Annotated in this window: 60 protein-coding genes, 1 tRNA gene and 1 riboswitch; of the genes, 33 read left to right on the plus strand and 28 right to left on the minus strand. The window is 55.2% G+C overall.

All coding sequences use genetic code 11. The features are described 5' to 3' along the window. Both C4542_00855 and C4542_00860 read right to left on the minus strand, forming a co-directional pair. Window positions 1-2,407: DUF3494 domain-containing protein (locus tag C4542_00855; GenBank protein RJO62972.1), on the minus strand; the 2,407-nt coding region annotated here is incomplete at its 3' end. A 379-nt stretch (window positions 2,408-2,786) separates the two neighbouring features. After that, on the minus strand, window positions 2,787-3,278 hold the full coding sequence (locus C4542_00860; protein RJO62973.1) for an HIT domain-containing protein: 492 nt from the start codon (window positions 3,276-3,278) through the stop codon (window positions 2,787-2,789). A 330-nt stretch (window positions 3,279-3,608) separates the two neighbouring features. Between C4542_00860 and C4542_00865 the strand changes: the two genes are divergently transcribed. Together C4542_00865 and C4542_00870 are read left to right on the plus strand one after the other, a co-directional pair. Further along, complete coding sequence (locus tag C4542_00865) at window positions 3,609-5,420, plus strand: TIGR03960 family B12-binding radical SAM protein (protein RJO62974.1); 1,812 nt, start codon at window positions 3,609-3,611, stop codon at window positions 5,418-5,420. A 54-nt stretch (window positions 5,421-5,474) separates the two neighbouring features. Beyond that, the gene (locus tag C4542_00870) at window positions 5,475-6,029 is read left to right on the plus strand and encodes a transposase (GenBank protein ID RJO62975.1); all 555 of its coding nucleotides are present in this window, start codon (window positions 5,475-5,477) and stop codon (window positions 6,027-6,029) included. 77 nt (window positions 6,030-6,106) lie between these two features. Here C4542_00870 and C4542_00875 read toward each other — a convergent pair whose 3' ends face one another. From C4542_00875 to C4542_00905, 7 genes are read right to left on the minus strand one after another with little or no spacing between them, the layout of a single operon-like run. After that, window positions 6,107-6,346, minus strand: a complete 240-nt coding sequence (locus C4542_00875) for a DUF2283 domain-containing protein (GenBank protein RJO62976.1) — start codon at window positions 6,344-6,346, stop codon at window positions 6,107-6,109. A 14-nt stretch (window positions 6,347-6,360) separates the two neighbouring features. Continuing rightward, entirely contained in the window at window positions 6,361-6,573 is a 213-nt protein-coding gene (locus tag C4542_00880) for a DUF4258 domain-containing protein (protein ID RJO62977.1), read from the minus strand. Between the two features lie 52 nt (window positions 6,574-6,625). Next, on the minus strand, window positions 6,626-9,112 hold the full coding sequence (gene gyrA, locus C4542_00885) for a DNA gyrase subunit A (GenBank protein ID RJO62978.1): 2,487 nt from the start codon (window positions 9,110-9,112) through the stop codon (window positions 6,626-6,628). Window positions 9,113-9,131: 19 nt separating this feature from the next. After that, complete coding sequence (locus tag C4542_00890) at window positions 9,132-9,947, minus strand: tetratricopeptide repeat protein (protein ID RJO62979.1); 816 nt, start codon at window positions 9,945-9,947, stop codon at window positions 9,132-9,134. Window positions 9,948-9,988: 41 nt separating this feature from the next. After that, a complete protein-coding gene (locus C4542_00895) occupies window positions 9,989-10,186 on the minus strand; it encodes a hypothetical protein (GenBank protein ID RJO62980.1) in 198 nt (65 codons plus the stop codon). Window positions 10,187-10,214: 28 nt separating this feature from the next. Continuing rightward, window positions 10,215-10,391 carry a type II toxin-antitoxin system HicA family toxin gene (locus C4542_00900; GenBank protein ID RJO62981.1) on the minus strand — a complete coding sequence of 59 codons (177 nt, stop codon included), beginning with the start codon at window positions 10,389-10,391 and terminating at the stop codon, window positions 10,215-10,217. Further along, a complete protein-coding gene (locus C4542_00905; GenBank protein RJO62982.1) occupies window positions 10,388-10,579 on the minus strand; it encodes a type II toxin-antitoxin system HicB family antitoxin in 192 nt (63 codons plus the stop codon). Before C4542_00905 ends, C4542_00900 begins: the two co-directional genes overlap by 4 nt. Before the next feature lie 255 nt (window positions 10,580-10,834). Between C4542_00905 and C4542_00910 the strand changes: the two genes are divergently transcribed. Both C4542_00910 and C4542_00915 read left to right on the plus strand, forming a co-directional pair. Then, window positions 10,835-11,053, plus strand: a complete 219-nt coding sequence (locus tag C4542_00910) for a NifU family protein (GenBank protein RJO63028.1) — start codon at window positions 10,835-10,837, stop codon at window positions 11,051-11,053. Between the two features lie 566 nt (window positions 11,054-11,619). Continuing rightward, window positions 11,620-11,838: a hypothetical protein gene (locus tag C4542_00915; protein RJO62983.1), complete on the plus strand. Its 219-nt coding sequence runs from the start codon at window positions 11,620-11,622 to the stop codon at window positions 11,836-11,838. Between the two features lie 580 nt (window positions 11,839-12,418). Here the strand turns inward: C4542_00915 and C4542_00920 are convergent. The 3 genes from C4542_00920 to C4542_00930 all read right to left on the minus strand — a co-directional run bounded on the left by C4542_00920 (window position 12,419) and on the right by C4542_00930 (window position 15,274). Further along, complete coding sequence (locus C4542_00920; GenBank protein ID RJO62984.1) at window positions 12,419-13,633, minus strand: aspartate kinase; 1,215 nt, start codon at window positions 13,631-13,633, stop codon at window positions 12,419-12,421. Between the two features lie 241 nt (window positions 13,634-13,874). Further along, on the minus strand, window positions 13,875-14,081 hold the full coding sequence (locus tag C4542_00925) for a hypothetical protein (GenBank protein RJO62985.1): 207 nt from the start codon (window positions 14,079-14,081) through the stop codon (window positions 13,875-13,877). Between the two features lie 2 nt (window positions 14,082-14,083). Beyond that, the gene (locus C4542_00930; GenBank protein ID RJO62986.1) at window positions 14,084-15,274 is read right to left on the minus strand and encodes a cofactor-independent phosphoglycerate mutase; all 1,191 of its coding nucleotides are present in this window, start codon (window positions 15,272-15,274) and stop codon (window positions 14,084-14,086) included. 71 nt (window positions 15,275-15,345) lie between these two features. Between C4542_00930 and C4542_00935 the strand changes: the two genes are divergently transcribed. Further along, window positions 15,346-15,424, plus strand: a tRNA-Pro gene (locus tag C4542_00935). A 5-nt stretch (window positions 15,425-15,429) separates the two neighbouring features. On the opposite strand, the gene C4542_00940 is transcribed toward C4542_00935, so the two are convergent. Further along, complete coding sequence (locus C4542_00940) at window positions 15,430-16,347, minus strand: nucleoside triphosphate pyrophosphohydrolase (protein ID RJO62987.1); 918 nt, start codon at window positions 16,345-16,347, stop codon at window positions 15,430-15,432. 328 nt (window positions 16,348-16,675) lie between these two features. On the opposite strand from C4542_00940, the gene pyrF reads away from it, so the two are divergent. From pyrF to C4542_00960, 4 genes are read left to right on the plus strand one after another with little or no spacing between them, the layout of a single operon-like run. Continuing rightward, window positions 16,676-17,488 (plus strand): orotidine-5'-phosphate decarboxylase, encoded by an 813-nt coding sequence (gene pyrF, locus C4542_00945; protein ID RJO63029.1) that lies wholly within the window; start codon window positions 16,676-16,678, stop codon window positions 17,486-17,488. A 12-nt stretch (window positions 17,489-17,500) separates the two neighbouring features. Beyond that, window positions 17,501-17,692, plus strand: coding sequence for a DUF951 domain-containing protein (locus C4542_00950; GenBank protein ID RJO62988.1), 192 nt, complete (start codon window positions 17,501-17,503; stop codon window positions 17,690-17,692). 3 nt (window positions 17,693-17,695) lie between these two features. Continuing rightward, on the plus strand, window positions 17,696-17,908 hold the full coding sequence (locus C4542_00955; protein RJO62989.1) for a hypothetical protein: 213 nt from the start codon (window positions 17,696-17,698) through the stop codon (window positions 17,906-17,908). Between the two features lies 1 nt (window position 17,909). Then, window positions 17,910-19,133: a DNA polymerase IV gene (locus C4542_00960; GenBank protein ID RJO62990.1), complete on the plus strand. Its 1,224-nt coding sequence runs from the start codon at window positions 17,910-17,912 to the stop codon at window positions 19,131-19,133. A gap of 161 nt (window positions 19,134-19,294) precedes the next feature. Here the strand turns inward: C4542_00960 and C4542_00965 are convergent, their stop codons facing one another. Beyond that, complete coding sequence (locus tag C4542_00965) at window positions 19,295-19,636, minus strand: hypothetical protein (GenBank protein ID RJO62991.1); 342 nt, start codon at window positions 19,634-19,636, stop codon at window positions 19,295-19,297. Between the two features lie 84 nt (window positions 19,637-19,720). Continuing rightward, window positions 19,721-20,281 carry a transposase gene (locus C4542_00970; protein ID RJO63030.1) on the minus strand — a complete coding sequence of 187 codons (561 nt, stop codon included), beginning with the start codon at window positions 20,279-20,281 and terminating at the stop codon, window positions 19,721-19,723. A gap of 141 nt (window positions 20,282-20,422) precedes the next feature. On the opposite strand from C4542_00970, the gene C4542_00975 reads away from it, so the two are divergent. From C4542_00975 to C4542_00995, 5 genes are all read left to right on the plus strand, one after another. After that, the gene (locus tag C4542_00975) at window positions 20,423-21,340 is read left to right on the plus strand and encodes a branched-chain amino acid transaminase (protein RJO62992.1); all 918 of its coding nucleotides are present in this window, start codon (window positions 20,423-20,425) and stop codon (window positions 21,338-21,340) included. Between the two features lie 168 nt (window positions 21,341-21,508). After that, window positions 21,509-21,667 carry a helix-turn-helix domain-containing protein gene (locus C4542_00980; protein ID RJO62993.1) on the plus strand — a complete coding sequence of 53 codons (159 nt, stop codon included), beginning with the start codon at window positions 21,509-21,511 and terminating at the stop codon, window positions 21,665-21,667. A 407-nt stretch (window positions 21,668-22,074) separates the two neighbouring features. Continuing rightward, complete coding sequence (locus C4542_00985) at window positions 22,075-22,563, plus strand: hypothetical protein (GenBank protein ID RJO62994.1); 489 nt, start codon at window positions 22,075-22,077, stop codon at window positions 22,561-22,563. A gap of 36 nt (window positions 22,564-22,599) precedes the next feature. Beyond that, window positions 22,600-23,301 (plus strand): hypothetical protein, encoded by a 702-nt coding sequence (locus tag C4542_00990; GenBank protein ID RJO62995.1) that lies wholly within the window; start codon window positions 22,600-22,602, stop codon window positions 23,299-23,301. Then, the gene (locus tag C4542_00995) at window positions 23,298-24,251 is read left to right on the plus strand and encodes an HD domain-containing protein (GenBank protein RJO62996.1); all 954 of its coding nucleotides are present in this window, start codon (window positions 23,298-23,300) and stop codon (window positions 24,249-24,251) included. Before C4542_00990 ends, C4542_00995 begins: the two co-directional genes overlap by 4 nt. A gap of 56 nt (window positions 24,252-24,307) precedes the next feature. Here the strand turns inward: C4542_00995 and C4542_01000 are convergent, their stop codons facing one another. From C4542_01000 to dnaA, 3 genes are all read right to left on the minus strand, one after another. Then, window positions 24,308-26,494, minus strand: a complete 2,187-nt coding sequence (locus C4542_01000; protein ID RJO62997.1) for a bifunctional (p)ppGpp synthetase/guanosine-3',5'-bis(diphosphate) 3'-pyrophosphohydrolase — start codon at window positions 26,492-26,494, stop codon at window positions 24,308-24,310. Window positions 26,495-26,658: 164 nt separating this feature from the next. Beyond that, window positions 26,659-28,080 (minus strand): hypothetical protein, encoded by a 1,422-nt coding sequence (locus tag C4542_01005; protein RJO62998.1) that lies wholly within the window; start codon window positions 28,078-28,080, stop codon window positions 26,659-26,661. Window positions 28,081-28,452: 372 nt separating this feature from the next. Continuing rightward, the gene (gene dnaA, locus C4542_01010) at window positions 28,453-29,778 is read right to left on the minus strand and encodes a chromosomal replication initiator protein DnaA (protein ID RJO62999.1); all 1,326 of its coding nucleotides are present in this window, start codon (window positions 29,776-29,778) and stop codon (window positions 28,453-28,455) included. Window positions 29,779-30,143: 365 nt separating this feature from the next. Between dnaA and C4542_01015 the strand changes: the two genes are divergently transcribed. Both C4542_01015 and C4542_01020 read left to right on the plus strand, forming a co-directional pair. Then, a complete protein-coding gene (locus tag C4542_01015) occupies window positions 30,144-31,073 on the plus strand; it encodes a methionyl-tRNA formyltransferase (protein ID RJO63000.1) in 930 nt (309 codons plus the stop codon). A gap of 54 nt (window positions 31,074-31,127) precedes the next feature. After that, window positions 31,128-31,688 carry a manganese efflux pump MntP gene (locus tag C4542_01020; protein ID RJO63001.1) on the plus strand — a complete coding sequence of 187 codons (561 nt, stop codon included), beginning with the start codon at window positions 31,128-31,130 and terminating at the stop codon, window positions 31,686-31,688. 378 nt (window positions 31,689-32,066) lie between these two features. On the opposite strand, the gene C4542_01025 is transcribed toward C4542_01020, so the two are convergent. Next, window positions 32,067-33,320, minus strand: coding sequence for a histidine--tRNA ligase (locus C4542_01025; protein RJO63002.1), 1,254 nt, complete (start codon window positions 33,318-33,320; stop codon window positions 32,067-32,069). 325 nt (window positions 33,321-33,645) lie between these two features. Here C4542_01025 and obgE point away from each other — a divergent pair, with 325 nt between their 5' ends. The 3 genes from obgE to C4542_01040 all read left to right on the plus strand — a co-directional run bounded on the left by obgE (window position 33,646) and on the right by C4542_01040 (window position 35,969). Then, on the plus strand, window positions 33,646-34,908 hold the full coding sequence (gene obgE, locus C4542_01030; GenBank protein RJO63003.1) for a GTPase ObgE: 1,263 nt from the start codon (window positions 33,646-33,648) through the stop codon (window positions 34,906-34,908). Window positions 34,909-34,912: 4 nt separating this feature from the next. Beyond that, window positions 34,913-35,539: a nicotinate-nucleotide adenylyltransferase gene (locus C4542_01035; GenBank protein RJO63004.1), complete on the plus strand. Its 627-nt coding sequence runs from the start codon at window positions 34,913-34,915 to the stop codon at window positions 35,537-35,539. Window positions 35,540-35,684: 145 nt separating this feature from the next. Next, the gene (locus tag C4542_01040; GenBank protein RJO63005.1) at window positions 35,685-35,969 is read left to right on the plus strand and encodes a hypothetical protein; all 285 of its coding nucleotides are present in this window, start codon (window positions 35,685-35,687) and stop codon (window positions 35,967-35,969) included. Window positions 35,970-36,105: 136 nt separating this feature from the next. On the opposite strand, the gene gyrB is transcribed toward C4542_01040, so the two are convergent. Beyond that, entirely contained in the window at window positions 36,106-38,037 is a 1,932-nt protein-coding gene (gene gyrB / locus C4542_01045; protein ID RJO63006.1) for a DNA topoisomerase (ATP-hydrolyzing) subunit B, read from the minus strand. Window positions 38,038-38,425: 388 nt separating this feature from the next. On the opposite strand from gyrB, the gene C4542_01050 reads away from it, so the two are divergent. Continuing rightward, entirely contained in the window at window positions 38,426-39,760 is a 1,335-nt protein-coding gene (locus tag C4542_01050) for a bifunctional folylpolyglutamate synthase/dihydrofolate synthase (protein ID RJO63007.1), read from the plus strand. Between the two features lie 10 nt (window positions 39,761-39,770). On the opposite strand, the gene C4542_01055 is transcribed toward C4542_01050, so the two are convergent. Beyond that, on the minus strand, window positions 39,771-40,040 hold the full coding sequence (locus C4542_01055) for a hypothetical protein (GenBank protein ID RJO63008.1): 270 nt from the start codon (window positions 40,038-40,040) through the stop codon (window positions 39,771-39,773). Window positions 40,041-40,368: 328 nt separating this feature from the next. On the opposite strand from C4542_01055, the gene C4542_01060 reads away from it, so the two are divergent. From C4542_01060 to C4542_01100, 9 genes are all read left to right on the plus strand, one after another. Beyond that, on the plus strand, window positions 40,369-40,782 hold the full coding sequence (locus C4542_01060; protein ID RJO63031.1) for a hypothetical protein: 414 nt from the start codon (window positions 40,369-40,371) through the stop codon (window positions 40,780-40,782). Between the two features lie 2 nt (window positions 40,783-40,784). Next, on the plus strand, window positions 40,785-41,243 hold the full coding sequence (locus C4542_01065; GenBank protein ID RJO63009.1) for a D-tyrosyl-tRNA(Tyr) deacylase: 459 nt from the start codon (window positions 40,785-40,787) through the stop codon (window positions 41,241-41,243). A gap of 12 nt (window positions 41,244-41,255) precedes the next feature. Beyond that, the gene (locus C4542_01070; GenBank protein ID RJO63010.1) at window positions 41,256-42,167 is read left to right on the plus strand and encodes a hypothetical protein; all 912 of its coding nucleotides are present in this window, start codon (window positions 41,256-41,258) and stop codon (window positions 42,165-42,167) included. Between the two features lie 86 nt (window positions 42,168-42,253). Continuing rightward, the gene (locus C4542_01075; GenBank protein ID RJO63011.1) at window positions 42,254-42,673 is read left to right on the plus strand and encodes a transcriptional repressor; all 420 of its coding nucleotides are present in this window, start codon (window positions 42,254-42,256) and stop codon (window positions 42,671-42,673) included. A gap of 76 nt (window positions 42,674-42,749) precedes the next feature. Beyond that, window positions 42,750-43,388 (plus strand): cobalamin biosynthesis protein CbiM, encoded by a 639-nt coding sequence (locus tag C4542_01080; protein RJO63012.1) that lies wholly within the window; start codon window positions 42,750-42,752, stop codon window positions 43,386-43,388. A 9-nt stretch (window positions 43,389-43,397) separates the two neighbouring features. Next, window positions 43,398-43,703: a hypothetical protein gene (locus tag C4542_01085; protein ID RJO63013.1), complete on the plus strand. Its 306-nt coding sequence runs from the start codon at window positions 43,398-43,400 to the stop codon at window positions 43,701-43,703. Window positions 43,704-43,723: 20 nt separating this feature from the next. After that, the gene (gene cbiQ, locus C4542_01090; GenBank protein RJO63014.1) at window positions 43,724-44,515 is read left to right on the plus strand and encodes a cobalt ECF transporter T component CbiQ; all 792 of its coding nucleotides are present in this window, start codon (window positions 43,724-43,726) and stop codon (window positions 44,513-44,515) included. Beyond that, window positions 44,508-45,242, plus strand: coding sequence for an ABC transporter ATP-binding protein (locus tag C4542_01095; GenBank protein RJO63015.1), 735 nt, complete (start codon window positions 44,508-44,510; stop codon window positions 45,240-45,242). The genes cbiQ and C4542_01095 overlap by 8 nt, the downstream gene beginning before the upstream one ends. After that, the gene (locus C4542_01100) at window positions 45,242-45,796 is read left to right on the plus strand and encodes an NAD(P)H nitroreductase (protein RJO63016.1); all 555 of its coding nucleotides are present in this window, start codon (window positions 45,242-45,244) and stop codon (window positions 45,794-45,796) included. Before C4542_01095 ends, C4542_01100 begins: the two co-directional genes overlap by 1 nt. Window positions 45,797-46,027: 231 nt before the next feature. Here the strand turns inward: C4542_01100 and C4542_01105 are convergent, their stop codons facing one another. The 3 genes from C4542_01105 to C4542_01115 form a co-directional block, all read right to left on the minus strand. After that, window positions 46,028-46,222 (minus strand): YwbE family protein, encoded by a 195-nt coding sequence (locus C4542_01105; GenBank protein RJO63017.1) that lies wholly within the window; start codon window positions 46,220-46,222, stop codon window positions 46,028-46,030. A gap of 275 nt (window positions 46,223-46,497) precedes the next feature. Beyond that, the gene (locus C4542_01110) at window positions 46,498-46,752 is read right to left on the minus strand and encodes a DNA mismatch repair protein MutS (protein ID RJO63018.1); all 255 of its coding nucleotides are present in this window, start codon (window positions 46,750-46,752) and stop codon (window positions 46,498-46,500) included. Window positions 46,753-46,862: 110 nt separating this feature from the next. Next, window positions 46,863-47,777: a diacylglycerol kinase family lipid kinase gene (locus tag C4542_01115; protein ID RJO63019.1), complete on the minus strand. Its 915-nt coding sequence runs from the start codon at window positions 47,775-47,777 to the stop codon at window positions 46,863-46,865. Window positions 47,778-47,993: 216 nt separating this feature from the next. Between C4542_01115 and C4542_01120 the strand changes: the two genes are divergently transcribed. The 3 genes from C4542_01120 (at window position 47,994) to C4542_01130 (ending at window position 50,455) form a co-directional block, all read left to right on the plus strand. Further along, window positions 47,994-48,728, plus strand: coding sequence for a VWA domain-containing protein (locus tag C4542_01120; GenBank protein RJO63020.1), 735 nt, complete (start codon window positions 47,994-47,996; stop codon window positions 48,726-48,728). Window positions 48,729-48,740: 12 nt separating this feature from the next. Next, a complete protein-coding gene (locus C4542_01125) occupies window positions 48,741-49,451 on the plus strand; it encodes a hypothetical protein (GenBank protein ID RJO63021.1) in 711 nt (236 codons plus the stop codon). 61 nt (window positions 49,452-49,512) lie between these two features. After that, a riboswitch (SAM riboswitch) is annotated at window positions 49,513-49,617 on the minus strand. Between the two features lie 442 nt (window positions 49,618-50,059). Beyond that, entirely contained in the window at window positions 50,060-50,455 is a 396-nt protein-coding gene (locus C4542_01130) for a hypothetical protein (GenBank protein RJO63022.1), read from the plus strand. Between the two features lie 92 nt (window positions 50,456-50,547). On the opposite strand, the gene C4542_01135 is transcribed toward C4542_01130, so the two are convergent. Then, window positions 50,548-51,591 (minus strand): MBL fold metallo-hydrolase, encoded by a 1,044-nt coding sequence (locus C4542_01135; protein ID RJO63023.1) that lies wholly within the window; start codon window positions 51,589-51,591, stop codon window positions 50,548-50,550. Window positions 51,592-51,726: 135 nt separating this feature from the next. On the opposite strand from C4542_01135, the gene C4542_01140 reads away from it, so the two are divergent. Continuing rightward, on the plus strand, window positions 51,727-51,927 hold the full coding sequence (locus tag C4542_01140; GenBank protein RJO63024.1) for a DNA-binding protein: 201 nt from the start codon (window positions 51,727-51,729) through the stop codon (window positions 51,925-51,927). 57 nt (window positions 51,928-51,984) lie between these two features. On the opposite strand, the gene C4542_01145 is transcribed toward C4542_01140, so the two are convergent. From C4542_01145 to C4542_01155, 3 genes are read right to left on the minus strand one after another with little or no spacing between them, the layout of a single operon-like run. Further along, window positions 51,985-52,422, minus strand: coding sequence for a hypothetical protein (locus tag C4542_01145; protein RJO63025.1), 438 nt, complete (start codon window positions 52,420-52,422; stop codon window positions 51,985-51,987). Beyond that, entirely contained in the window at window positions 52,394-53,017 is a 624-nt protein-coding gene (locus tag C4542_01150) for an ArsR family transcriptional regulator (GenBank protein RJO63026.1), read from the minus strand. The genes C4542_01145 and C4542_01150 overlap by 29 nt, the downstream gene beginning before the upstream one ends. 25 nt (window positions 53,018-53,042) lie before the next feature. Continuing rightward, window positions 53,043-53,921, minus strand: coding sequence for an MBL fold metallo-hydrolase (locus C4542_01155; protein ID RJO63027.1), 879 nt, complete (start codon window positions 53,919-53,921; stop codon window positions 53,043-53,045). Between the last annotated feature and the right edge of the window lie 215 nt (window positions 53,922-54,136).

Below are 54,136 nucleotides of genomic sequence, written 5' to 3' on the forward strand. Positions count from 1 at the left end.
ACGGAGTGCCAGAGGCATTCTGTACCTGAATGCTCATCATGGCAGAAACATTGCCAGCCATTCCTCCCTGGGCACCGGTGGTGAAGACAATCTTGTTGGTAGGGAGTGTAGTCGTCGTTGTCGGCGGTGTAGTCGTCGTTGCCGGCGGCGTAGTCGTCGTTGTCGGCGGCGTAGTCGTCGTTGTCGGCGGCGTAGTCGTCGTTGTCGGCGGCGTAGTCGTCGTTGTCGGCGGCGTAGTCGTCGTTGTCGGCGGCGCAGTGATCACAGGCTGATAAATAATCAGATTGGAGCCGACGTAGGTTATGTTATAGTTGCCGCCTGCGCTCACGGTGTCCAGCAAAATCGGGTAATAACCCACCGCTTCACCGGCCACGCGGGTCAAGCTTCCACTAAAAATTGCTGAAGTGTCGCCGGTGCCATAGGACCCGGAGATGACATAGGTCAGCGCCGGATCGGCAGCGCCAACCACTTTAACTTGGGGATTAGCCGTTACCGTGATAGGTCTTTTCGTGATGACACCGGTGGCAATGGTATTGTAGGTCACGGCGTAGTTGGCTCCGCCGTTGCCATCGTTCACTGCGGCCGGCGTCACCGTCATCACGTGAGTCGTGCCCACGTTCCCGTTGTCGTATGTCTCTACCCAGCTCGGCGCCGTATCACCCGGTACCAGTGTCCCGGCTGTGATCGTGGGGATTCCCGGCGAGGTTACGTTTGTCCCGTTATAGACCTTGCTCGAGGCCCCTGCGGTTACCGTGATAGGTCTGGGGTTCACGTTGTGGGTGTATGGGGCAGAAGTGCCGGCGCCATTATTGAGGTCTCCGGCATAGACTGCGGTGATGGAATGACCGCCTCCGACTACCCACAGCGCGCTGGTAGTGTAGGCCGCCTGGAAGGAACCATTGAGGAGAACCGGCAAGCCCAGAGGTGTAGCCCCATCCATAAATTGCACCGGGCCGGTGGGCGTGGTACCGGTAACAGTGGCGGTGAATGTCACTGAATTACCGTAGATGGAAGGGTTAGTCCCTGAAGTTAACGTTACTACGACGGATGCAGCAGCGGGGGCCGGCGCAGCACCATTAACGCTACCGATGGCGCCGTTCAGATTAACCGCGGAGGCTGCCAGCGCTCTGCCGTTCAGCGTCCCCCCGCCATCCATTACAATGGCATAGGCGCTCAGTATGGTCCCCTCGAAAACAGAAGTCGTCCCGAGGGTCGCGCCGGGGCTGCCGGCGACCACCCAGAAGACGTTCGATGCCAGCGCGCCGCCGCTCAGATGAACAGTGCGGCCGCTGCTTACGACCAGACCTCCCGCTCCCTGTACCTGGAAGATAAAGACATCGGAGGCGGTGCCGGTGAGATATATATCAGTGGTGATATTAACCGCGGTGCTCCAGCGATAGACACCCGGAGTGAATGTCAGCCCGCCGATATTTCCGGCGCCCAGTTCGGTGGCATCGGCCGCCAGTCCGTTAAGGGTGGTGTAGGCGGTCAGTTTGTCGTTGGTAGCCGTGTTCATGTTGGTTGGGGTAGGCTCCGTCATGGCGGCCGCATAAATTTTCCCACCGCCCACTACATCGGGTGATGTCGCGAATACACCCGAGGCATCCAACGTAGGGCCGGTAAAACCAGTAATGGAAGACAGGCCGTTTGGATAAATTCCCACATTCCCGGAAACCACAGTGTGATTAGCGTTGGTGATGGCTGTTTGTGCCAGAACCGCGAAATTGCCGGCCAACCCCAGGCTGACCGGGGACGCAGGAGCAGTGCTTACTACCGGTGTATATGTTATCGTAATCTGCATGTAGTCAACGGTCGCTGTCTGGGCGGCAACGCTACCGATGGCGGATAGAACTACACCGAAACCGGCATTATTGATATCATCATACGTCCATGTGGTTCCCCACGTGTTGCCTGAACCACCAAAGGTGGCTACGCCAAGAGAGGTCGGCCAAGCCGCACCTGCTGAGAGGTCAGTGCCTACAATCACACCAGCTTTAAGCAATTGTACTGTATCATCACTTATGGTGGCCCCACTAGAAAGACGGTTAATAGCAACCGTTATTCCGTTAATAGCCGCCCCCGCCGGAATGGCGAAGCCGTAATTTGTCCCCTTAAGATAATGAGTAACTGCACCTATTCCGATAGACGCGGATACTGCATAAGGGGGGCCGGGGGTAGTAATATTACCCTCAGTGGCGGTCCATCCCACTGTGCCAACAGTGGCATCATCAGTGCCTGTTCCGGCGTTTGTTGCCGCCGTCGAAATAGGAGCCGCCAGGGCTGGCGAGGTGTTGGCAAAGAGCGTTACCAACGCCAATACAATTGCCAAAAACGCTCCCAGGAACTTCCTGCTTTTCGCTAGTTTCCCCCGGGCATTTTTCCGGGCCGAGATTAGTATGCTTTTCATCTGTGACCTCCCTATTACTACTTACCGTTACAACCATATGCCAAAACAGAAAAGGTTAGATGTCCTCGCCTTCTCTTGCAAACGAGCACCCACCTATCCATGTTCGAAAATAGCGGCAGCTTTATACTGCTCATTGCACCCAAACTTATGAATTCATCCTCCAAGTTACTTCATTCTACAATTAAATATATTAAGAATCCACAAAAATAAGCCCAAAATAGTTACAAATCTATTACATTTAAGGGATTCAATTACGAATAACTACCTTCACATAATCTTCATATACTTATATTTTATCATTCTTGTCAATAGGCTCTTAGGGGGATATCCATCCCGCAAGATTAGTCAAAAAGGTCCGTTTTTTACTGTGGCAGCCTCCTTACAGCTTGGCAAAGTTGGGTTTGAGCATTTTATACGTTTCTTCGATAGCCTCGTTGATGACCTTGGTGTCGGCCAGAAGGGGCATGAAGTTGGTATCGCCGTTCCAGCGCGGCACGATATGGGTGTGGATATGCTGGTCCACGCCCGCCCCGGCCACCCGTCCCAGGTTGAGGCCGACATTGAAGCCGTCGCAGTGGAAGGTCTCGCGCAGGATGGAGACACAGCGAGAAACTATCAGGAAATGCTCGTCGCGCTCCACGTCGGTCAGGCCGTCGAGGGCATTACAGTGTCTCTCGGGCGCTACCATAAGGTGCCCGGCGTTATAGGGATAGCGGTTCATCATGACGTAGTTATATTTACCGTGGTACAGGATGAGGTTCTTTTCGTCGTCCTTGCGCGCCGGGTGGTCGCACAGGATGCAGCCTTCTTCCTTGTGCCCGGCGGCCTGCTTGATATATTCCATGCGCCAGGGAGCCCACATGTACTCCATACTGCCCTCCTCAACTCCGAGCCATTTTAGGATGAGAGCAAGGATATGTCAAAGGAGCTTCAAAAGTATAAGCTGACAAGCCGCTGCGATTGCCGCGTCGCGAGGGAATCAGAAACCTTCTCCCCTTGGAAAGGGGAGATAAGAGAGGGATTCAAAAGGCAATTTGATAGGCTCCAGCCGATAAGAATCTCCCTTAATCCCTCTTTTCCAAAGAGGGAAATTACCTGCCCACCAGATCTTCGATCTGTCGAGGCGGACTCTCACAACGACAGCCGCATACCATGACAAAGGCATCGTTCTCCGACTATAATTGACGCGAGGAGAACCGCTTTGAACTATCCCGACCGCCTGCTCTACCAGGTCACCAGGCCCGCCCGCTACACCGGCGGCGAGTTGAACATTATCCGCAAGGACTGGGGCAAAACGCCCCTTAAATTTGCGCTGAGCTACCCCGACACTTACGAGATAGGCATGTCCAACATGGCCGTCGGCATACTCTACGAGCAGATAAACGCCCGCAGCGACTCCCTGGCCGAGCGCGTTTTCGCCCCATGGACGGACATGATGCGGGTGCTGAAAGAGAATCAAATGCCGCTGGTCAGCCTGGAGAGCGGGCATTCGCTGGCGGAGTTCGACGTGGTGGGCTTTTCGCTGGGATATGAGTTCACCTTCACCAACATCCTCGCCATGCTCGACCTGGCATCGATTCCGGTCTGGTCGCATGAACGAAACGACTCGCACCCGCTGGTCATCGCCGGAGGCAGCGCCGCACTCAACCCGGAGCCCATGGCCGACTTCATAGACCTGTTCGTCATCGGCGAAGCGGAGGAACTGTTGCCCGCGCTTGTCGACCTTCTCATGCAACATAAGAGAAAAGACGGCAAACTGGACAAGCAGAAACTCCTCAAGGCGGCGGCCAAACTGCCCGGCGTCTATGTTCCCAGTCTGTACGAGGTCGGCTATGTCGACGGCAAGTACCAGACCCTGACTCCGCTTGTCCCCGAGGCTCCGGCGAGAATCAGGCGTCAAATAGTCTCGAAGCTCCCGCCCCCTCCCGTCAAGCCCGTCGTGCCCTACATCGAGGTGGTGCACGACCGCGGCGCGGTGGAGATAGCGCGGGGCTGTTCGCACGGCTGCCGCTTCTGCCAGGCCGGCGTCATCTACCGCCCGGTGCGCGAGAGGCCTAAAGATGAGATTGTGAAGGCCATCGGCGAGATTATCGAGAACTGCGGCTACGATGAAATGTCGCTGGTATCGCTTTCCACCGGAGACTATTCTCAGATAGACGACCTGGTATCTGACATAACGCGGGCTTACAGCAGCCAGATAGCCCTGTCGCTGCCCAGTCTGCACCTAGACGCCCACTCGGTGAAGCTGGTGGACTCGCTGCCCGGCCGGCGCAAGAGCGGCCTCACCTTCGCCCCTGAGGCGGGTTCTGCCAGACTTCAGCGCGTCATCAACAAGCACATCCCGGAAGAGGAAGTGCTGGCCACCGCCGCCATGGCCTTCGAGCGCGGCTGGACCACGCTCAAGCTGTACTTCATGCTGGGGCTGCCCACCGAGACCGACGCCGACATCGAGGGTATCATCGACCTCGTTATCAAGGTCAAGGCGCAGGGGAGCAAAGCGCCGGGAAGAACCCCTCAAATACGGCTGACGCTGTCCACCTTCGTGCCCAAGCCGCACACTCCCTTCCAGTGGGCGGCGCAGGAGAGCGAGGAAAACCTTTTACGCCGTCATGAGATTCTGAAGCGCACGCTGGGCAAGCGCGGCGTCAAGCTCTCCTGGCAGGATACGCGGGTGAGCCTGCTGGAAGCGGTCATCTCGCGCGGGGACAGAAAAATCGGGCGGGTAATCCACCGTGCCTGGCAGATGGGGGCAGTATTCGACGGCTGGAGCGAGTGCTTCAACTTCGAGATATGGCAGAAGGCCATGCAGGAGGAAGGCATAGACCCGGATTTCTACGCCCGCCGCGAAAGGCCGCTAGACGAGCCGCTGCCCTGGGCGCACATAGACACGGGCGTGTCAGACGAGTTTTTGAAAAGGGAGTACAAGGCTGCCGTGGCCGGCGAGCTTACCCCAGACTGCCGTACCGAAGGCTGCAACCTCTGCGGGCTGGAGGGGCTGGGGGTGGGGTGCTGAGGGGTGGGTAAATTGTGGGGCTGGTCTGAGTCCGTCCCAAAATAGAATTTGACGATGTTTAATCCAGATATTCACCACCGCCATTCTCTTCGTTTGCAGGGATACGATTATTCGCAAAGCGGAGCGTATTTTATAACCGTCTGCACCTATAACCGGCAATGTTTGTTTGGCGATATTGTAAACAGGGAAATACGGTTGAATGAATTCGGAAAGGTCATTGCAGGTGAGTGGCTGAAATCGTCAAAAATGCGGAAAGAGTTAATCATGGATGAATACGTCGTAATGCCGAACCATTTCCACGGGATTGTGTTTATCAACCGGGACAATAACCTTGGTAGAGGCGTATGGCCATACGCCCCTACATTGCACGGAACATCGCCATATTCCATAGGCGCTTTTGTCCAGGGTTTCAAATCGACTATTACGCGTCAGATCAACGAATTGCGGCACGCTCCGAGTTCACCTGTCTGGCAACGGAATTATTACGAACACGTTATCCGGGATGATGACGATCTGAACCGCATCCGCGAGTACATCGAAAACAATCCTGCCCGATGGGATGAGGATGAGGAAAATCCTTCGCGCGCAAAACCGTTGAGGCAGGTCTAAGTCCCGCCCCTGCCTAAATGACAAAATAAATAGGGGGAGCTTGCGCTCCCCCCTCTTAAATAGCTTTCTAACAATGACTAAGCAAAGACTTTAATGTCTCGCCCCTCAAGCAGCCGAGTTAATTCAGCCGCCTTTGGCAGGTCTTCAACGGCCACGCCCCCGCTCACGCCCAATAACTCTACTCCCACCGGCGTGCCATCAGAAGCGTAGTCAACGTACCTCATGTCATCTAATTTTTTGGTTTCAGCGCATTTTTTGGTGCTCAGGGTGATATAGATGGCGTCAACCTTTTTATCGTACTTTAATTGCATTGGCATCTTTACCCCCTTTCCTAATCCAGCCAGAGAGCAGTAACCAGATCATTATTCTCAGGATTAACCACTATCTGTAATCGCCTGCCATTCGGGTGGTTTGCTATATAAAGAGTATACCCTTCTTTAGGCGTAAAAGCGATATTATGATGGTCGAAACAATACTGAACGTCTTCCTCGGTGATACCTCGCTGCTTCATGCGAAGACTAGCGTGTTCAGAAATATTGAACATTCAAGTTATCTCTGAATCACGCCAGACTCTAATTCCATAACGTTTCTGTCTTTTACCCCGCGTCTATCGTCTCGCTTGAGGCGGTATCTTCCTCGTCCTTTTCCTCGATGCAGGTGAGGCCCACCAGGCTGTCGCCCTCGTCCAGCTTCATCAGCTTGACACCCTGCGTGGCGCGGCCCTGGGTGGTGATACCCTTGCGCGGGTCTTCTTCCTTCACCGGCGTGCGCGTCATGATGCCGTTGGCAGAGACCAGCATGACCTCGCTGTACTCATCCACCGAGGTGGCGGCAACAACAGGGCCGCTCTTGTCGGTGATGTTGAAGGTGATGACGCCCGAACCGGCGCGGTGCTGCACCGGGTACTCTTCGAGAGCGGTAATCTTGCCAAAGCCGCCGGCGGTTACCACCAGCAGGTAGCCCTGGGGATTGACGATATCCAGGCTAACCACCTGGTCGTTGTCGATGAGCTTGAAGCCGTCCACGCCGCCCGAGGCGCGCAAACTGTCGCGCAGCTCGTTCACCGGGAAGCGGATGGACTGGCCGTTCCTGGAGACCATGATGACATCGTTCTCGTCCGTGCCCATGGCCGCCCCCACCAGGCTGTCGTTCTTGGAGAGGTCCATCGCCAGCAGGCCGCTGGAGCGCACCGAGTTGAAGGCCTCCACAGCCACCTTCTTGGCCTCGCCCATGGTGGTCGCCATGATGAGGAAGGTGCCGGGCTTGAAGCTGCGCACGGGGACGACGGCGGTCACCTTTTCCGCCGGGTTTATGGGGAAGAGGTTGACCACGGACGTGCCCTTTGAGATGCGCGAAATATCGAGCGGAATCTCGTGGCACTTGATGCTGAAGACGCGCCCCTTGTTGGTGAAGAAGAGCATGGCGTCGTGCGTGTCGGCGGAGAGCAGGAAGCGCACGGCGTCTTCCTCGCGGGTGGACATGCCGATGATGCCGCGCCCGCCGCGATGTTGTAAAGCGTAAGACTGGGCCGGCACGCGCTTGACGAAGCCGCGCTCGGAGAGGGTGACCACCATGTCCTGGTGGGCGATGAGGTCTTCTTCGGAGAAGCCCAGCGACTCCTGCTGCGTGATATCGGTGGCGCGGGCGTTGCCGAACTTGGCGCCGATGCCCTTGGTCTCTTCTTTAACCAGGCCGTAGATACGGCCCGGATTGGCCAGCAGGTCTTCCAGGTCGGCGATAGTCTTTTTCACCTGCTCAAGTTCGTCTAAAATCTGTTTGCGCTCCAGGTTGGCCAGGCGCCTTAGTTGCATGTCGAGGATGGCCTGCGCCTGTATCTTGGAAAGCTTGAAGCGCTCCATGAGGGCGGTGCGGGCGGCCTCGGCGTTGGCCGATTGCCGGATGGTCTTGATGACCTCGTCCAGAAAGTCGAGCGCTATTTTGAGGCCTTCGAGGATGTGGGCGCGGTCTTTGGCGATGCGCAGCTCGTATTTGCTGCGGCGCGTGATGACCTCATGTCTGAAATCGATGAAGAACTGCAGCGCCTCTTTGAGCGAGATGACGCGCGGCTGCCCGCCGACCAGCGCCAGCATATTGACGAAGAAGGACGACTGCATCTGCGTGTGCTTGTAGAGGTTGTTGAGCACCTGGCGCGGCTGCGTTTCGCGCTTGAGCTCCATGACCACGCGCATGCCCTGGCGGTCGGACTCATCGCGCAGCTCGCTGATGCCGGTGACCTTTTTATCCTTGACCAGCTCGGCAATGCGTTCGACCAGAGCCGCCTTGTTGACCTGGTAGGGCAGTTCCGTCACCACTATCTGCTGGTGCTGCGTGCCGGGGGTGTCCTCCACGAAGGCCTTGGCCTGCACCAGCACGCGCCCGTGGCCGGTGGCGTAGGCCGAGCGGATGCCCTCCGTCCCCAGAATGGTGCCGCCGGTGGGGAAGTCGGGGCCCTTGACGAAACGCAACAGGTCGTCCACGGTGGCGTCGGGATGGTCGATAAGGTAGCCCATGGCATTGCAAACCTCGCCCAGGTTGTGCGGCGGGATGTTGGTGGCCATGCCTACGGCGATGCCGGCGGAGCCGTTGACCAGCAGGTTGGGAAAGCGCGTCGGCAGAACGGAAGGCTCCTTGAGGCTGTCGTCGAAGTTAGACACGAAATCGACGGTCTCTTTATCGATGTCGAGCAGCATCTGCTCGGCTATTTCGGCCAGACGGCACTCGGTATAACGCATGGCGGCGGGGGGGTCGTTGTCCACCGAGCCGAAATTGCCCTGCCCATCGATGAGCGTGTGGCGCATGGAAAAGTCCTGCGCCATGCGCACCATGGCGTCGTAAACGGAGGAGTCGCCGTGCGGGTGATATTTGCCCAGCACGTCGCCCACCACGCGGGCGCTCTTCTTGTAGGCGCTATTGTGCGTCAGGCCCAGCTCGCGCATGCCGAACAGGATGCGGCGGTGCACCGGCTTGAGTCCGTCCCGCACGTCCGGCAGGGCGCGCGAAACGATAACGCTCATAGCGTAGTCCAGGTAGGAGCTACGCATTTCCTCTTCGATTTTAATCGGTTTTACATTACCCAGAACCATAAGCTAAATCCATCCCCTCTTACTGCTGGTCATCGCCTTCCGCCTCGCCCTCGTCTATTCCCTCAGGCTCGGCCTCGTCCTCTTCGGCGAGCAGGCCGAAACCGGGTTCTTCGGAGACGCCTTCATCATTCTCGGCGTGGCGGTGGGCCAGTTTATCCCCGCCGAGCGCGCGCATGCTCTCCACGCCCCTGGAGGGGAAGGAAAGCTGCCCTGCCTGGCTGGGGTGCTGGTATATCTCGCGGATGATGACGGCCAGGGATTCTTCCGACGAACTGGTGACGCTGGCAGCATATTTGTTTCCACCGGCCATCAGGCGTACCAGGCGCTGGCCGTGGCGGGGTTCCACCACTCCCAGAAGTTCGCCCGCCTCGTTTTTGACGCTCAGAGTGGCGGCGGCGGCTTCCAACTCCACTTTATCGCCGGCCACCATCCTGGCCAGCACTTCCTTAGGACCGAGCTGCTGCAACCGCACCACGCCGGCCTTGCCCGTTTCCTCGATAAAATAATTGGGTTCCAGTTTGGTGGCGCCGTCCCCCTTGGCGTTCTCCTCATCGCCGTCGAGGTGCGCCAGGCGGCGCAGATTCTTGTCGGCAATGGAGTTATAGGGGTCGAGTTCCTTGGCGCGGGTATAGGCCGTGCGGGCTTCGTCATACTCGCCAAGCTCGATATGGGCGCGGCCCAGCCTGTTGAGCGTATCGACATCGTTTGGGAAGTTCCCCAGGATGCCCTTGTTGGCTTCCACGGCCTCGCGCCAGCGGCCTTCCAGCGCCAGCGCTATCGCCTGCTTGGAAGATTGGCGGATAAGGCGGGCCTGTTCTTCTTTATCGCGTACCATTCTCTCGCACCAAACCAGAATTTCCGTGCTAATCCAATATTTTACCTTAGAAACAGGACATAAAACAAGCCGAAGAAGTACTGCCGGTCGTCCTCCATCGTCATCACAAGTGTCCGCCGAGCGGACTGAGGGACTAAGAAGTCGGTAATGCCTTGAGTCATATCAGCGGATACAAGCAGAAAACCAGTAACTATCCGAACCGGTTGCGGCAGCGGCAAAGAAAGTAGAAAATCCGTCATGAGAACTACCGCTTGGTGAGAGGCGCAATCAATCGCTGAGCATTTTTATGATATGTTTGGCCAGGCTTTCAGCGATCTCAGTATGGCGTGGAATCGGCTGAGATACTTTGGTTGTCGTGTTCTGATACCAGTCGTGCTTACCACCATGACGAAGCAGTATGCATCCCATACTCAGGATTTGCTTGATAAGCGTTGCCCGCTTCACTTGAGGGCTAATTCCCCGATTTTCCGAATGTGGGGAATCTTTCCGGTATTAATTTCTGCGTAGATGTCTCTGAGATTTTCTTCCAATTCTTCGAGGGACATACCCTGACTCTTGTAATCCGGATATGCCTCCAGCCAGCCGACCCATGCATCGCCTTCCTGGTAATATACGTATTTTATCTTTTCCATATTACACTTACCACCCCCGCATGTTTAGGTGATAATTATATCACACCCAAGCGTGATGCAAATTGACAGCAAAAGGGGTCTGTGATAATCTCTCTAAACAGGGTTTGGTTTATAAATACGACAGAAGATAGCCAAAGGTGCACACATCCCGAAAACCTCGGGGATAGAAATCCGCAGGACTGTAGCCCCGGGCAGCGCAAAATATGTCACCCAAAAGTAAGCGAAATAAACTCAATAGGAGAGAACATGGATAATCTGAAGGATAAAGTAGAAGCCACCCTCAACAAAATCCGCCCGGCGCTTGTGGCCGACGGCGGCAATGTGGAACTGGTCGACGTCAAGGACGGCGTGGTCAAGGTCAGGCTGGTCGGGCACTGCGCCGGCTGCCCCATGTCGCAGATGACCCTCAGAAACGGCATCGAGCGCACGCTCAAGCAGGAGATACCCGAGGTCAAGCAGGTCATCGCCGCTTAGTTTAAGTCGTCATTGCGAGCGTCCGCCTGAGGCGGACCGAAGCAATCTTTACCGAATAGCCTGACGGGAGCTTAAAGCTCCCGTCCTTTTTTGTTATTGGGAGCTCATTAAAATCTTCTCGCCCCGTCGTGGGAGAGATTGAGAGAGGGGGTAGTTCCCTCGTTGTCATGCCAAAGGCCCGCCGCAGGTCCGCCTATGGCAGAAAGCATCTGGTGGGGAGTCCCATTTCCCTCCCTTTTGTAAAGGGAGGTTAGGAGGGATTTAGCCTCGCGTCATTCCGGCGTCCCGCTATGGCGGGACTGAGAGGGATTTTCCCGAAGATGTTTATAACACAAAACTCCCTTTGCTAAATAGGGATTTTTTCCCGCCTAATGACAATCACCCCTTGCCACCCGCTAGAACACATGTGCTACTATATCACCCATGAGAGAAAAATCGCGACCTAAACGCACTTGTCCTGAGCATAGCCGAAGGAAGCGCGGTGGGCAGCCGGGCAACCAGAATGCCCGCACCCACGGCCGCTATTCCCGCGTAATCCCCCTCGCACTCTTGAGGTGCTGAAGGCTGTGCGCGGGCTCGACCTTGACGGCCAGCGCCTTATTTTCGCGCAGCTTTTCAAGCATCTGGCCGGAATCAAGTATGCGTCCCGATTGGAATCCCATTCGTTCCGCGCCGTGCCTGAAAAAGTGGAAACGGATGCCCTTGAGGCCGATTTTAACCGCCAGTTCCATGCCTGGGCCAGGGAACGAAACCTGCAAGACGAAGATTTCACGCTTGTCGAATAAAAAACCATTCAAGGCTGAAAAAGAAACGAATCGTCGTTTCCAGCGCTCGAAGTCCAGGCGTCACTGATGGCTAAATTTTGAATCTTCGTTTCCCGAAAGTGCGACCCTCCGAAAAACGAATACGAATCGCCGTAACCCGGTCTCCTCGCCCCCTTGAGGGAGAGGACTAAGGTGAGGGTGAGGCCAGTGTTCTAAACTTTACCCCTCACTCTCATCTCTCACCCAGGGGGCGAGAAGACAGGAACGGGATTGCCACGCTCGTTACTCGCTCGCAATGACACGAAGGAAAATCCCCCTTTCATCCCTCTTTCGCCAAAGGGGGAGGGGACATTCGCAATGACAGGACAATTATGAGGCGACTGGATTCCGGCTTTCGCCGGAATGACAACCGGGGCGGACGGGGTTGAAACCCGCTCCTACAAACGACAAATGGACAAAAGACATCGCGCACGACGCGCATTAATTACCGAATAATTGACGCGCATGGCTGCGTGCAGGGGAACAGAGCGGGAAAACCCTCTCAGTCCCGACAGATCGGGACAGTCTCCCTTTCTCCAAAGGGAGAGCGGCCGGGAACAGGCTATTCTTTTTCCAGCTCGAAGGCCTTGTGCAAGGCCTTTACCGCTTCCTTCACCTTGTTTTCGTCAATAATGACTGTGATTCTGATTTCTGAAGTGGTGATAAGCTGGATATTTATGCCCGCGGCGGAGAGTGTGCTGAACATGGTGGCGGCATAGCCCGGCGTGTTCTGCATGCCGCTGCCGATAATGCTCACCTTGCCCAGTTTGGTATCAACGACACACTCGCGCGCGCCGATGGACTCGGCAATAGGCTTGACCACCGCCAGCGCCTTCTCTGCATCGCCCTTAGTCACAGTAAAGGTGAGGTCGGTGATATGCTTGATGCTGGCGTTCTGGACGATGGTGTCCACGCTGACACCGGCTTTGGACAGCGGCCCGAAAATGGCGGCGGCGATGCCCGGCCTGTCCGGTACCCCAACAACCGTTATCTTGGCCACATCCATATCATGAGTGATGGCGGTGACCTTGTTGCGTATTTCCATATGCCCTCCATGAATGAGAGTTCCCGCGTGGTCGTTGAAGCTGGAAGCCACCAGGATGGGGATGTTGTAAATCTGCCCCAGCTCCACGGCGCGCGGGTGCATTACCTTGCTGCCGTAGGTGGCCAGCTCCAGCATCTCGTCGTAGCTTATCTCTTTGAGCTTGGTGGCCTCGGGCACGGCGCGGGGGTCGGCGGTGTAGATGCCTTCGACGTCGGTATAACGCTCGCAGACTATGGCTCCTAAGCTCGCCGCCAGCGCCACCGCCGTGGTGTCGGAGCCGCCGCGTCCCAGCGTGGTGACGTCGCTGTCCTTGGTGATGCCCTGGAATCCTGCCACGATGACGACGCAGCCTTTCTTGACCTCCTGCACGATGCGGCCGGGTTCGATGTTGAGGATGCGCGCCCGGCTGTGGTTGGCGTCGGTCTGTATGCCGGCCTGCGCGCCGGAAAGGCTGATGGCTTCGTAGCCCATGCTCTTCAGCGCCATCGCCAGGAGCGTGCTGGCCACTATCTCACCGGTGGAGAGCAGCACGTCCAGCTCGCGCGCGCTGGGCTTGTCGCTTACCTGATAGGCCAGCTTAATGAGGTCATCCGTCGTGTCGCCCATAGCGGAAACCACCACGACAACATCGTTGCCTGACTGCTTGGTGGCAATGATGCGCCGCGCCACGTTGCGTATGCGTTCCGCATCGCCTACCGAGGTGCCGCCGTATTTCTGGACTATAAGAGGCATGTTTCAGTCAGTTCCAGAGTGTTACTCTCTACCCCGGTAAATGGCCATAACCTATCCCGGGCTACCAGGCGTTTGATGTTCACACTAACCATTTTAAATTTGTAGATGGTTTATTATAGCAAAAATCGGCCAATCATTTGAATGCATGTTCTCGATTGTTCTTTTTGGGCATATCGTAGGGGCACAGCATGCTGTGCCCCTACCTATGGGAGGCGGATTAGCTCCAACTAAAAGAGGATAATTAGCCCCGCCCCCTCAAACGGTCCCACCAGGAGGGTTTGCCGTGGGCGCCGTAGCTGGGGGTGGGGAAGCTCTGCTCGCAGCGGTTGCAGCGCCAGGTCTTATACATCTTGTTGTAAGAAAGGTTGGGGCTGCCGCATCTGGGGCAGAGGGCCGTTCCGCGCGGCTCTTTGCGCTGGCGGCTGTACTCGTCTTCACGCCGGGGCATTTTTACGGCCTCCCGGTAAAGCGGCTCATGACATTATGCCCGAGGGGAACCAATACGCCAGTTTTTTGCGCCTCGGATTCAGTGAAACGAACGGCATCATCCGCCTCGAAACCGGGCCCCCACATAAGGAAAGGCACCGGCTCGGCCACGTGGGTGCGCGCGGGCACAGGAGTGGGGTGGTCCGGCAAAACGAGGATGCGCAGGCTGTCCTGTCTGTAAGAGCGTAGCCTGCTCACGATCTCAGCATCGATTTTCTGGATAGCCTCGATTTTTTCTGCGGCATCGCCGGCGTGTCCGGCCTCGTCCGGCGCTTCGACGTGAACCACCACCAGGTCGTGCTTGGCAAGCGCCTTCAGCGCGCCTTCGGCCTGTCCGGCGAAATTGTTTTTCGTGTTGTCGGTAACGCCTTTGATATTCAGGATAGTCATGCCGGTCATCTTGCCCAGGCCCTTCAGCAGGTCGACGCCTGAAGTGATGGCGGCTTTGAGCCCGTAAGCCTTCTTGAAGGAGGGTGTTTTGGGGACGGGGCCGCTGCCCCAGAAGAGCCATATCGAGGTGGACGGTATCTGCCCGCGCGAAGCGCGGTGATAGTTCACCGGGTGATGCTTGAGCACCTCCTGCGAATCGGCCATGAGCTTGTTGAGGAAACGGCTGCCGCGCCCCTTGGGAAGGTATTCCACTACTGGCTTGTCGGGGATATCGTGGGGCGGGGTGCAGACGGCTTTTATAGTATCCGTGTGTCCTTTGAGTTTGAGGAGGTGGCGATAGCCGACGCCCGGGAAAAACTCTACCTCGTCGCTGCCCAGCTTCTCGTTTAATGTTTCTATAAATTCGCGCGCCTCTTCGCTCTCGATATGGCCGGCGCAGTAACTCCACATGCGCCCGCCCTTGGTGGCCACCAGGTTGCAGCGGAAGACCGTTTCGCCGCGGCTCACCGGAACGCCCATGCTGATGGCCTCGATGGCGGCGCGGCCTCGGTAGTAAACTGCGGGGTCGTAGCCCAGCAGCGACATGCAGGCTACCGCGCTGGAGGGCTCCATGCCAGGCGGCACGTTGTTGGTCAGGCCGAGGGTGCCTTCGCGGGCCAGCGCGTCCAGGTTGGGGGTGCGCGCTAACTCGAGTGTGGTTTTATTGCCCCTATCTTTGATGGGCCAGCCGGCGGCCCCGTCGATTATCAAAACGCAGTATTTCATATCACTGACCTTCCATAATTATCCAGCCACGAGTTGCCCCGTGAACTGAAAGCACCTATAATATCACTTTGCGGGGCGTAGCGCAGTTTGGTTTAGCGCGCAGCGTTCGGGACGCTGAGGTCGGTGGTTCAAATCCACTCGCCCCGACCAGTTAACTAACCTTTTTTCCCCTTCTTTAACTGCTTCTGGAACTCCTCGATTGTCATTGAGCCCTCAGTATCAGCCAGAGCCTTAAGCCCCTCGCGGATATCTTCTTCATCTTCGCGCTTCTCTAGTTCCGCCTCGAAATCCTCTTTAGCAACCTTCATCTTGGCCTCATCCCACAGCTTGTTCTGTTGATCCAGCGTCATTTTCGATAAGTCCAGCTTGCGCTCGCGGCAGAGCCTTTCCATGTGCGCGAAGCGGCGGTAAAACTTGTGATTGGCCTGGCGCAGCGAAGATTCCAAGTCGATGCCTTGCCTGCGCGCGTAGTTCGCCAGCGTGAAGAGGATATCGCCGAACTCGTCGGACTTGCCTTCTCGAGTATCCTCGCGTTTGAATTCGCCAATCTCCTCTGAGAGCTTATCCAGCACGCCTTCGTCGCTGGGCCAATCGAAGCCCACGCGCGCCACGCGGTCCTGCACCGACTGGCTGTAAGCCAGCGAGGGAAGGGCTTTCGGCACGCCGTCCAGCATTCCGGCGTCCTCCTGGCGCTCTTTTTTCTTGAGCTCCTCCCAGTGCACCAGCACCTCGTCGGCATCTTTTGCACTGGTAGAGCCAAAAACGTGCGGGTGGCGGTAAAGCAGTTTTTTGCTGATGCCCTCCACCACGTTGCCCATGTCGAACTCGCCGGCCTCTCGGGCTACCTGGGAGTGCAAAACTATCTGGAGCAGCAGGTCGCCCAGCTCGGCGCACAGCTTTTCAGCGTTGGGTTCGTCCAGCGCCTCCAGCACCTCGTAGCTTTCCTCCAGCAGGTGCTCGCGCAGCGAGGCATGGGTCTGCTTTTTATCCCAGGGGCAGCCCTGCGGGCCTCTGAGGTGGGCAATTATCTCGACCAGACTGTCGAAACGCTTAAGGTCTTTGGGGATTTCCATGCCGTCTCCTCATATATTCACGATTATACATTCAAGTTATCATAAGGGGCAATTTAGAATGCTCATTGTTGATGTCATTGTCGGGCTCGACCCGACAATTCAGGAATCTTCTCCCCTTAACAAGGGGAGATAAGAGAGGGATTTGAGATGATGGGAATCGAGAAAAATCCCTCCTAGCCTCCCTTTTCCAAAGGGAGGGATAAGCAGGTTGTCAGACTATTCGATAAAGATTGCTTCGCCCCGATGTTATCGGGGCTCGCAACGACGATTGACTGTCTTGACGCCTGCCCTTGTGGCTGTTACTCTATAAACACGGAGGGTGATGCGCATGGGATTTTTCTCAGAGCTCGATGAAGCCGTCAAAAAGAATCACAGCCTCCTGTGCGTGGGGCTGGACCCCGACCCCACCCTCATGCCCCCCGGCGTGAGCATCCTCGATTTTAACAAAGCCATCATCGACGCGACATCGAACCTCGTTTGCGCCTACAAGCCCAACCTCGCCTTTTACGAGGCGGAGGGAGCGAGAGGCTGGGACACCCTCAAGCAAACGGTGGACTATATACCCAAAGGCATCCTGGTCATCGCCGACGCCAAACGCGGCGACATCGGCAACACGGCTAAAGCCTACGCTAAAGCCATCTTCGAGGAGCTTGGAGCGGGCGGTGTGACTATCAATCCCTACCTCGGCTTCGATTCTGTCGAGCCTTTCTTGAATTACAAAGATAAAGGCGTTTTTATCCTGTGCCGCACCTCCAACGCGGGCGCCGCCGACTTCCAGAGCCTTAAGGTCGTAGCGGAAGGAAAAGCGATGCCCCTGTACCAGGCCGTGGCTAAAAAAGCCAGCGAGTGGAATAAGGCCAACAACATCGGGCTGGTGGTAGGCGCTACGTCTCCTGACGAACTCAAACTGCTCAGGCAGGCCTATCCCGAAATGCCCTTCCTCATCCCCGGGGTGGGGGCGCAGGGGGGCGACTTGAAACTCGCGGTACAGTACGGCATAGACAAGCGCGGCGCGGGCATCATCATCAATTCCTCAAGGCAAATCCTCTACGCCTCACGAGGAAAAGACTTCGCCGAAACCGCCCGCAAGGCAGCCCTCAATCTGCGCGACGAAATCAACCTCTACCGCTCCGCCTCATAACGGGAGTCCGCCATGGTCGTCGATTTCAAAATGAACGACATCGTGCGCCTCAGGAAGGTCCACCCGTGCGGGGGCTTCGAGTGGCAGGTGACGCGGCTCGGTGCCGACATCGGCCTCAAGTGCAAAGACTGCGGACGCTACATGCTGATGCCCCGTTCCGAACTCGAACGCCGCATGAAGGGTCACCCGCGCCGGGAGGAATAGCCCATGCCCTCCAAGGTGGCCCTCGTCATTTACGACAAATGCCGACCTGAGCTGTGTCCCGAAGGCATATGCCAGGCGGCGTTGGTATGCAAGCGCAAGATTTTGACGCAGGAAAAGCCCTACGAGATGCCGGTACCCAGCCCCTCCGTCTGCGCCTCCTGCTCCGACTGCGTGCGCGCCTGCCCGCAAAAGGCCATTAAAATAGTGGTGACATAACATGGCTACACGTCGCATCATGCACGTGGACCTGGACGCCTTCTTCGTTTCGGTGGAGCAGGTGGACCACCCGGAACTGCGGGGCAAGCCGGTCGTGGTGGGTGGCCGTCCCGACACACGCGGGGTAGTGGCCGCCGCATCCTATGAAGCGCGCGCTTTCGGTGTGCATTCGGCCATGCCGCTGAGGACGGCCGCCCGATTATGCCCGCAGTGCATCTTCGTCGAGGGCAATTTCAGTAAATATGCCGAGACCTCGCGCAAATTCATGGACATACTGGCCGATTTCACGCCGTTCCTGGAGCCGATGGGGCTGGACGAGGCTTACATGGACGTCACCGGCTTCGAGTCGCTCCACGGCACTATTCGCGATATGGCAACCGCCCTTAAAAAGCGCGTCAGGGACGAGCTGGGCATCAACGTATCCGTCGGCATCGCCAACTCCAGGGTGGTGGCCAAAATCGCCTCCGACGCCTCCAAGCCCGATGGATTGATAGAGGTGCCTCCCGGCGGTGAGGCTGCCTTCATGGCGCCCCTGCCTATCCGCCAGATGCCCGGCATCGGCGAGAAGACCGAGCCCGTGTTGAAACGGCTGGGAATAGACACCATCGGCAAGCTGGCGCACGCGCCGGCCGAGGGCCTGAAAAAGCTGCTGGGGAGCCACGGCGAGCACCTGCATAATATGGCGCTGGGGCTGGACGACAGCCCGGTGGTCGGCCGCGGCGAGGCCAAGTCCATGAGCCGCGAGACCACCTTTGCCGAAGACTTGCGCGACCGGGCCGTGCTGGAGGCCACGCTGCGCTACCTGGCGGAGCGGGTGGGGCGGAAGCTGCGCCAGAGCGGCAAGCTGGCTAAATGCGTCACCATGAAACTGCGTTACGCCGACTTTGCCACTATTACGCGGAACCGCACGCTGCCGCAGGCGACGGATGCCGACGGGGTCATCTTCGAGGCTGGGTTGAAACTGCTGCATACGGCGCTGATTAAAGAAAAACGCGCGGTGCGGCTCATCGGCATAGGCGTGACCGGGTTTACCGAGGCGGGGCAGCAGCTCAGCCTGCTGGATAACTCGACGCTGAGGATGGCCAAGCTGGATAAAGCGGTGGACCGCATACGCGAAAAGTACGGCTTCGGGGCCATACAGACCGGGCGCACCATGAAGCTGCGGGAGCTGTTCGAGGAGAACGAGCGCGGCTACAGCCTGCATACGCCGGGGCTGTCGAGGTAATCCTCTCGTCGTTGCGAGACTTTGATAACATGGGGGTGGAACATGATAGAGATTCTTATTGGCAGGAGCCTATCGATTTGCCTTAAGAATCCCTCTCTTATCTCCCCTTTCCAAGGGGAGAGGTTTTTTGCCCCTTACGATCGCTCTACCTCGCCAAAACCTCAGTCAGCCCACTCGCAAATTTCGACCAGCCCTGCGTATTTTCCCTTATCATCTTTTATAGCGATGTAGCGCACGCGCACCTTGCGCCCGCCTTTCTCAGCCGGGTATTCCGACACGTCCTTGCGCCCGCTGCGCAGGTCGTCGATAACGCGGTTCACCTCATCACGGCTTTCAGGCTTGTGGCAGTTCTGAACGGTCGTGCCGAGAATGTCCGGCGTTCGCTTGAAGATGTGGTATTCGCTGTAATAACGGATGATGTCGCGCTCGTCGATATAGGTGATGTCCAGCGGCAGGGCGACGAGAACGGCAAGCGCGACATTTTTAGGCAATTCACCGGGCATGGCTTATCCTCCAGAAAGAGTTGCTGAGACTATAACATTTTAGATGAAATCATTTCCACTCCGAAATCGCAAGGTAAGCGTCATCTATCTTCTGCCTTGAGAGATTCCATTCGCGCTTTTCGCCGGATTTTCCTCGTCTTCCGCCCATTTCTGAGGATTGTACCGAACATATTCCCGAACCGAATTCAGATCGGTCTCGCCGCGGATAACGTGTTCATAATAGTTACGATGCCAGACGGGAGCGCCGGGGGTTTGGCGCAAAACGTTGATTCTCCTTGCCGCAGCAGACTTTAACGAGCGGATGATAGTTGGAATAGAATTTGCAGTAGGTTTGCCAAATCGTTCCGTAGGGGCACGGCATGCCGTGCCCCTACTTGCTGCATCAATACTAATGATTGCATGAATGTGATTTGGCATAACGATAAATTCGTCTAGCGACGCATTGCTAAAATGTTTGGGTATCTCCAACAAGCACATGTGGACGATCCGCCCGCATTCATTCAACCGCACATCTCCATCTACAATCTCACCGAACATGTTTCGTTTGCCATGAGTGCAAATGGTGATAAAATACGCGCCGTTCTGGGCGTAATCGTATCCTGACAGGCGGATGGAGCGGCGGTCGCGGGTATTGTTCTCAGGCATTGTTTGATTGTGGTTATTATACATCACACGGGGGCACGGCATGCCGTGCCCCTACACCACGGTTCACGCCCCACACTTGCCCGAACTCGGCTCAAGGTTTATAATCCTTATTCTACTGCCGTAAAAAAGGAGATTAACGCTATGCCTGCCATTGCTTTTTTCCAGAAAAAGTTCGTCCCCCTGCCTGAGGCCAGAGTCGGCGTTATGACCCAGGCCCTGCACTACGGCACCGCGCTGTTCGAGGGCATTCGCGGCAACTGGAACGCGGACAAAGGCGAAATGTACCTCTTCCGCCTGAAGGAGCACTACCAGCGCCTGCATAACGGCGCCAAACTGCTCAAGATTTCGCTCGACTATTCGGTCGATGAGATGATTGCCCTGACCGTCGAACTCATCCGCAAGAATGGGTTCAAAGAGGATACCTACGTCCGCCCGCTGGCGTATAAAAGCACCGAGCAGATGGGCGTGCGGCTGCACAACCTGGACGACGATTTCCTGATTTTCTGCATGCCCTGGGGGCGCTACCTCGACACCGATGCCTGCAAGTGCGGCGTTTCCTCGTGGCGCAGGCCTGACGACAACTGCATCCCGACCCAGGTGAAGGCCACCGGCATGTATATCAACAACGCCCTGGCCAAGACCGAGGCTATCGAAAACGGCTACGACGAAGCCATCATGCTCGCCCCCGACGGACATGTCTCCGAGGGCAGCGGCGAGAACATCTTCCTGGTGATTGACGGCAAGCTGCACACGCCGGCGACGCACAACAACATACTGGTCGGCATCACGCGCGACACCGTCATTCAACTGGCCAAGAACGAACTGGGTATCGAGACGGTAGAGAGGTCTATCGACCGCGTCGAGCTTTACATGGCGCAGGAGTGCTTCCTCACCGGCACGGCGGCGCATCTTACCCCCGTTTCCGAGATAGACCGCCGCCCGCTGGGCGACGGCAAAGTAGGCCCGGTCACGGCGCAGTTAAAAAAGCTCTTCTTCGACACCATCAAGGGCAATCTGCCGCACTATATGGACTGGTGCACGCCGGTTTACAAGAAATAGAGATTATCCGAGGGTTGGATTAAGCAAGACGGCTGGCACAAACCAGCCGTCTTTTTGTTTGCTCTTGGAATGAAATTCCAAATCCCAATGTCTAAATCCTAAACGCGGGTTCAATAATGAAGTGCAACACTTGGAGGAGCAGGAAGGAGCCTGTTATTCTAAGTGGTTATGGGAAAACAATGCCGGCATCTGAGTATTGATGAGAGGGAGCAAATAGCCCAGTTAAGGAACGAAGGCACAGCGCTGAGGGAGATCGCACGTCAACTCGGGCGCGATAAAGGGACTATATCGAGGGAATTGAAAACTGAGATAGACGGAACAAATTGAGAACTGCCAGTAAGCTATCGTATTTTACGTGTTGCAAAATTTTCGCATCACGACCAATGTCGTGTTATGCAATTTAGCATATTTTTTAGCCATTGCCTGCTGCGCAGAAAACCTAAGTGTATGTGTTGCGAAGCACTTTTATGCACAAAGGAGCGCAAAAACTACGCATAGCCCCCCAGCAAATGTGCTGCAAAACGAACCTCCAAATTTTGCAATACAGAGTCACCACACATGGCACTGCCTGGCATAGTGAATTACCTCACACTTGCACCCGGGCACATCATGGATTCGACTTCAGCCTTGTCTTAATTGAACACAACTAACTGATTAATATAATAACTAGTATGCATAATGCACTTGACTAACGAACCCGATTATGCTATTGTTCGGTTAAAGGAGGAAGAAATTTGGATACCAAACAAAGTATGAGGTTAGAAAGTTATTTCTTAAATGCACAACTCTTTCTGTGGGGTTTAGGGGGTGGGCAAAAAGGAACATACAGATGGCTTGAGCGGCATAATATATCATTTGAACGCGGAAAATATGAACGTGTTAGTTCGCATCTGAAAGACACCATTGGGATAGGGAGAATTATAGAAGAAATAATTATCCCTCTTGTTAGAGAGCGTTTCCCCAAAGAAACTAGGGATTATTTACGAGAAAAGTGGAACAATCACAAGCTTCCCGAGCTTTTTGAAGTCAATAAACTTACGATTAATGACAACTTTGAAGAACTAAAAGGGAAAGAAGGTGTCGGAGGACAATATCGACTTTGGCGGCCCTTCTTAGAGATCAGCACTCAGAATCCTACCTGGAATTATGTGGAAAGATGGGGGCAACTTGCACCTATTTGGTTTTTGGAAATTGAAGATATATTCCACGATGCCACGAAGTAAAGACGAAGATTTGTAGGCTAACCAAGGGAGGTAAAAATGCCCAACTTGAAGTCGAATATCGAATTTCAACTCAGAAAAGTAAAAGAACTAAGGAACTCATGTGGGAGAACTGAAATAATAACTCAACGTGATCTCGGGAAGGTAAAAGAGAAGGTTGGGGACGACCAGACTCTGCGTCTCTTAAAAACCGACCGAAGCGCTCTTCAGTTTGCCCGCAATTATTGCAACCGAAGTGATGAACGAAAAGGGTTGGGCAAGGGCGAAAAATTTGCAGGGGTCGTGGTAGCACGGTTTGAAGACGAGTCCACAGACCCCAAGACAGTATTCTCGTCTATCCCTCCGAGTAGAATCGGAGGTCATAGTGCACCCCGCAAGGGCGGCACAACGACCTGGCTTTACTATGTTGAACCAGAAACTTGCAAGGCATTTCACGTGGTTACGCTTGCGGGAAAGAGATATGTCGGAGAAGAAGTAAAATCTGGAGGTATTCATGTGTCAAACTCAAATACGATATTCGTTGTCTGCGCGGGCAACACTTGCCGATCACCAATGGCGAAAATTATTTTGGAGAAAATGCTCCAGGATAATGGGCTGGGTACAAAATTCAAGGTAGATAGTGCGGCTTATAAGGGGCCTACTGATACAAAGGCTCATCCGAACTCCCGGAAAGCAATCAAAGAACTTTATGGGGAAGACTTACTGGCTAACCATATACCGAAGAAGCTACCAAGGAAATGATTGATGAGGCGAAAGTTATCATAGTCATGGAAGAGCATATGAAAGCCAGTCTCCCACCAGACAAAGTTATTGTCTTGGGAATCCCGGATATTTGGAATTCCAACATTGACGCCTATAAAGCATGTGCACTCGAAATGAAGCAAGGCTTTCAGAAGTATTGGCCAAAGATAGTTAACGAGAGCCCTCAACTTCAGAAGGCTTCACCACCACCGAAATCTAAAATCGAAGAACAATTAGAACATTTCAATAAGCTAATAAAGAACTCTGGGCTGGACCCGTGGCCCTCTGCCCCAAAGGTATGTGAAGAAGTTCTCAAAATTGCTAAAAGTGTTAATTATGGTCGAGGTGCCCATTCCAAAACCGTCACAAGGCTCATGCTGAATATGTATGATGACATGGTAGCTATTGATCTTATCAAACGTGTTAACAACAAGCGTATTCTTGCTGAGATAATCGGGTTGTCTCACGATATTGGAGTTGGCAAGGAAAAACCCAATGAAGAGCACAATGAAGCTGGCTGGCGGATGTTAAAAGAACAACTATGGGAATGTAATATCCTGGGTGATAACGAAAAGGATCCGCTCGCCTTGATAATGTATGGCGTCTTCTATCACAGGGACGAGATTATTGACGGCAAGCTTAAGCCTTTAGGTGATATACCCCTTTGGGACTCTCGGGCTGCTGCCGAACTCGTGTCTTTAGTTCGAATCGCTGATGGTCTGGACCATGGTTATTCCACGGGTTCCCCAGATAAGATAGTGAAAGTGGAAATGGTTAGAACTCCTAAAGGGGTCGAGTGTAGGGTTTTCCCACGGTCTGGAGAGAATGTTGACTCATTTATCGCTAAATCTTACTCAAAACGTGAGGTATTTGAAGCCACGTTCGGTAAGTTAACATATTGGTTACCTGGAGGAGGTGGCGGTTGGGTGCCTTGGAATCCAAATGACTAAATTCATAATTCCAAAAAGAGTCTTTGGAAAATTTGAGATTTGTATTTTGAGCTTATTTAGGATTTGGGATGGGCGGTTTGAGGGCTGGCAGGGTGTTCTTCCCCCACCCGCGCCACGCCTGTCACCCCCGCAATGGTCTCGATGCGGCTCATCAGGCGCGAGAGCTGCGGCAATCCGGTGGTCTCCACGTCGAAATAGAGTGAGGTGGTGTGGTCCTTGTGGGGGGTAACGTTCATGTTGGATATATTGACCTTTTCTTCCGCCAGCAGCGTCGAGATATCCCGCACCAGCCCCACCCTGTCCCAAGCCTCCACCTGCATCTTCACCGGATAATGCACGTCAGCACGGCCCCACTCCACGCGCACCAGGCGCTCTTTTTCATCCTCATGCGTCACGTTGTAGCAGTCCTGCCGGTGGATGGTGATGCCGCGGTTGCGCGTAATATACCCGATGATAAGGTCGCCCGGCACCGGGTTGCAGCAGCGGGCTAAATTGGTGAGCAGGTCTCCCGAACCCAGCACCTGTATCCCTGACGTTGACGGCCTGACCGTCGCTTCCACTGCCGGTTTGGGCTGTTCCTGGGCCGCCAGCTTGAGGGCAATGGTCTGCACGCTGACGTCGCCGCAGCCGATGGCGGCGAAGAATTCGTCCATGTTTTCATATTTAAAAAGTTTGGCGATTGTCTCGCGGTCGCCCACGTCCAGCCCCAGGTGCTTGATCTCCTTGTCCAGCATCTCGCGGCCAAGCTCGATGTTCTCTTCGCGTTCCTGCTTCCTGAACCACTGGCGGATCTTCTCGCGGGCATGCGAGCTCTTGGCGAAACCCAGGTTGGGGCTCATCCAGTCCCGGTTGGGGCCTTTAGCCTTCTTGGAAACGATTATATCCACCACATTGCCATTGGAAAGCTGGAAATCCAGCGGCACCATGCGCCCGTTGACCTTGGCCCCGGCGCAACGGTTGCCCAGGTCGGTATGGATGCGGTAGGCGAAATCAATCGGCGTGGACCCTTTGGGCAGGTCTTTTATTTCGCCCTTGGGTGTGAAAACGAAAACCTGGTCGTTGAAAATATCCGTCTTGACCGATTCGAGGAATTCCTCGGCTCCTGCCAGCTCGCGGTGCCAGTCGATGAGCTGCCGCAGCCAGCCGATGCGTTCCTCGACCTCGATGTCCTTTTTGTCGCCTTCCTTGTAGCGCCAGTGGGCCGCCACGCCGAACTCGGCCACGCGGTGCATCTCGCGCGTGCGTATCTGGATTTCGAGGGGGGTGGTGCCTTTGAAGAGGACGGCGGTGTGCAGGGACTGGTATCCGTTGGGCTTGGGGTTGGCGATGTAGTCGTCGAAAGCGCCGGGGATGGGGTGCCACAGGTTATGCACCGTGCCCATGGCATGATAGCATTCAGGGATGGTATCGACAAGCACGCGCACTGCCAGCAGGTCGTATATCTCGTCGAACTGCCTCCCCTGGGCGGCGTAGCGTTCTATTTTTTGCGAGATGCTGTAAAGGTGCTTGGGACGCCCGGAGACATCGGCTTTGAGGCCCATACGTCCGAACTCGTCGCGCAGTATCTGCATCACGCTGCCGACGATTTCCTCGCGTTCGGCGCGGCGGTTGGCCACCAGTTTGGCTATCTGGCTGTACTTGCGCGGTTCGATGTAATGGAAGGCCAAGTCCTCCAGTTGCCACTTGAGCTCCCATATACCTAAGCGGTGGGCCAGCGGGGCGTATATCTCCAGCGTCTCGCGGGCGATGGCCTTCTGGCGTTCGGGTGGAAGCGCCTCCAGCGTGCGCATGTTGTGCAATCTGTCGGCCAGCTTGATGAAGACCACTCTGAGGTCGTCGGCCATGGCCACCAGCATCTTGCGCAGGTTTTCGGCCTGCTGTTCGCGCACCGAGGGGCGCTGCTGCAACTCTCCCGGCAGGGGCAGGGCCAGCCTGGAGAGCTTGCTCACGCCGTCCACCAGGCGCGCTACGTCCGGCCCGAATTTGTCTCCTATCTGCTTGATGGTGATGCCGCAGTCTTCGGTGACATCGTGCAAGAGCGCCGCGGCCAGCGTGGTGGCATCCAGTTGCTGTTCAGCCAGCGTGAGGGCTACCTGGAAAGGGTGCTCCATGTAGGGGTCGCCCGACTTGCGCACCTGGCCTGCATGGGCGCTGGCGGCATAGTCGAAGGCGGCTGACACCAGCGTCAGTTTCTCGGGAGGAAGGTACTTGCCTGCTCTTTCCAGCAGCGCTTCAGCCGTCATTGGTTTGCCTCAACTGCGGATGTGGAAATATGACATAAGTATAAATCAAGACTAGGTGGTTGGCAAAGGCTCAAGAGGAATTCCTCCCCTTTTCCCCGTTGTCATGCTGGAGCGGAGCGAAGCATCTTGGGGGAGGGGTATCCCCCCTTTTTTGTAAAGGGAGGTCAGGAGGGATTTTCCTCCGCAGCAAGAACGGCTCGCGGTTCCCTCTTTTCGGCGTACTCCTGCATCACCGCCGCCAGCAGGATGACATCAATGTAGAGGAAGTAAGTCCAGAGGCTGCGCCAGGCGAAAAAGAGGGGAAGAACCGGCAATACGACGCCCAGATATGGATACTTTCGCGCGTTGCGCCAGTACCAGATTATAGCCGCAATAAATACCGTTGCTTCCATGATGGTGAACAGGAGCGGCGACGTTGTGCCGACCCAGCCCTGCAGGACCAGCGTGATGATGCCCCATCCGGAGGGGAATAATGCATCTTTCATCATGGATACTACCGAATCGAACCAGAGATACGGGCCCGCTATTATAAACGGCAGGTTGAAAGCGGCGAAGACTCCTGCAACCAATCCCGCGCCGAGAGCGGCTTGCCGCCATGACAGTTGCCTCGCCAGCAGAATGAGGTAAAAGGGGAGAAAGAACCAGACGACCTGCTTGGTGGCCACCGCTATGCCCATGCAAATAGCGGACGCCCAGAGATTCCGGCGCCACAGCAACCATGCCAGTAGCAGGAACGGGAAATAGAGGTTGCCGGTCAGGCCGCTGGCGATGCCGTTCCAGATGACCAGGCTGCCCAGGCAGGCGCCGGCCAGCCACAACCTCATGCGGGAAGGTGTCAGGGCAATGGCGGCTGCGAGGGCGGCCACCACCAGCAACAGGGAGACCCCGCGGATGTTGTCCACTCCGAAAAGGGAGAATAGAGCCGGGATAAGAAAGAAACCCGAGGGATAGCCGAGTTTGGACTCAAGCTCGACGGGGACGATTTCAGGGGTTTTGACCGCTTCGTCCCACAGGGAATCAATCTCGGCGGCGCTGGGATAGGGGAAAACGCCGGCGAAACGCCCCAGGCGCAGCGGCGTGGTTTTATCATAGGGGCTGTCCATGCTGATAACGGCGCTGACTACATTGGAATGGGCATACGGGTTCTTGCCATCGAACACGTTATCCACAGCCTGGTCGAGCAGGGCGACGGCGTCGCTCGATGACAGGTCGCGCGAAATAGAGGCCAGTAACCTGGGAGTGCTGGCTCCCAGTATGCCACCTCCCGTAGTGCCCAGGCCGGTGGCTACCAGCGCCAGCAGCTCCACCACGCCGGCGAAAACCAGAAAAAACATGAGCGTGGCGGCCAGCGGCTTGAACCAGCTCTGCATACCGGCCAGCCATTTGTCGGTCTGGGGCAGGGCTACCAGAGCCAGCAGCCCCAGCCAAAAAAGCCCCAGCACGATGCCGACCACAGCCAGTGCATCGTTTTCGTAAGTCAAAGCCAGCGCCCCCGCCAGCATGGCCAGCAACATGACCAGAATCGCGGGGAAGATGAGCAGTATTCTGGGGGGAGGCTTGGGATGGAACCAGGATTTGATATTCATTTAGAGGTAAAAATTAAAGCACGATTCAGAGGCAAATTCAAGTTTAGACCCTTCGAGGTACTTTTCAGCAAGATACGCGAGAGAGTAAATATTCTATCACCCTGAGTCTTGGATGCAGGATGCGTATGGAAAATTGTCGTCCTGAGGAGTCCGCCTGAGGCGGACGACGTGAGGACCCCAGGGTGGGGCATTTCAAGGGATTTTATTCTCATCCTGAGTCCGCCTGAGGGGGACGAAGGATCGACCAGCAGTCTCTTATGATTATTATGAGTGCAAGATGTAGTAGCTCCAAGACTCAAGCCTCAAATCTCTAGGGGTCTTAATAGACAAGATGGACTTCTGATGGTGTCGGATTATCGTAGAGGGTCAGGACTAGGAAGCAAGCTTTTTCTGAATATCCTCCACCTTGCGGCGCAACAGGTGCGAGTTCGCCATATCCTGCGCTACTTTCTCGCAGGCATAGCTCACGGTAGAAGGATTGCGCCCTCCTATGGCAGCGCCGATGTCGGAGAGAGAATAGCCATTTTTCTGCCTGAGGACGTACATGGCCACCTGGCGCGCCTGGGCCACCTCTTTGTCCCGTTTGCGTCCCAGCAGGTCGTCAATGTTGAGTTCGAACGTCCGGGCTATCGTACCCAGGATGGATTCCAGGTTGCCGCACGCCTCAGGGAGTTCTTTAGCACCGGCTACGTCTTTGAGGGCTCTCGCAGCCAGTTCGGGAGTTATCTGCGCCCGCAGCAGGCGGGCATAGGCGATAATGCGGTTGAGCGAACCTTCCAGCTCGCGGATATTCTGTTTCAGCTCGTGGGCCATCATATCTAGCACGTCGGGGGCGACCGCTGTCTGCGCCTGCTCCGCCTTGGACTGTAAAATAGCAAGGCGCGTTTCGAAATCGGGCGGCTGGATGTCGACGGTCAGACCCCACTCGAAGCGCGAGCGCAGTCTTTCCTGAAGCATCGGCATGGACTTGGGCGGGCGGTCGCTGGTGATAACTATCTGGCGCCCGGCGTTATGCAGGTCGTTGAAGGTGTGAAAAAAACTCTCTTCAGTGGCTTCCTTGCCGCTGATGAAGTGAATATCGTCCACCATGAGCATGTCCGCCGAACGGTACTTGGCGCGGAACTCGTCGGTGCGCCTCTCGCGCAGCGCGGCCACGAAATCGTTGGTGAACTGCTCTCCGGAGACATAGACGGGTTTGAGGTTATTATCCAGCGCTTTCTGTCCGATGGCTTGTAAAAGGTGTGTCTTGCCCAGGCCCGGCGCGGCATAGATGAATAGCGGGTTATAGCTCTGCACGGAGGGGTGCTCGGCGGCACTCGCGGCCGCAGCGTAGGCCATGCGGTTGCCGGCCCCCACCACGAAATTATCGAAAGTGTACTTGGGGTTAAAGCCGTAGATGGCCGAGACGTTGCGGCGGGCTTCGCACGTGCGCGCGGTGCCCCCATCCTGCGCCCAGCTTATCTGGAAGCGCGTGCTTACGCCGCGGTGAATCAGGCCGATGAGGGTTTTTTCTATGAGCGAGCGCTGGTTTTTTTCAAGATACTCAGCCACGAAGGCGTTGGGAACACCCACGAGGAACTGGTCGCCGTCGAAAGCCAGCCCTTGAGTCCCCTTGAACCATGTCTGGTAGTTCGGTTTATTTACCTGCAACTGGAGTTCGCCGAGCGCGGCTTCCCAGATTTCACTGGCAGAATTCATATGGTCAGGATGCTCCTAATTGCAGGCAATACTACGCCAGGGACGTTTATTTTGGGTGTGTTTTTCGTTTGTTGCCCCGGCCAGGATATCCGGCCTGGTCCAGGGGAATTAAAACCTTGATAATGGTATCAGCCATTCTTTTGATGTAGCAAGGGTTCTGGCAATGGTCTGGCGGCAGTTTGCAGGATTTATCTTCCCATCAAGGTCTCTCGGACTGCTCTTTTTGACCCTTTTCTACCCTCTTTCGGCCTGACAGCCTTGAATCAGTAATTAGTACCAGCTAATTTTACAAGACGTCGGATTATGTTTAGCGAGCCTTGTGAGAGCCCTTTTTTCGTGTTAGAATGGCCGGGCGGAGGGTAGTTATGCGCCTGGTCTTCATGGGAACCCCGGAATTCGCCGTCGCCCCGCTACGCAACATAGTACTAAATGGTTATGAGGTGGCGGCAGTCTACACCAAAAAGGATAAACTGTCGGGGCGCGGGCAGGAGATGTCCTCTTCCGCCGTGAAACGAGAGGCTCTATCCCTGGGTCTTACTGTGGTGCAACCAGGCAGTCTCAGGAAGCCCGAGGCTTTGGCCGAACTGGCGTCCTTAATGCCGGATGTCATCGTGGTGGCGGCCTTCGGCCAGATACTGCCGCCGGAGGTGCTGAATCTGCCACGTTTCGGTTGCATCAATATACACCCGTCCCTGCTGCCACGCCACCGGGGGGCCGCGCCTGTCGTCTCCACCATCCTGGCGGGTGACGCCTGGGGCGGGGTGAGCATCATGCAGATGGATGAAGGGCTGGATACCGGCCCGGTCCTCACCCGCGCGCAGGCGCTGGTGCGGGATGACGACACGACGGAGACTCTCTCGGAGCGCTTATCGTTGATGTCAGCCCAAATGCTGGCGGACATACTACCGGGCTGGACGCGCGGCGAGATAAAGCCCCAACCTCAAGACGATGCGCTGGCCACCTATTTCAAGCCCATCGAGAAAGAGGCCGGCGAGATAAAATGGAATTTACCCGCCTTGGAACTCTGGCGGCAGGTGCGCGCCTACCAGCCCTGGCCGGGGAGTTTTACACATTTTAACGGGAGAGTCCTGAAAATTCTGGAGGCTTGGCCTGTCGCCTGCGCAACTCAAACTGAGGTTGGTGCGGTGGTGGCGCTGGGGAAGGGCTGCGGGGTGGTCACGGGCAGCGGCATACTGGAGTTGCGCCGCTTGCAGATTGAGGGCAAACAGGCCATGTCCGCCGCGGATTTCATCAGAGGGCAGCGCGGCTTTATCGGGACTGTGCTGCCGGGTTAAGCCGCCTCGGCAATCCTCGCACTATTTGTATCGGCGATGCTATACTGAACCCCTGTGGACATTTTCGCACTTCTCCTCATCGCTCTAAGCCTCTCCATGGACTGTTTCGCCATTGCCCTGGGTATAAGCTGCTCTGGGAAGCGCGTTTCGCGGGCGATGGCGCTAAGAGTTGCCGCCGCTTTCGGCGGAGCGCAGGCGGTCATGGCGGCTATCGGCTGGCTGGCCGGGCGCGGGCTGCTTAACTTAATATCCTCTTACGACCACTGGGTGGTCTTCGGCCTGCTGCTGGCGGTAGGCGTTCACATGATTTGGGAATCGTTTGAGGAGGAAGAGGAAGGCGAAAAGCTCGACCTCACGCGCGGCTGGGCGCTCCTGACGCTGGCGGTGATAACCAGCATTGACTCGCTGGCCACCGGGCTGGCGCTGTCTTTCCAGCGGGTCAACATCGCCGTCGCCGCTGGAGCTATCGGAGCCGTCACCTTCACCGTTGTAATTGTGGGGTTCGTCATCGGCGGCAAGGTGGGCGAGTGGCTGGGGCGCTGGGCGGGGGTGCTGGGCGGACTTATCCTCATCGGCATCGGAACGCGGGTGTTGCTGGAACACCTGCTGGGTTGATGCGCCGTTTGAGTCCGCGCGTCTCTTCGTACCGTAGGGGCGACCGGCCGGTCGCCCTTTCTTTTGGGAGAAGCAATCGATAGAGAGTCCTTATGAGCCGTTGCGTAATAATACTCGAGACTCTCACCCTCACCTACACCTCTCCCGTCAAGGGAGAGGAGCGATTACGTACCGTCGTTTTTCCCTCTTTTCCAAAGAGGGATTAAGGGAGATTCTTAATGGCTGGAACCTCTCGAGTTGCCTATTTAATCCCTCTCTTATCTCCCCTTTCCAAGGGGAGAGGGTCCACCAAAGGAGAGGGGAGTTTAATAAAGAGGAGCGGCACAATGTCGCTCCTCTTTTGATTATGCTTGATCTCAAACTATCGTTTGTGAAATGCTAGTGAGCCGTCAGCTTCTCCATGAGTTTATTCACAGCCACCGGCTCCTGCTGGGCGGTGCGCATATCCCGCAGCGTGACGGACCCCTGCGCCAGCTCTTCCTCACCGATGATGGCGGCGAAATGGCAGCCTGCCCCGTCCGCCTGACGTAGCTGGGCTTTCATGCTGCGGGGGCTATAGGACGTTACTGCGCTGATGTCCGCCTGCCGCAGGTCGCCGATGAGTTTGACCGCGGCTTCCCTGGCTTCATCCCCCAGCCACACGACAAAGACCGAGGGTTTGAAGGCCCCAGGGACGGCCACGTTCTGCTTCTTAAGGTTGAGGATGATGCGCTCGATGCCCGTGGCGAAACCCACCCCTGGCGTGGGCTTGCCGCCCAGCTCTTCGATTAGACCGTCGTAACGCCCGCCGCCGGCGATGGTACTCTGGCCACGCTCTTCCTCAGGCTGTATCTCGAAGACCGTCCTGGTGTAATAGTCCAGCCCGCGCACCATGCTGGAATTTATCTCGAAGGGCAGTTTGAGGGTCGAAAGGTTGCGCTTGAGCTGCTCGAAATGCGCCGCGCACTCCGGGCACAGGTTATCGATGCTGCGCGGAGCCTGTTGTGCAAGGGGCTGGCAGGTGGGTTTTTTGCAGTCGAGGAGTCGAAGAGTATTTTTATCGAGCCTGACCTTGCAGTCGCCGCAGAGCGCCTCCTGGTGCGCCGCGTAATACTCTTTAAGTTTGGCGAGGTAGGCCGGGCGGCATGCGGGGCATCCGATGCTGTTTATCTGGAGGGTAAGGCTTTTAAGACCGAGCGTCTGGAAAAAACGCCATGCCAAATCTATCAGTTCTGCGTCGAGCGTTGCATCGCCGTCGCCGATGGCCTCGAAGCCGAACTGATGGTGCTGGCGGAAGCGCCCCGCCTGGGGACGCTCGTACCTGAATATGGGCGCTTGGTAAAAGAGCTTGACCGGCTGAGGGAGTGAGGCCATGCCGTGCTCGATATAGGCGCGGCAGACGGGCGCAGTCCCTTCGGGGCGCAGCGTCATCTGGCCGCCGCCCAGGTCGGTGAAAGTGTACATCTCCTTCTCGACAATGTCCGTTCCCTCGCCAACCGTGCGCACGAAAAGCCCGGCTTCCTCGAAAACGGGCGTGTCGATGCGCTCGTAGCCGTAGAGACTGGCGGTAACCTCAGCCGCTTGCTGGATGTAGCGCCAGTAGGGTTGCTCGGCTGGCAGTATGTCCTGGGTGCCGCGCGGTGACTGAAACACGATATTACTCCTGTCTGATTAAGGCTAGGATAGCGCAAAGGCGAGGGGGTTGTAAAGATTGCCACGAGACTTATTCTACAATATTCTTTCGATATGTTTGGCACAACCATCCCATTTTTTCGACAAGTTCCTTCTTTTGTCGATAACTTTTCCGGGGCGAGTGGCTGCCGGACTGCTTTTATGATACTTTTCGATAACTCCCCTGCGCCTGCGCGGTCACCAGAAGTATCGTTATGCTATTATTGTGGTTAGTACTGTTCTACTACATATACTTACTTTAAATATTGAAATAGATATTGCATAAAAGCTAGCAGGGTTTGATAAGATGCTTGATAAAGTGGAAATAAAGGTAAAAGCAGGTGATGGAGGAGACGGCGCGGTCACCTTTAGGCGCGAGAAGTTCGTGCCGTACGGGGGGCCGGACGGCGGGGACGGGGGTAAAGGCGGAGACGTAACTGTAAAAGCTGACGAGTGCCTTACCACACTCACCTTTTTTCATAACAAACGTTTATACAAAGCCGAGAATGCTGGCTCCGGTCGGCGCAAGAAGCAGCACGGCAAGAACGGTGCCGACCTGTTCTTAATGGTGCCCACCGGCACGGTGGTGCAGACCATAGACAAACTGGGCGAACCCGTTCTGCTAGCTGACCTAGCTGAGCCGGGACAGCAGGTGGTGGCGGCTAGAGGAGGGAAGGGTGGACTGGGAAACTCGCACTTCGCCTCGTCCACCAACCAGACGCCGCGCCTGGCTGAAAAGGGCGTGCCCGGCGAGGAAAAAGACATCTTGCTGGAGCTCAAGCTCATCGCCGACGTGGGCATCATCGGCTTTCCCAACGTGGGCAAGTCCTCGCTCCTGAGTTCCGCCACGCGGGCCAACCCCAAGATTGCCGACTACGCCTTTACCACTCTCGAACCCATGCTGGGAATGGTGGAGACGGCTGAAGAACGTTTCGTCCTCTGCGAAATACCCGGACTCATCGAGGGGGCGCATCTCGGCAGGGGGCTGGGGCACGACTTCCTGCGCCATGCCGTGCGCACGCGCGTGCTGATTCACTTGCTCGACGGGGCATCGCCTTCGCCCGTGGACGACATGATAGCCGTCAACAACGAACTCTCGCTTTTCGATGCCTCGCTCTCGCGGAAAGCGCAGATACTGGTCATCAATAAGGTGGACCGCCCCGACGTCAAAGAGCGCGTGAAAGAGCTCAAAAAGACCTTCAAGAGCATCGGAATAACGCCGCGTTTCGTATCGGCTGCTTCGGGTGAAGGCGTCAAAGAGCTCATGGATGAAGTTCTCTCCCTTCTGCAAAAGGCCCCGGCATCCGAAAAGCCCAAAGAGGCTGAGGTTCCGGTGTTGCGTCCCAGGGGCAGGCAGGTCAACCTCCGCGTCGAGGAGGAAGGCGGGGTGTTTGTCGTTCATTCGCCCGAGCTGGAAAGGCTGGTGGCCGGCAGTGACGTGCGCGACCCCGAAGTAAAACGCCAGCTGGGCAACCGCCTCAACCGGCCGCACATCCGTCATATCATGGAACGCGCCGGCCTGAAACCGGGCGATAAGATACGCATCGGCGATTTCGAATGGATATGGTAGCGCCGTGAACATAGCTGTGCTGGGCGGCACCTTCGACCCTCCCCACAACGGACACCTGGCGGTGGCCGCCGTGGTAAGCCAGAGGCTGGCCCCGGCAGAGATTGTTTTTATGCCTGCTGGCCTGCCCTGGATGAAAGAGGACCACCGCATAAGTCCGGCCGGAGACCGGCTGGAAATGGCGCGCCTGGCCATCCAGGGCAACGCCAGCTACAAGCTCTCCACCGCCGAAACAGAGCGCTCCGGCCCGACCTATACCGTTGACACCATCCGCGAGTTGAAAGCTCAGGTTTCAGCCCAGGACGAGCTTTACTTCATCCTCGGCTGGGACAAGCTGGAAGAACTGCCGCGCTGGCACAAACCGGCGGAGCTCATCGCGCTGTGCAAGCTGGCGGCTGTGTCGCGCATCGGTTTCCCTGTTCCCAACCTCTCCGCCCTCGACAAGATATTGCCCGGCCTCTCCAGGCGCGTTATCCTCCTGGACAAACCTGAGGTGGACATCACATCCTCGGTTGTCCGGGAGCGCGTCAGCCTCGGGCTGCCCATCAGCCACCTGGTGCCGCCGGCGGTCGAGGCTTACATAAAAGAAAAAGGCCTCTACAAAACTTCCTCTCCCCCAAAGGGAGAGGAGTGAATCTGCTATTGTCATTCTGAGGTGGCAACGACCACCGAAGAATCTCAGGGTGGGGTGGTCGCCTCCGCCTCCCTGGGATTCTTCACTTCGTTCAGAATGACAACCAAACTAGAGAAAAGGTTGAAGAGAGGGAGTTAAGTCCGGTATGAAACGTAGTCATTCCTTCCAACCTTCCGACTATCCGGCGGCGGAGCTCGACCTGCACGCGCGCACCGTGGAAGAGGCCATCCCGCTCGTCGAGGAATTCCTGCATGACGCCTATGCCCGGGGCTGGCAAAGAGTGCGCATCGTCCACGGCAAAGGCACCGGCACGCTGCGGCTGGAGGTGGACAGATACCTCTCGCGCAACTCACTGGTAGCCCGCCACCACCCGGCGGACCGTTTCCACGGCGGCAGTGGCGCCACAGAGGTGGAACTCAGCCGGAGATAGCTATTTTAGTAGCGGGGGATTCATAGGATTTTCCCAACATCTCTCCTCCGGGCGAGGCATGCCTCGCCCCTACATCTGGACAAAAGTAAAAGGGAGGGCTAAAAACCCTCCCTTTGGTACTCTCCGAACTAGTTTCTTAAATATCCAGGTTCTTGACGCTGGTGGCGTGCGCCTGTATGAAGTTCTTGCGCGGCAGCACCTCGTCGCCCATGAGCATGCTGAAGATGCCGTCCGCTTTGGCGGCGTCCTCCACGTTCACCTGCAGCAGCGTGCGCGTGGTGGGGTTCATGGTGGTCTCCCAGAGCTGTTCGGCGCTCATTTCGCCCAGACCCTTGTAGCGCTGCACCTCGGTCTTCTTGCCGCCGCCTTTCATGGTGGCCAGCATGGCGTCTTTTTCCTGGTCGGAATATAGCCAGTGCTCCTCTTTGCCGGCATGGATGCGGTAGAGGGGCGGCTGGGCGATGTAAAGATGCCCCTGGTTGATGAGCTCCACCATGTGGCGGAAGAAGAAGGTCAGCAGCAGCGTGCGGATATGCGCGCCGTCCACGTCGGCATCGGTCATCAGCACGATGCGGTGATAGCGCAGCCGGCCCAGGTCGAACTCGGCGTCGATGCTGGTGCCCAGCGCCGTGATGAGGGCGCGGATTTCCTCGTGCGCCAGCATGCGGTCGGGCGAGGCCTTTTCCACATTCAAAATCTTGCCGCGCAGCGGCAGGATGGCCTGGAAGCGGCGGTTGCGCCCCTGCTTGGCCGAGCCCCCGGCGGAGTCGCCCTCCACCAGGTACAGCTCGCACAGGGTGGGGTCTTTCTCGGAGCAGTCGGCCAGCTTGCCGGGCAGCGTGCCGGTGTCCAGCGCGCCCTTGCGGATGACCAGGTCGCGCGCCTTGCGGGCCGCCTCGCGCGCCTTGGAGGCGGTGATGCACTTGTCGAGTATCTTCTTGCCGTCGTCGGGGTGCTCTTCCAGGTAGAGCGCCAGCTCGTCGCCGACAATGCTCTCCACCATGCTTTTGACTTCGATGTTGCCCAGCTTGCCCTTGGTCTGGCCTTCGAACTGAGGGTCGGGCAGCTTGACGCTGATAACGGCCGTCAGGCCTTCGCGCACGTCGTCGCCCACCAGGTTGGGGTCGTCGTCCTTGATAAACTTGTTTTTGTGGGCGTAGTCGTTCAGCACGCGCGTGAGGGCCGAGCGAAAGCCGGTGAGGTGCGTGCCGCCGTCAATGGTGTTGACACAGTTGGCGAAGCTGAGGGTGTTATCGGTATAGCCGTCGTTGTACTGTATGGCCGCCTCCACGATGGTGTGGTCGGCCTGTTTGGTCATATAGATGGGGTGGGGGTTGATGAGGGCCTTGTTGCGGTTGAGGCGCCTGACGAAGCCGGTGATGCCGCCCTCGAAGTAATAGGTCTGCTCTTTGCCGTGACGTTTGTCGTCGAAAGAAATCTCGAGCGCGCGGTTGAGATAGGCCATCTCGCGGATGCGGTCGGCCAGTATGTCGAAATCGTACTCCATCTCGGTGAAGATGGTTTTATCGGCCAGAAAGCTGGTGATAGTGCCGGTGCCCTCGGCCTTGCCGGCTGTTGTGACTGGCCCGCTGGGTATGCCGCGCTTGTACTCCTGCACATATTTTTTGCCGCTGCGCTTGACGGTCACCTGCATCCATTCGGAGAGGGCGTTCACCACGGAAGCGCCTACGCCGTGCAGCCCGCCGGAGACCTGATAGGCCTTGCCGCCGAACTTGCCTCCGGCGTGGAGCACAGTCATTACGGTCTGGAGAGCGGATACGCCGGTGGTGGGGTGTATCTCCACGGGGATGCCGCGCCCGTTGTCCTCCACGGTGACTATGTTATCCTCGGCAATGGAGATGGCGATGCGGTCGCAGGTGCCGGACATGGCCTCGTCCACGGAGTTATAGGCGATTTCATACACCAGGTGGTGCAGGCCGCGCTGGTCGGTCGAGCCGATATACATGCCGGGGCGCTTGCGCACGGCCTCCAGCCCCTCCAGAACCTGTATATCTGCTGCGGAATAGGCGGCAGCTTTTTTACCGTTGGTGGATTCTTCTTTAGCCATAGTCGGTCTTCACCTTATCTAATGGGAGTCTTCAGATGCCGGAATACCTGGTGCTATTAAAAATGCCCCCGCCCAGGCGGGCCGGGGTTCGGTTTTCAGGCTTACACATTTATATCATTATAGCATATTTCAGGCATAGAGAAAAAGGCTAAATAGTACTGCTGCTGGTTGAGGTGAATCTAAACTTCGCAGGACTTTCTGGAGGTAAGGCTATCTTAAGGAATCCATCCCCGCTTATTTGACAGAATTGATGGCGTCACCGTATCTATGACATCGCTTCTATGAACGAGGTTCGACCCGGCGCTTCATCCGGCAACAAGAAATAGCTTATAATGATATTCGAGGTGTGGACAGTCCGCCTCAGGCGGACTGTCCTTGTTTAACGCAGATGGATAAATATCAATCAGTCCTCGATTTTCTTTACAGTTTCGTCGATTACGAAACCTCCCACCAGCCGCGCTCGCCGCTGAACTACGACCTGCGGCGCATGGACGAGCTGCTGGCGAGGCTTGGCAATCCTCATCTCAAGGCTAGGACCGTCCATATTGCCGGGACTAAGGGCAAGGGCAGCACTGCGGCCATGGTCGCCTCCGTTCTCACCGCATCGGGCTACCACGCCGGCCTCTATACCTCTCCGCATCTGGTTGACATAAGAGAACGCATGCGCGTGGACGGACGTCTCATTTCCAGGTCTGAATTTGTCAAACTCGCCGGGAGACTGAAACCCGAAGTCGAGGCCGTCAACGCCAGAGCCAGCTACGGCAGGCTCACCACCTTCGAGCTACTCACGGCGCTGGGTTTCATGTATTTCGCCGACAAGCGGGTTGATTTCCAGGTGGTGGAGGTGGGGCTGGGCGGCAGGCTCGATGCGACGAATGTCGTCAAACCCGAAGTCTGTGCCATTACCACTCTCGGCCTGGACCACACCGATGTTTTGGGCGACACGCTGGCCAAAATCGCAACCGAGAAGGCCGGCATTATCAAGCCGGGCGTTCCGGTGGTGAGCGCGCGTCAGGAGGCTGAAGCCGCGGAGGTAATAGAGGAGTTCTGCCGGCGCAACGATGCAAGACGCATACTTGTCGGTCGGGACATCGCTTACTCCAGCCGGGGTGAGGAAGACGGCGTCCAGTCGCTTGAGATAAAGGGCAGGCTCGGCACGTATGAAGCGGCTCTCCCCCTGCGCGGCCGCTTCCAGCAGGAAAACGCCGCCGTGGCGGTCGGAGTCCTTGAAGTGCTGGCTGAGAGAGGATTTAGCGTCACTCAGAAGAGTATCGTCAAAGGGCTGCAAAAAGTGCGCTGGCCCGGCCGTTTCCAGGTCATCCGCCGGCGTCCTGCGGTCGTTATCGACGGGGCTCACAACCCGCAGGCGGCGCGCGAACTCAGGCTGGCCATAGAAGCTTTCCTCGCCGGCAGGGCGCCCGGACGCCGGATACTGGTCATCGGCATGTCGTCGGATAAAGACTGCCAAACGGTCGCTTCAGAACTCGCTCCGCTTTTCGATACGGTTATTGTCACACGTTCACGCCATCCGCGCGCGCTGGCAGTCGATATTCTCTCGTCCGAGTTCATCAAGTATGGCTGCGATGTCGAAACGGCGGATTCAGTCGCGGCAGCCATGAGGCGGGCAGTTGAACTGGCGAAGAATAACGGCTTCGCCTGCGCCACCGGTTCGCTCTTTATCGTCGGTGAAGCGCTGGAGTGGGCCGACAAGCCGGGCTACTAGCCGCTGAGCGCTACTGGGTCGCGCCGGCGATCTCGAAGTTGGTCTTAGCCTCGGTGGGCAGCATGCGCTCCAGGACTTTTTCCATGGCCATGCTGTGGGCGCACAGCCCCCAGGCGCTGAAGAAATCGCAGGTGCAAAACCACTTGTTGTCTTTATAGCAGGTGGTGTGGTCGTCATTAGTGCCGCGAAATTTGACGGAGAAATCGGTGAAGGTGATGCGTTCGGGTTCCTGGGCGTAGCGATGGGCCTTTTCAATCTTGCCGATAAGACTGGACTGCATGGCACACCTCCTCTTAAATTAAAAAAAGCACCGGCTTATGCAAAGCCCGGTGCTTTTAATTTCCCTCCGAGACAATAAACACTTTCATAGCGGTGTTCTCCTAGGGGTACAGCCCTATTTTACCCCGTCAGGGACGGCTTGTCCATAGGGTGTCAGGCGTGACGCTGAAACTTTAGAAAAATTTAATGCCTTGCGACTTTCGGGAGACTCCGCCAGCGCTACAAAGGGAGTTGGTCGCCATCAGCTATATTGACAGCACCCTTCATTCAAGTTAGATTTATCTGAGAACCGAATACAGGTCGGCTTGTAATCAAAGGAGGACTACATGATGATTGAGCGCGTCCATGAGCACATCACGCAGGAGCTGCAGCAGAACGCCCGCACCGACACCATTTTCATCCTCACCGCCATATTCTTGAATCTCGTCACCCTCGGCATCAACTCCGGCCAGGCTTCGCGCAATCCCAAGGATGCCACCGCCTGGATTGTGTTCTTCACCTTCACCGCCCTTGTGATAGTCATCAATTTCGTCGTCGTCAACGGGCTGCTCAAGGGCAAGCAGATGCGCACCAAGCTGATAACCGGCCTGCTCAAGATGTACAAGGACAACAACGTGGAGGGCTATTACGACCCCACCCTGCTCACCAATTACTCCACGCGCTATAACCTTTTCCTGCTGGCGGTGGGTTTTACCGGCGTAGTCGCGCTGTTAGTCCCCATCTTCCTGCTCGGCGGTCGGTAGCTTTGAAGGCACTGCTTCAGCGTGTCTCCTCGGCAAAGGTCACTATCGAGGGGACGGAGGTCGGGTGCATCGGCCCCGGTCTCTGCGTGCTGGTGGGCGTGGCGGCTGGCGACACGGAAAAAGACGCGGACTACCTCGTCTCCAAGCTGGCCGGGCTGCGCATCTTTGCCGATGAGGCCGGCAAGTTTAACCTCTCACTGCTGGATGTTAAGGGCGAGATGCTGCTCGTCAGCCAGTTCACCCTGCTGGCGGACGCCCGCCACGGACGGCGCCCCGGCTTTACCGATGCCGCCCCGCCGGAGATAGCTGAAAAGCTGTTCAACCTCTTTGTGGAAAAAGCGAGAGCGACGGGGCTTAAAGTGGCAACGGGACGATTTCAGGCGTATATGCAGGTGGAGATAGTCAACGACGGCCCGGTGACCATCATGCTGGACAGCCGGAGCAATAATTTTGCTTCATAAGGAGCTGAGGAAATGGCACCAATTTATTCAGCACCTATGCCATCGTCAGAAATTAAAAAGCTGGCAAAAATTGTACATGATGAGATGTACTCAATTGAGAATACTTTAAAGCGACGCGGTTATATTTATGCAGGCGAAGGACAGCTTGATAACATCTTATTGCCTAAAAATGCAAGCAATGTGGACAAATATTTCTTTTATATGGGTAGTTGTACATTCAGGAAACTACTTAAGAAAATGGTTGGTAAAAACACAGGTATAAGCTATGACGAATTCGAAAAGGATTGTGGAACAGCTAAACGCACAGAATACCTTGATTTCTTAGTACAATCTGGAATTTTAAGCAAAGACAATTCTGGTTTTTATAATCTCGCCGTAAATGTCAATGACTATGGCCATACGTTAGAGTGGTATGTTTCGGAATTATTCAAACGTGAATTGGGATGCACATCTGCTTGGGGTGTGGCTGTTGAAGCCGTAGGTGCTGGTGGTGATTTCGATGTACTTGCTCGTATTGAATCCCAATTAGCCTATGTTGAAACCAAGTGTTCTACGCCAAATAAGATTAGCACCTCCGATGTGTGCCATTTTCTGCAAAGAGATCAGGATTTGGATCCCGACATATCTATTTTTTTAATTGACACAGAAGATGACATTTCCGAACTGATTGCAAGGTTTGAGGACGTAATGACGCCTACAATCGCGAGGGACTCAAATATCAAAGATTCAAACTTCCATTACAGAATTGAACAACTCTCAGATTTTGGTAATATCAATCATTTCCTGCGCCGTGTCTTTCTCATTAACAGTAAACCCTCAATTTTAACCAATATACGTTATTGTTTGAACTACTATTTTGCTATTGTGACTCATTCTATTTATGCATCGAGAAGCCGGCGTATGGATTTTGTGCCTAAGACGTGAATGTCTTTATTTAGCCTAATATTGCAAATCTTCGTAATTGCAAACCACTTGCAATAACTTTCAGCCTCTGCTACAATTTTTCTGCTATGACCCATGTGAAGGATATTGCCTCCCGCCTCGCGCAGAAAGGCTACCGCATGACGCCCCAGCGGCTGATGATACTGGAGGCCATCGAGGGAGCCAGCGGCCATATCAGCGCCGAGGAAATCTACCGGGACATACGCCGGCGCTACCCCGGCCTCAACATCTCCACCGTCTACCGCACGCTCGAACTGCTCAAAGAGATGGGCATGGTGACCGAGACCGATATGGGCGACGGGCGGGTGCGTTTCCACAGCGCCGGCCACGAGCATCATCACCATCTGGTTTGCTCGAAATGCGGCAAAGTCATCGACCTGGATGAGGAGACGCTGTCGCCTCTCACCGTTGCCTTGTCTGAGAAGTATGGCTTCCGCGCCGACCTGAAACACCTGGCTATCTTTGGACGCTGCAAGGGCTGCGACTGATTTTTTTTAATTTATAGCTGCAACTAATTGCAGTTGCATATAATAGCAAAGGAAAAAAAGGAGGGAAGGAAACTGTATGCATATTCCCGATGGTTTTCTCAACGCAGGCACAATGGCGGGGACGGCGGTGGTTTCGGCCGGCGGGCTGGCTAATGCCGTCAGAATAGTCGGCAAGAATCTGGGCGAAAAACAGGTTCCGCTCATGGGCATCATGGCAGCCTTTGTCTTCGCTGCTCAAATGCTCAATTTCCCCGTAGCCGGGGGCACTTCGGGGCACTTTTTGGGCGCTGCCCTGTGTGCCATCCTGCTCGGACCGTGGGCCGCGGTCATCATTCTGGCCCTGGTGCTTATCGCCCAGTGCTTTATCTTTCAGGACGGCGGGATGCTGGCGCTGGGGGCCAACATATTCAACATGGGCATCATAGGCGGGCTGGGGTCATATCTGCTCTACCGCCTGGGTAACAAACTCATGGGGGATAATCTCCGTTCTAAAATGATTTCGGGCTATTTTGCCGCGTGGGCTTCAGTTGTACTGGCTGCCACGGCTGCTTCTTTGGAACTGGCCATCTCGGGCGCCTCTCCCCTGGGCGTGGTATTACCGGCCATGCTCAGCGTGCACGTTATTATCGGGCTGGTCGAAGGCGCGATTACTGTGTCTGCTCTGGCTTTGATTCGCAGCACACGCGCCGATCTGCTGGAATTGCAGAAAGCATAGGAGCAAATGATGAATAAAAAGTGGTGGTTGATCGCCTTTATCTTCTGCCTGGCTGTAGCGGCGCTGTCTCCCCTGGCCTCGTCCTCTCCCGACGGGCTGGAGCGTGTGGCCGAGGGCAAGGGATTTCTGGGACTGGCTGGCTCCTCGCCATTCTCCGTCATCGCCGACTACGCCTTTCCCGGCATTCACAATGAAGCGCTGGCTACCATTCTGGCCGGCTGGCTGGGGACTGTGATTGTCTTCGGGCTGGCCTACGGCGTTACCTGGCTTATCACCCGGGCCCGTCAATCGAAGCTCATGCCGACAAATCAATAGTGTGGTTGGCTTAACAACGCATGAAATATCATTTTCTCGACCAGTACCGCGAGGTCGATAGCTTCTTGCACCGCCTCGACCCGCGCGCCAAGTTTATAGCTACGCTGGCTCTGGTGACGGCCATAGTGCTGATACCCAGGGCCAGCTGGCTGGCTTACGGCCTTTTCCTTATCCTCATTTTCGCACTGCTGCTGCTTTCCCGCGTGCCGCCCCTTTATGTGCTCAGGCGTTCGCTGACGGTGCTGCCCTTCGTGCTGATGATCGCCATTTTCATGCCTTTCTTCAAAGAAGGGACAGCGGTGTGGGGTTTCGACCTCGGCTCGTGGCATATCGGCGTCACGCGCGAAGGGCTGGAACTGGTGGGGGGCATATTAGCCAAAGCCTGGCTGTCTGTTCTGGCACTCATTCTGCTCACGGCCACCACCAGCATGGCGGACCTCTTAAAAGGGCTGGAAAAACTGAAGATGCCTTCTATTATGGTAATGCTGATGAGCTTCATGTACCGCTATCTTTTCGTGATAAGCGATGAGTCCGCGCGCCTCAGGCTGGCGCGCGACAGCCGCAGCTTCGGCGGAGGTGTGAGGCTGCATGTAAGGGCGCTGGGTTATATGGCGGGAGCGCTTTTTCTGCGCAGCTTCGAGCGCGGCGAGCGCATCTACGGAGCCATGCTCTCGCGCGGTTTCGACGGCCACAGCCGTTCCCTCAACGAGCTTAGTTTCGGCATTTCTGATGTCGCTTTTATGATAATTATAGTTCTGGCGGCCATCGTTATAGGCCTGTCGCCGCTATTGACGAGGAACTTGATTGGCTGAAGTTATCGCTGTTAAAAACCTGTCCTACTCTTACCCCGACGGCCAGACCGCCCTGCGCGGCGTCAGCCTGAGCATAAACGAGGGCGAGACCGTGGCCCTCATGGGGCCCAATGGAGCCGGCAAGTCCACGCTGCTGCTGCATCTCAACGGACTGCTGCACTCGCACGACGGCGCGGTCAGGCTACTGGGTCAGGCAGTAGAAGAGGGCAATCTCAAGATGGTGCGCAGGCAGGTGGGGCTGGTCTTCCAGAACCCCGACGACCAGCTTTTTTCACCCACCGTCTTCGACGACGTGGCCTTCGGCCCGCTCAACCTGGGCATGTCCCCGCATGAGGTCAGGCGAAGCGTCAACAAGGCACTGGATGAGGTGGGCATGGCGGGCTACGAAAAACGCTCGCCGCATCACCTCAGCCTGGGTGAAAAGCGGCGCATCGCCATCGCGACCGTGCTGGCCATGTCGCCCAAGGTGTTAGTACTGGATGAGCCCACCTCCAACCTCGACCCCGGCGGCAAGTGGCATCTCATCGGGCTGCTGCGCAAGTTGCCCGGTACCAAGCTCATCGTCTCGCATGACATGGAGATGGTGCGGGCGTTGTGCTCGCGCGTCATCATCATGGACCAGGGGCGCATCATAGCCGACGGCGACAGAGATGTCATCCTCAAGGACAGGGCATTGCTGGCGGCCCACAGCCTGGCGGCTCCGGCAGAGGAAGGAGAGATAAGATAATGGCACTTATGGACCTGATACGGCATCGCCACAGCATACGCCATTACCTGGACAAACCGGTGGAGCGAGGGAAGATAATGCAATGCCTGGAAGCGGCGCGCCTGGCGCCCTCGGCCAGTAACAGCCAGCCCTGGCATTTTGTTATCGTCGATGAGCCGGTTTTGAGGGGCAAGTTATGCCATGCGGCCTTCAGCGGATTGTTCTCCGCTATGAAATTCCCCGGAGAGGCGCCGGTGCTGGTTGCCGCCGTGGCCGACCCGCCCGGCCCCGGTATCAGGCTGGGGAACCTTGTTCTGCGCACGAATTTCGGCCTGATAGACATGGGCATCGCCGTCGAGCATTTCATCCTGCAGGCGGACGAGCTGGGGCTGGGCACCTGCTGGATGGGGCTCTTCGACGAAAAGAAGGTCAAGAAAGCGCTCAATATCCCCTGGGACAGGAAGGTAGTGGCTCTTTTGACGCTGGGTTATTTCGACGAGGCGCTGGCGAGGCGGGAGCATCATCGCGAGGCTCTTTCCGGGATGAGCAGCTTCAACGGCTGGCAAAACAAGTAATTAGAATCTCCCCCTTTAACAAAAGGGGGATTAAAGGGGATTTTCCCCTTGTCTTTGCGAGGCTGCGCAGCAGGCGAAGCAATCTCTCTTAATTTCCTCTCCCTTGAGGGGAGAGGACTAAGGTGAGGGTGACTGTAACCCCCAACCCCTTTCTCCCCTTGGAAAGAGCTTGCCCTGAGCGAAGCCGAATGGGGGAGATTAAGAGGGATTCTTCATGACAAAAATACAGACCTAGCTCTTTATCTCCTTTACACGCCCCACCTGCCCGCTCACCAGGCGCACCTTGATGCCGTGGGGGTGGGTAGGGGAGTTGGTCAGAATGTCCCTGACCACGCCCTCGGTGAGTTTGCCGCTCTGCTGGTCAGCCTTGAGCACAATGGCAACCTTCATGCCGGGCTTGATGCTGGAGCGCTGATTACCGTTCACAATTATTAGTCCTCAGTCCCATCCCCTTTATCCCCTTCCCACCGGGAAGGGGAATTTATACTCACCTTTTCCCGAATATCCCGACCATTGTGGTCGAGGGATGTAGTTCGCCGCGAAGCGGACCGAACGAAGTTCGTATCTGTTAATACCCCGACCGCAAGGTCGTGGGAAGTTTATTTAAGAGAGTGGGCGCTGCGGCGCCCCTCTCTTGCAGGATCTTTCCCTTAGAACAAGGACGGAGACGCACACTCATACCCCTCAAAACGGACATAAGATCAGAACTTGAAATGCACGAAAATCCGGCCGAAGTTCTTGTCATCCTTCTCCAGCCGGTGATACAGCTTTTTCACCTGCGGCTCTGCCAGAAAACGCAGAACGCGCTTTTTGAGCTGCCCTGAACCCTTGCCGGGGATTATCTCTACGAGCGCAATCCTCTTACTCACCGCATCGTTGATGACGCGGTTGAGCTCGGCGTCTATCATGGAGCCGTTGTTGAAGCAATCGTGCAAGTCCAGGACGATTTTAGCCATAGCTATAGATTACAGGATTGGCGGAAGAATAACTAATACAAAACGCTCTTGTTTACCAGTATACGTTTGATAGTTTATATGTACTTTTTGCAACACAGGGAATCTTCTGCTTAAACCACAACGGTCAACGCGGATGGCATCACCGAAAATGACGCAGGAGCTTCCCCGAGGATTTCTCCATCGGCCTCTACGAGCAGTCGCTCATCGGACTCAATCGTGACAACTGTTACCTTTCTCTCTTTTATTTTAGGATGTCCGATGTGACTCCCATCGTAAACTGTTGGCACAATCCTCAGCAGTTCAGATTTGCTGACATCACCTACGGTCACTAAGTTCAACAAGCCGTCGTCTAGCCTGGCATGGGGAGCTATCTGCATTCCGCCTGCAAAGTATTGTCCATTGGCTACTACCACATAACAGCCTAGAAAATTCTCGTGTTTATTTCCTACGACAAGTCTAATCCACCTGTTCCGATGGGCAACCAGGGCGCTGTAGCCCGTGATAGTGCGAAGCCTGTAATTGATACTGTGCCCAAACAGTTTCGGCAATCTGCTCCAAGCGTTCACAATGGCAGCCCCAAAACCTGCGCTGGCTTCATTTACAAAAAAGCGCTGCAGGCGTCGTCCTTGGTTCCAGCATTCAACCATGCCAACGTCTATCGAAATCGTTTTCCTATTGACCAATAAAGAAGCGTAATCCTGGGTGATACCAAGCGAACGGGCAAAACTGCTCGCGGTTCCCGTGCTGAACATGCCAAGAGTCACATCGCTCGAATTGGTTGAACGTAATATGCCATTGGCCACCTCGTTTATGGTTCCGTCACCACCAGCGGCTATAAGGTAGCGATAGTCAGCGTCGATAGCTCGTTTGGCTATTTCAATCGCATGACCCGGGCCTCTTGTGAATTCATAGTCAAACGATAAGCCAGTGTCACGCAGGTGCGTGTAGATATGTGGCCAGTGCCTGCGGATTGAGCCACCACCCGCTACCGGATTGATAATTACTTTGGCACGCGATAATGTCATTGTCTGCGCCCATTGGACCCAGGCACATCAGGCCTTAATACATCCAAACTAAATGAATATTTTGCACTCGTTATACAATATACTCTATTTTTAATACTCTAAGTATAAAAAGTTCAGCTAGTTTGGTTAGTGAAGGATGTTATTGAAGCAGTCGTGCAGTGACAGAACGATTTTAGCCATGGAGATAGATTACAGGATTGAGGGCGGAATGACGAGTTGTTGCGCCTGCTGTCCATTTCAATTACCCTGAATGATGTTATAATGCCAACGAAACACCACAAGGATTGGCGGGCGATGGACAAAAAATCGAAGGGGATTGAGATTGTGCGCGGGGCGGCAAGCGCAGGCTATTCCGTGAAATCCGGTGGAATCAGTGTGCATACTGAAGGACAGAAGATAAACCTGCATTTCGACAGCCAGCAAGGTTACGTTTATCTTGTTATTGACTGTTCTGCCAGCATGAGCGGGTACAAGCTGGAGCAGGCGAAGAAGGGTATCATCGATTTCGCCAGAGATGCGATTAAGAAAGAGTATCTTGTCGGCCTGATATCGTTCGATTCAGAAGCAAGTCATCTTTGCGAACCGGTCCGTGATATGAAAGTGCTTCAACCGTGCCTTCAAAACCTGGTACCGGGCGGAACGACAAATATGGCTGATGCAATTAAGCTGGCGCACACGCGCTTAAAGCTATTTGACGGCAGCCGTGCTATTGTAATCGCAACCGATGGACAAGCCGATGATGAGCAGGCTGCCTTATCAGCCGGCAAACAAGCCAGGAGTGAGGGTATCGACATTATCACAATCGGCACTGATGACGCAGATAGGGAATTTCTGCAGAATCTTGCCACGCGAAAAGAGTTGGGGTCTAAGGTAGCTAGAGAGCAGTTCGCAAAAACAATTGCTTCGGCATCCAACCTCTTGCCGCCGCCCAGGGGAATCATAAGGAAGTAGTGGATATTTGAAATGACCTGGGAAGAAGCCTGCCGTATCCTCGGGGTTCCAGTAACTGCTGCTCCCGCGGAAATAAAAACCCAATGGCTGTACAAAGCCAACCTGTTTCACCCGGACAAAACGGCAAACCTGCCCGAGAGCATGCGGGAAAAAGCCGAAGATGATTTCAAGCAGGCAAGCGCGGCGTACGATTTCCTTAAAGACCTAAAGAACAATCCGTACACTACCCCACCGAAACTTGATATCCGAGTCAGACACATACGCTTCAAAGACCTTGAGACTGGACAAAAAAAGAGCACCAGTTTTGAAATCAAAAGCACCGGCGGTCCTTACACCAGGTTTTGGATCGATGATGCGGCAGCCCCCTGGCTGCGTGTTACCGATATTAAATCAACAACCAATGAGCCCCTGCCGCTGGAAGTTACCGTAGAAGCTACCGGGATGGGACAACCGGGGCAGCAAGCCCAGTGCAGATTATTAATCCGGCTGGAGAATGAAAAAACCAAATCCAGAGATGAAAAGGTTATCCCGGTTGAAATAGTGATGCGGAAAGCTCAAAAACCAAGGCTGGAACACACGCAGGACCTGAACCCGAGGATTCAACCTCCGCCAACTCTACCCGCAAGGCCTGTGCTGAAGCAGAAGTTCGCCTTTCTGTATTTTTTTATCGTATGTCTGGTCCTCATTATTGTCATCGCAGTATTACAATACAGGGGTAGTTAAAACGGGCAATAAAAAACCTCCGTTGTAAGGAGGCTAAAGCCCTCTTTTTCGCTTTGTAAGCGGCCTATCGTTTCCCTTGCGGGATGGCTTTGGCACCTTTAAGAAAGACTAAAGGTTGCCGGGTGGGTCACAGGGCCATAACCCTCGCCACCACTCTCGATAGTTAATATATTCAGTTGTTAATCACAAGTATTCTACGCTACCTGCGCTCGAATGGCAACTTTAGTCATAGGTATAGATTATAGGATTGGGGGCAGAATAATTACTTTGTGCGACGCGAGTGGGGCGCGAGAGGCCGGAGGAGATGGGAGAATCATGGGTGCGCTGGAAGTGCAGGTTTGGATTTAGACTGCGGAAAGCAGAAATTCCCTTCTATTGCTATTCTTTTCTGTTGATGATTCGTTTACAGAAGTGGATTCTAGGCCACGGTGAAATATGTTTCCTTCGGCACCGTTTTCCCTCCCAAACTAGCTGTGACTACAATCCTCCACGAGCCGGGTGTCGTGTTCGTGCCCACCTTCCATGTCCAGGATACATTCCCATTGCTGTCCGCATTCTTGGCATATAGACCCTGCGCGGTACTCGGACCTGACTTATAGTAGACGGTTATGCTGCACAGCGCGCCTGGTGCTGTCTTTGCAGTCAGTGTAGCGTTTGCGCCGGGACGGACCGGTGATGTCACTGAAACAATCTCGAGCTGCAGTGTTGCCGTGGTGGACGGGGGAGTAGTAATGGTAGTCGGAGGAGCGGTTGTAGTTTGGGGAGTAGTCGTTGTCGTAGACGGCAAGGTTGTTGTCGGAGGAATGCTTGTCGTCGGGGCTATGCTGGTCTTTGTGGAAGGTGAAGCACTGGAAGTCGTGCTTACCGAAAGCGAGCTGGTGGTTGGTGACGGAGTGGTAACAGTTGTTGTAGGTGGAGTGCTGGTTGACAAAGGCGGCTTCGTCGTAGTTTGCGGTAAGTTTGATGTAGCCAGTGGGCTCGACGGAGGAAGGGTCGTCTTCTGAGTTGTCTGGGCTGGGCTTTGGATGCAGGCATAAAGCATGATGCTGAGAACGATTGCCAAGGTTATCAATGCCCTTTTCATTCCCGGCCTCCTCTAACTTCTAGCAGGTTGGACGCTATATGTTATCCCATCGGTTCTTACTAAGATATTACCATTAACGTCGGTACCGAATATGGCAGCTCCAATGTTCTTCAATGTATCAATTGTCACTTTATGCGGATGCCCATAACTATTTCCTACCCCAGCCATATACACGGCAATCTCTGGCATGACTCTTGCCAGAAATGCCGGAGAAGAAGCCGTTTTTGACCCATGATGCCCTACCTTCAAAACCTGCACATGGTGCAATGGAATATCGCTAGCTGAGAGCATCCTCGCCTCAGATTCCCGCTCAGTATCCCCTTCGAACAGGAAATCGACGTTCCCATAATCAAGCTCTGTAACGATGCTGTTGTTATTGGTGGTGCCGGATAAATCGAACGGGTTAAGGATTGTTAAAGTAAGGTTGCCTGCGGTGATTTTGTTACCCCTCTTGCCGATATTAACTTGAGCATTTTCTACCTCCACAGCGTTCATGAAGTCAGAATAAGTCTTTGATGTACTAGATTCGCCATTGTACCAAACCTGATCAACTTTGAAGGTGTTCAGGACATCGATTAGACCACCTATGTGGTCGGCATGGGGGTGGGTGGCAATCATTACTTCGAGGTCGCCGTCCACATGTTGCTTAAGGAATTGCACCACACCGGGTTGCCTCTCGCCAGCATCAATGAGGATTTCGGTAGTGCCGAGGTCGATAAGAATGGAGTCGCCTTGGCCGACGTCGATGAAATAGACGGAGAGGGTGCCGCTAGTAGTTAGAATTGTATTAGTGACAGTTGTTGTAGTAACAGTCGCTGGCGTATTAGATGCAGTAGACAAAGCATCCCCAGCTATAGTTGACGCTTGGGTAGTTGGGGATGCAGTAACTGTCTGAGTTACTGTGGTTCCTGGGCTTGTTTGCGTAGCAACTGGAGATATTATTATCGCATTGCCTGAGGTAGTGATGGATAACGTACAGCCGGTAAATGCCATAACAAGGATTGCGAGGACAACCAACGCGATACGTTGCCAACATGTACGAGCTGAATTATTCATAACGAACCTCCAGCTATCCTGTGCTACATAGTAGGTCGCTCAATATCTAATGTCAATATATATCTATTATCATATAATTGTGCCTAATGAATCTCCGTTCTGTACCATCACCTCAAAACGTAGGGATGGTGAAGCATGGCAAGGAAGAAGGTATCAGAACAACCCAAAGAGAAAATTGATAGGATATTCCTGAGCTTCACGGATGCACAGGAGTTTTTAGGGGTAAGCCATCAGACCGTGTATAAGTTGATGAAGGAAGGATTGCCGAGCCATAAAATTGGGAAGAAAAGGGTGTTCTTAAAAGAGGATTTAGTTATGTGGATTAAGCAACATTAAGCGTTTGATTTCACCCACAGCCTCCGTCCATCAGTTATGAACTCTTGCTGGACATTCCTAGAGCAGTTCAGGGTGATTCTTTTTCAACCACTCCTCGACCGCGTTTCGTAAATTTTTAGCCAGAGTGAGCATTGCTTCTGCCTCTGCTTCTGTTATCATTCCCGCCATTTCGTAATCGCTGATGTTACGTTTCTGGCGGAACTTATCCAGCGTCGTGATGAGGAGCGGCTTTGCCTTGATGGTATAGGCCAGCGATTGTATAACGCGGTAGTGCTGGCCATCTTTCCTCGCGCGATATCCGGCCGCCGATAGCGCCGCCATAGCCGCCGTGAGGGCGGCATTATAAGCTATGCTCAGCTTCCAGTCGGGCCCGAGCCCGGGTATGCAACACTTTTCCAGGTCGCGGTCGCATATAGCCAGCAGGCGCTTGGTCTCATGCGCCGAAGGATGATGTATTTCGATAAGTTTATCGGCCAGCCAGTTTTCCAAGCTCATTTTCATCACCTATTATAAATATCTTTTTGCCTTGCATTACTTCCAGGACAAAAGGATGCTTCTCCGCCAAACGTTTTTTAAATTCTCCAACCGGATAAACCACCGGATTTATTTCACGTCGCAGTATGTCCTGGGCTTTTGAAATGGAAAAGACAACGTCGTCAAAGCTCATCGGTCCTATCAGCACCAGGTCTATATCGCTTGCCCTATCGTCTGTACTGCGGGCCACTGAGCCGAAAATGAAAGCAACCCTGATCTTATCTGCCATCGGTTCCAGCGCTTTTTTGATTACGCCGGCAGCGCCAAGTGTTTTTCTGACGATGTCCCTAAGCTCATTGAAAATGGGGGATTTGCTGTTAGCCTGGTAAAAAACCAGATTTCCTTTTTGTGTCCTCACGATTAATCCGGCTTCGGTCATCAACCGGAGTTCGCGTTGAACAGCGCCGGAACCCTTAACGAGCGACCTCACTATCTGATTGACATAATAGGATTCATCGGTATGTTCATAGAACAAGGCTAATAATGCCCGCCGCGTCTGATTAAACAGGAAGGACGAGAGTTTGTCATCGTAAATTGATATACCCATAATAGGCATGATTATACCTTAATTAGGTATTTTGTCAAGTACCCCTCACCCACAGCCTCCGCCCATCCGTGATGAACTCGATTGTACCCCTTTTGTCCGTGCGGTAAATGTTGGATGCTCCCAGCCTCCCCGCCAGCCTCTCCAGCACCTCCGCTTTCGGGTGGCCGTAGTCGTTCTCGCCCACCGAGATGACAGCTATCTGCGGCATGAGGACGTTGAGGAACTCGTCACTCGTGGAGGTGTCCGAGCCGTGGTGCGCCACCTTGAGCAACGTGCTTTGAGGCAGCAGCCTCTCGTAGGCTATCTCAAGCTCGCCCTCCCACATCAGGTCGCCGGTGACAAGGAAACTAATCTCTCCAGCCCTCACCTGCAAGACCACGCTGTTGTTGTCGATGTCGGACTCAGTGCCGCTGAGAGGAGTAGCCGGCGGGTTGAGCACCTCAATGACGATATCGCCGACGCTCAATTCGAGATAAGTCCGAGCCAGCGTTGATTTTATATTCTTTTGTTCGATTAATCTCAGCCACTCGTTAAAGAGAGCTTCGTCGTATTCCTCCGGCGAGGCATAGGAGATGTCGGGATAGAGCACCTCTCCCACCTGGTAGCGGTTAAGCACCTCTACCAGCCCCGTCATGTGGTCGGCGTGCGGGTGGGTCATCACCACCAACTCGATGCTCCGGTCCCAGAAGGGCAGCCTTTTTCCCAGTTCCGTAGTGATGGCCTGCGGGCTGGGGCCGCCGTCGATGAGAATGTCGAGGTTCCCCTGCCGTATCAGCGTGGCGTCTCCCTGCCCCACGTCCAGGAAATAGACATGCACCTTGTCATCGGGGCGTGATATCCAGGCCACCGTGCCGAGGATAAGCGCAATCACTAAGACGAGGGCAAGCCATTTCTTAATTGATTTTGAGTTCATATTTCTCTTTCCCTCTCCCCTTGTGGGAGAGGATTAAGGTGAGGGGTAACTGTTTTCATATTCACCTCGTCCTCGCAAAGGGAAATTGATAGAGATTGCTTCGGTCCGCCACGGTGGACACTCGCAACGACGCTGAGACAGTCGTTTCGTTCATTCGACAAGCGCCATTTCGGTCATGAATTTCGCTCTCCTGCGGCGCGCCAGCTACCACACTA

The organism is Dehalococcoidia bacterium (assembly GCA_003597995.1).
Lineage (GTDB): Bacteria > Chloroflexota > Dehalococcoidia > Dehalococcoidales > UBA1222 > SURF-27.

Bases quoted from the DNA above. Each gene is read 5' to 3' on its own strand.
- C4542_00860 (RJO62973.1), bottom strand. From the start codon at position 3,278: ATGGAGTACATGTGGGCTCCCTGGCGCATGGAATATATCAAGCAGGCC.
- C4542_00870 (RJO62975.1), top strand. From the start codon at position 5,475: ATGTTTAATCCAGATATTCACCACCGCCATTCTCTTCGTTTGCAGGGA.
- C4542_00875 (RJO62976.1), bottom strand. From the start codon at position 6,346: ATGCCAATGCAATTAAAGTACGATAAAAAGGTTGACGCCATCTATATC.
- C4542_00880 (RJO62977.1), bottom strand. From the start codon at position 6,573: ATGTTCAATATTTCTGAACACGCTAGTCTTCGCATGAAGCAGCGAGGT.
- gyrA (RJO62978.1), bottom strand. From the start codon at position 9,112: ATGGTTCTGGGTAATGTAAAACCGATTAAAATCGAAGAGGAAATGCGT.
- C4542_00890 (RJO62979.1), bottom strand. From the start codon at position 9,947: ATGGTACGCGATAAAGAAGAACAGGCCCGCCTTATCCGCCAATCTTCC.
- C4542_00895 (RJO62980.1), bottom strand. From the start codon at position 10,186: ATGACGGATTTTCTACTTTCTTTGCCGCTGCCGCAACCGGTTCGGATA.
- C4542_00905 (RJO62982.1), bottom strand. From the start codon at position 10,579: ATGGAAAAGATAAAATACGTATATTACCAGGAAGGCGATGCATGGGTC.
- C4542_00920 (RJO62984.1), bottom strand. From the start codon at position 13,633: ATGCCTCTTATAGTCCAGAAATACGGCGGCACCTCGGTAGGCGATGCG.
- C4542_00925 (RJO62985.1), bottom strand. From the start codon at position 14,081: ATGCCCCGGCGTGAAGACGAGTACAGCCGCCAGCGCAAAGAGCCGCGC.
- C4542_00930 (RJO62986.1), bottom strand. From the start codon at position 15,274: ATGAAATACTGCGTTTTGATAATCGACGGGGCCGCCGGCTGGCCCATC.
- C4542_00940 (RJO62987.1), bottom strand. From the start codon at position 16,347: ATGGAAATCCCCAAAGACCTTAAGCGTTTCGACAGTCTGGTCGAGATA.
- pyrF (RJO63029.1), top strand. From the start codon at position 16,676: ATGGGATTTTTCTCAGAGCTCGATGAAGCCGTCAAAAAGAATCACAGC.
- C4542_00950 (RJO62988.1), top strand. From the start codon at position 17,501: ATGGTCGTCGATTTCAAAATGAACGACATCGTGCGCCTCAGGAAGGTC.
- C4542_00955 (RJO62989.1), top strand. From the start codon at position 17,696: ATGCCCTCCAAGGTGGCCCTCGTCATTTACGACAAATGCCGACCTGAG.
- C4542_00960 (RJO62990.1), top strand. From the start codon at position 17,910: ATGGCTACACGTCGCATCATGCACGTGGACCTGGACGCCTTCTTCGTT.
- C4542_00965 (RJO62991.1), bottom strand. From the start codon at position 19,636: ATGCCCGGTGAATTGCCTAAAAATGTCGCGCTTGCCGTTCTCGTCGCC.
- C4542_00970 (RJO63030.1), bottom strand. From the start codon at position 20,281: ATGCCTGAGAACAATACCCGCGACCGCCGCTCCATCCGCCTGTCAGGA.
- C4542_00975 (RJO62992.1), top strand. From the start codon at position 20,423: ATGCCTGCCATTGCTTTTTTCCAGAAAAAGTTCGTCCCCCTGCCTGAG.
- C4542_00980 (RJO62993.1), top strand. From the start codon at position 21,509: ATGGGAAAACAATGCCGGCATCTGAGTATTGATGAGAGGGAGCAAATA.
- C4542_00990 (RJO62995.1), top strand. From the start codon at position 22,600: ATGCCCAACTTGAAGTCGAATATCGAATTTCAACTCAGAAAAGTAAAA.
- C4542_00995 (RJO62996.1), top strand. From the start codon at position 23,298: ATGATTGATGAGGCGAAAGTTATCATAGTCATGGAAGAGCATATGAAA.
- C4542_01000 (RJO62997.1), bottom strand. From the start codon at position 26,494: ATGACGGCTGAAGCGCTGCTGGAAAGAGCAGGCAAGTACCTTCCTCCC.
- C4542_01005 (RJO62998.1), bottom strand. From the start codon at position 28,080: ATGAATATCAAATCCTGGTTCCATCCCAAGCCTCCCCCCAGAATACTG.
- dnaA (RJO62999.1), bottom strand. From the start codon at position 29,778: ATGAATTCTGCCAGTGAAATCTGGGAAGCCGCGCTCGGCGAACTCCAG.
- C4542_01015 (RJO63000.1), top strand. From the start codon at position 30,144: ATGCGCCTGGTCTTCATGGGAACCCCGGAATTCGCCGTCGCCCCGCTA.
- obgE (RJO63003.1), top strand. From the start codon at position 33,646: ATGCTTGATAAAGTGGAAATAAAGGTAAAAGCAGGTGATGGAGGAGAC.
- C4542_01040 (RJO63005.1), top strand. From the start codon at position 35,685: ATGAAACGTAGTCATTCCTTCCAACCTTCCGACTATCCGGCGGCGGAG.
- gyrB (RJO63006.1), bottom strand. From the start codon at position 38,037: ATGGCTAAAGAAGAATCCACCAACGGTAAAAAAGCTGCCGCCTATTCC.
- C4542_01050 (RJO63007.1), top strand. From the start codon at position 38,426: ATGGATAAATATCAATCAGTCCTCGATTTTCTTTACAGTTTCGTCGAT.
- C4542_01055 (RJO63008.1), bottom strand. From the start codon at position 40,040: ATGCAGTCCAGTCTTATCGGCAAGATTGAAAAGGCCCATCGCTACGCC.
- C4542_01060 (RJO63031.1), top strand. From the start codon at position 40,369: ATGATTGAGCGCGTCCATGAGCACATCACGCAGGAGCTGCAGCAGAAC.
- C4542_01070 (RJO63010.1), top strand. From the start codon at position 41,256: ATGGCACCAATTTATTCAGCACCTATGCCATCGTCAGAAATTAAAAAG.
- C4542_01075 (RJO63011.1), top strand. From the start codon at position 42,254: ATGACCCATGTGAAGGATATTGCCTCCCGCCTCGCGCAGAAAGGCTAC.
- C4542_01080 (RJO63012.1), top strand. From the start codon at position 42,750: ATGCATATTCCCGATGGTTTTCTCAACGCAGGCACAATGGCGGGGACG.
- C4542_01085 (RJO63013.1), top strand. From the start codon at position 43,398: ATGAATAAAAAGTGGTGGTTGATCGCCTTTATCTTCTGCCTGGCTGTA.
- cbiQ (RJO63014.1), top strand. From the start codon at position 43,724: ATGAAATATCATTTTCTCGACCAGTACCGCGAGGTCGATAGCTTCTTG.
- C4542_01100 (RJO63016.1), top strand. From the start codon at position 45,242: ATGGCACTTATGGACCTGATACGGCATCGCCACAGCATACGCCATTAC.
- C4542_01110 (RJO63018.1), bottom strand. From the start codon at position 46,752: ATGGCTAAAATCGTCCTGGACTTGCACGATTGCTTCAACAACGGCTCC.
- C4542_01115 (RJO63019.1), bottom strand. From the start codon at position 47,777: ATGACATTATCGCGTGCCAAAGTAATTATCAATCCGGTAGCGGGTGGT.
- C4542_01125 (RJO63021.1), top strand. From the start codon at position 48,741: ATGACCTGGGAAGAAGCCTGCCGTATCCTCGGGGTTCCAGTAACTGCT.
- C4542_01130 (RJO63022.1), top strand. From the start codon at position 50,060: ATGCTGCACAGCGCGCCTGGTGCTGTCTTTGCAGTCAGTGTAGCGTTT.
- C4542_01135 (RJO63023.1), bottom strand. From the start codon at position 51,591: ATGAATAATTCAGCTCGTACATGTTGGCAACGTATCGCGTTGGTTGTC.
- C4542_01140 (RJO63024.1), top strand. From the start codon at position 51,727: ATGGCAAGGAAGAAGGTATCAGAACAACCCAAAGAGAAAATTGATAGG.
- C4542_01145 (RJO63025.1), bottom strand. From the start codon at position 52,422: ATGAGCTTGGAAAACTGGCTGGCCGATAAACTTATCGAAATACATCAT.
- C4542_01150 (RJO63026.1), bottom strand. From the start codon at position 53,017: ATGCCTATTATGGGTATATCAATTTACGATGACAAACTCTCGTCCTTC.
- C4542_01155 (RJO63027.1), bottom strand. From the start codon at position 53,921: ATGAACTCAAAATCAATTAAGAAATGGCTTGCCCTCGTCTTAGTGATT.